General features: G+C 38.0%; 51 protein-coding genes and 1 riboswitch (2 of these 52 cut by a window edge). Of the genes, 22 read left to right on the top strand and 29 right to left on the bottom strand.

Going from position 1 to position 57,671, the window contains the following annotated elements:
* Together HHL23_RS15420 and HHL23_RS15415 are read right to left on the bottom strand one after the other, a co-directional pair.
* Positions 1-730, bottom strand: the 5' portion of a protein-coding gene (locus HHL23_RS15420) for a helix-turn-helix transcriptional regulator (protein WP_169235685.1). The gene continues 290 nt to the left of window position 1, outside the view; 730 of the gene's 1,020 nt are visible here — the first part of the coding sequence; its start codon is at positions 728-730; its stop codon lies beyond the left edge, outside the window.
* 157 nt (positions 731-887) lie between these two features.
* Positions 888-1,220 carry a HopJ type III effector protein gene (locus tag HHL23_RS15415; protein WP_169235684.1) on the bottom strand — a complete coding sequence of 111 codons (333 nt, stop codon included), beginning with the start codon at positions 1,218-1,220 and terminating at the stop codon, positions 888-890.
* 153 nt (positions 1,221-1,373) lie between these two features.
* Here HHL23_RS15415 and HHL23_RS15410 point away from each other — a divergent pair, with 153 nt between their 5' ends.
* The 3 genes from HHL23_RS15410 (at position 1,374) to HHL23_RS15400 (ending at position 4,912) form a co-directional block, all read left to right on the top strand.
* Positions 1,374-2,756, top strand: coding sequence for an RtcB family protein (locus HHL23_RS15410; RefSeq protein ID WP_169235691.1), 1,383 nt, complete (start codon positions 1,374-1,376; stop codon positions 2,754-2,756).
* A 404-nt stretch (positions 2,757-3,160) separates the two neighbouring features.
* Positions 3,161-4,405, top strand: a complete 1,245-nt coding sequence (locus tag HHL23_RS15405) for a hypothetical protein (protein WP_169235683.1) — start codon at positions 3,161-3,163, stop codon at positions 4,403-4,405.
* A 15-nt stretch (positions 4,406-4,420) separates the two neighbouring features.
* Positions 4,421-4,912 (top strand): hypothetical protein, encoded by a 492-nt coding sequence (locus tag HHL23_RS15400; RefSeq protein ID WP_169235682.1) that lies wholly within the window; start codon positions 4,421-4,423, stop codon positions 4,910-4,912.
* A 135-nt stretch (positions 4,913-5,047) separates the two neighbouring features.
* On the opposite strand, the gene HHL23_RS15395 is transcribed toward HHL23_RS15400, so the two are convergent.
* Together HHL23_RS15395 and HHL23_RS15390 are read right to left on the bottom strand one after the other, a co-directional pair.
* Positions 5,048-6,232 (bottom strand): DUF1501 domain-containing protein, encoded by a 1,185-nt coding sequence (locus HHL23_RS15395; RefSeq protein ID WP_169235681.1) that lies wholly within the window; start codon positions 6,230-6,232, stop codon positions 5,048-5,050.
* A gap of 263 nt (positions 6,233-6,495) precedes the next feature.
* Entirely contained in the window at positions 6,496-7,875 is a 1,380-nt protein-coding gene (locus HHL23_RS15390) for a DUF1800 domain-containing protein (protein ID WP_169235680.1), read from the bottom strand.
* 238 nt (positions 7,876-8,113) lie between these two features.
* Here HHL23_RS15390 and HHL23_RS15385 point away from each other — a divergent pair, with 238 nt between their 5' ends.
* The 6 genes from HHL23_RS15385 (at position 8,114) to HHL23_RS15360 (ending at position 13,627) form a co-directional block, all read left to right on the top strand.
* On the top strand, positions 8,114-8,677 hold the full coding sequence (locus HHL23_RS15385) for a hypothetical protein (protein ID WP_169235679.1): 564 nt from the start codon (positions 8,114-8,116) through the stop codon (positions 8,675-8,677).
* 114 nt (positions 8,678-8,791) lie between these two features.
* Positions 8,792-9,841: a glucokinase gene (locus HHL23_RS15380; protein ID WP_169235678.1), complete on the top strand. Its 1,050-nt coding sequence runs from the start codon at positions 8,792-8,794 to the stop codon at positions 9,839-9,841.
* Positions 9,842-9,986: 145 nt separating this feature from the next.
* Entirely contained in the window at positions 9,987-10,553 is a 567-nt protein-coding gene (locus tag HHL23_RS15375) for a YceI family protein (RefSeq protein WP_169235677.1), read from the top strand.
* A 78-nt stretch (positions 10,554-10,631) separates the two neighbouring features.
* On the top strand, positions 10,632-11,261 hold the full coding sequence (locus HHL23_RS15370; RefSeq protein WP_169235676.1) for a YceI family protein: 630 nt from the start codon (positions 10,632-10,634) through the stop codon (positions 11,259-11,261).
* A gap of 274 nt (positions 11,262-11,535) precedes the next feature.
* On the top strand, positions 11,536-12,177 hold the full coding sequence (locus HHL23_RS15365; RefSeq protein ID WP_169235675.1) for an alpha/beta hydrolase: 642 nt from the start codon (positions 11,536-11,538) through the stop codon (positions 12,175-12,177).
* Between the two features lie 106 nt (positions 12,178-12,283).
* Positions 12,284-13,627, top strand: a complete 1,344-nt coding sequence (locus tag HHL23_RS15360; RefSeq protein WP_169235674.1) for an ammonium transporter — start codon at positions 12,284-12,286, stop codon at positions 13,625-13,627.
* 84 nt (positions 13,628-13,711) lie between these two features.
* Here the strand turns inward: HHL23_RS15360 and HHL23_RS15355 are convergent, their stop codons facing one another.
* Both HHL23_RS15355 and HHL23_RS15350 read right to left on the bottom strand, forming a co-directional pair.
* Positions 13,712-14,335, bottom strand: coding sequence for an FMN-dependent NADH-azoreductase (locus HHL23_RS15355; protein ID WP_169235673.1), 624 nt, complete (start codon positions 14,333-14,335; stop codon positions 13,712-13,714).
* A gap of 60 nt (positions 14,336-14,395) precedes the next feature.
* Positions 14,396-14,974, bottom strand: coding sequence for a Crp/Fnr family transcriptional regulator (locus HHL23_RS15350; RefSeq protein ID WP_169235672.1), 579 nt, complete (start codon positions 14,972-14,974; stop codon positions 14,396-14,398).
* Positions 14,975-15,166: 192 nt separating this feature from the next.
* Here HHL23_RS15350 and HHL23_RS15345 point away from each other — a divergent pair, with 192 nt between their 5' ends.
* Positions 15,167-16,585, top strand: coding sequence for an L-serine ammonia-lyase (locus HHL23_RS15345; RefSeq protein WP_169235671.1), 1,419 nt, complete (start codon positions 15,167-15,169; stop codon positions 16,583-16,585).
* 211 nt (positions 16,586-16,796) lie between these two features.
* On the opposite strand, the gene HHL23_RS15340 is transcribed toward HHL23_RS15345, so the two are convergent.
* The 5 genes from HHL23_RS15340 to HHL23_RS15320 form a co-directional block, all read right to left on the bottom strand.
* Positions 16,797-18,431 (bottom strand): serine hydrolase domain-containing protein, encoded by a 1,635-nt coding sequence (locus tag HHL23_RS15340; RefSeq protein ID WP_169235670.1) that lies wholly within the window; start codon positions 18,429-18,431, stop codon positions 16,797-16,799.
* A 5-nt stretch (positions 18,432-18,436) separates the two neighbouring features.
* Positions 18,437-19,018 (bottom strand): YIP1 family protein, encoded by a 582-nt coding sequence (locus HHL23_RS15335; protein ID WP_169235669.1) that lies wholly within the window; start codon positions 19,016-19,018, stop codon positions 18,437-18,439.
* Between the two features lie 10 nt (positions 19,019-19,028).
* Entirely contained in the window at positions 19,029-19,301 is a 273-nt protein-coding gene (locus tag HHL23_RS15330) for a DUF2089 family protein (RefSeq protein ID WP_169235668.1), read from the bottom strand.
* Positions 19,302-19,717: 416 nt separating this feature from the next.
* Positions 19,718-20,560 (bottom strand): prephenate dehydrogenase, encoded by an 843-nt coding sequence (locus HHL23_RS15325; RefSeq protein ID WP_169235667.1) that lies wholly within the window; start codon positions 20,558-20,560, stop codon positions 19,718-19,720.
* A 200-nt stretch (positions 20,561-20,760) separates the two neighbouring features.
* On the bottom strand, positions 20,761-21,243 hold the full coding sequence (locus tag HHL23_RS15320) for a hypothetical protein (protein WP_169235666.1): 483 nt from the start codon (positions 21,241-21,243) through the stop codon (positions 20,761-20,763).
* A gap of 321 nt (positions 21,244-21,564) precedes the next feature.
* On the opposite strand from HHL23_RS15320, the gene HHL23_RS15315 reads away from it, so the two are divergent.
* Positions 21,565-22,302 (top strand): hypothetical protein, encoded by a 738-nt coding sequence (locus HHL23_RS15315; RefSeq protein ID WP_169235665.1) that lies wholly within the window; start codon positions 21,565-21,567, stop codon positions 22,300-22,302.
* Between the two features lie 182 nt (positions 22,303-22,484).
* A complete protein-coding gene (locus HHL23_RS15310) occupies positions 22,485-23,150 on the top strand; it encodes a hypothetical protein (RefSeq protein ID WP_169235664.1) in 666 nt (221 codons plus the stop codon).
* 112 nt (positions 23,151-23,262) lie between these two features.
* On the opposite strand, the gene HHL23_RS15305 is transcribed toward HHL23_RS15310, so the two are convergent.
* The 7 genes from HHL23_RS15305 to tsaE all read right to left on the bottom strand — a co-directional run bounded on the left by HHL23_RS15305 (position 23,263) and on the right by tsaE (position 29,882).
* Entirely contained in the window at positions 23,263-25,542 is a 2,280-nt protein-coding gene (locus tag HHL23_RS15305; RefSeq protein WP_169235663.1) for a cation:proton antiporter, read from the bottom strand.
* A gap of 288 nt (positions 25,543-25,830) precedes the next feature.
* Positions 25,831-26,220, bottom strand: coding sequence for a hypothetical protein (locus HHL23_RS15300; protein ID WP_169235662.1), 390 nt, complete (start codon positions 26,218-26,220; stop codon positions 25,831-25,833).
* Positions 26,221-26,329: 109 nt separating this feature from the next.
* Positions 26,330-27,040, bottom strand: coding sequence for a LytR/AlgR family response regulator transcription factor (locus HHL23_RS15295; protein ID WP_169235661.1), 711 nt, complete (start codon positions 27,038-27,040; stop codon positions 26,330-26,332).
* Complete coding sequence (locus HHL23_RS15290) at positions 27,018-27,788, bottom strand: histidine kinase (protein ID WP_169235660.1); 771 nt, start codon at positions 27,786-27,788, stop codon at positions 27,018-27,020. The genes HHL23_RS15295 and HHL23_RS15290 overlap by 23 nt, the downstream gene beginning before the upstream one ends.
* A gap of 51 nt (positions 27,789-27,839) precedes the next feature.
* Positions 27,840-28,211 (bottom strand): hypothetical protein, encoded by a 372-nt coding sequence (locus tag HHL23_RS15285; protein ID WP_169235659.1) that lies wholly within the window; start codon positions 28,209-28,211, stop codon positions 27,840-27,842.
* Positions 28,211-29,404, bottom strand: a complete 1,194-nt coding sequence (locus HHL23_RS15280; protein WP_169235658.1) for an alanine dehydrogenase — start codon at positions 29,402-29,404, stop codon at positions 28,211-28,213. The genes HHL23_RS15285 and HHL23_RS15280 overlap by 1 nt, the downstream gene beginning before the upstream one ends.
* A gap of 70 nt (positions 29,405-29,474) precedes the next feature.
* The gene (tsaE, locus tag HHL23_RS15275; protein WP_169235657.1) at positions 29,475-29,882 is read right to left on the bottom strand and encodes a tRNA (adenosine(37)-N6)-threonylcarbamoyltransferase complex ATPase subunit type 1 TsaE; all 408 of its coding nucleotides are present in this window, start codon (positions 29,880-29,882) and stop codon (positions 29,475-29,477) included.
* A gap of 169 nt (positions 29,883-30,051) precedes the next feature.
* On the opposite strand from tsaE, the gene dnaG reads away from it, so the two are divergent.
* Both dnaG and clpP read left to right on the top strand, forming a co-directional pair.
* Complete coding sequence (dnaG, locus tag HHL23_RS15270) at positions 30,052-32,034, top strand: DNA primase (protein ID WP_169235656.1); 1,983 nt, start codon at positions 30,052-30,054, stop codon at positions 32,032-32,034.
* A 121-nt stretch (positions 32,035-32,155) separates the two neighbouring features.
* Entirely contained in the window at positions 32,156-32,842 is a 687-nt protein-coding gene (gene clpP, locus HHL23_RS15265; protein WP_169235655.1) for an ATP-dependent Clp endopeptidase proteolytic subunit ClpP, read from the top strand.
* Positions 32,843-33,168: 326 nt separating this feature from the next.
* On the opposite strand, the gene HHL23_RS15260 is transcribed toward clpP, so the two are convergent.
* Positions 33,169-34,293 (bottom strand): T9SS type A sorting domain-containing protein, encoded by a 1,125-nt coding sequence (locus HHL23_RS15260; RefSeq protein ID WP_169235654.1) that lies wholly within the window; start codon positions 34,291-34,293, stop codon positions 33,169-33,171.
* An 82-nt stretch (positions 34,294-34,375) separates the two neighbouring features.
* Positions 34,376-34,567, bottom strand: a riboswitch (cobalamin riboswitch).
* 246 nt (positions 34,568-34,813) lie between these two features.
* Between HHL23_RS15260 and HHL23_RS15255 the strand changes: the two genes are divergently transcribed.
* Positions 34,814-36,079 carry an esterase-like activity of phytase family protein gene (locus tag HHL23_RS15255; protein ID WP_169235653.1) on the top strand — a complete coding sequence of 422 codons (1,266 nt, stop codon included), beginning with the start codon at positions 34,814-34,816 and terminating at the stop codon, positions 36,077-36,079.
* A gap of 95 nt (positions 36,080-36,174) precedes the next feature.
* On the opposite strand, the gene tpiA is transcribed toward HHL23_RS15255, so the two are convergent.
* The 5 genes from tpiA to HHL23_RS15230 form a co-directional block, all read right to left on the bottom strand.
* The gene (gene tpiA / locus HHL23_RS15250; protein WP_169235652.1) at positions 36,175-36,936 is read right to left on the bottom strand and encodes a triose-phosphate isomerase; all 762 of its coding nucleotides are present in this window, start codon (positions 36,934-36,936) and stop codon (positions 36,175-36,177) included.
* A 175-nt stretch (positions 36,937-37,111) separates the two neighbouring features.
* A complete protein-coding gene (locus HHL23_RS15245; RefSeq protein ID WP_169235651.1) occupies positions 37,112-39,238 on the bottom strand; it encodes a S9 family peptidase in 2,127 nt (708 codons plus the stop codon).
* 27 nt (positions 39,239-39,265) lie between these two features.
* Entirely contained in the window at positions 39,266-39,616 is a 351-nt protein-coding gene (locus HHL23_RS15240) for a tellurite resistance TerB family protein (protein ID WP_169235650.1), read from the bottom strand.
* Between the two features lie 135 nt (positions 39,617-39,751).
* Entirely contained in the window at positions 39,752-40,864 is a 1,113-nt protein-coding gene (locus HHL23_RS15235) for a BT_3928 family protein (protein ID WP_169235649.1), read from the bottom strand.
* A gap of 6 nt (positions 40,865-40,870) precedes the next feature.
* Positions 40,871-41,434, bottom strand: a complete 564-nt coding sequence (locus HHL23_RS15230) for a DUF1599 domain-containing protein (RefSeq protein WP_169235648.1) — start codon at positions 41,432-41,434, stop codon at positions 40,871-40,873.
* A 343-nt stretch (positions 41,435-41,777) separates the two neighbouring features.
* On the opposite strand from HHL23_RS15230, the gene folP reads away from it, so the two are divergent.
* From folP to ilvA, 7 genes are all read left to right on the top strand, one after another.
* Positions 41,778-42,641: a dihydropteroate synthase gene (folP, locus tag HHL23_RS15225; protein ID WP_228464788.1), complete on the top strand. Its 864-nt coding sequence runs from the start codon at positions 41,778-41,780 to the stop codon at positions 42,639-42,641.
* A 337-nt stretch (positions 42,642-42,978) separates the two neighbouring features.
* A complete protein-coding gene (gene ilvE, locus HHL23_RS15220; protein ID WP_169235647.1) occupies positions 42,979-43,851 on the top strand; it encodes a branched-chain-amino-acid transaminase in 873 nt (290 codons plus the stop codon).
* A 212-nt stretch (positions 43,852-44,063) separates the two neighbouring features.
* Complete coding sequence (gene ilvD / locus HHL23_RS15215; RefSeq protein WP_185194881.1) at positions 44,064-45,743, top strand: dihydroxy-acid dehydratase; 1,680 nt, start codon at positions 44,064-44,066, stop codon at positions 45,741-45,743.
* 10 nt (positions 45,744-45,753) lie between these two features.
* Positions 45,754-47,478: a biosynthetic-type acetolactate synthase large subunit gene (gene ilvB, locus HHL23_RS15210; RefSeq protein WP_169235645.1), complete on the top strand. Its 1,725-nt coding sequence runs from the start codon at positions 45,754-45,756 to the stop codon at positions 47,476-47,478.
* A gap of 17 nt (positions 47,479-47,495) precedes the next feature.
* Positions 47,496-47,777, top strand: coding sequence for an ACT domain-containing protein (locus HHL23_RS15205; protein ID WP_169235644.1), 282 nt, complete (start codon positions 47,496-47,498; stop codon positions 47,775-47,777).
* A gap of 52 nt (positions 47,778-47,829) precedes the next feature.
* The gene (gene ilvC, locus HHL23_RS15200) at positions 47,830-48,876 is read left to right on the top strand and encodes a ketol-acid reductoisomerase (RefSeq protein ID WP_169235643.1); all 1,047 of its coding nucleotides are present in this window, start codon (positions 47,830-47,832) and stop codon (positions 48,874-48,876) included.
* Positions 48,877-48,888: 12 nt separating this feature from the next.
* On the top strand, positions 48,889-50,151 hold the full coding sequence (ilvA, locus tag HHL23_RS15195) for a threonine ammonia-lyase IlvA (RefSeq protein ID WP_169235642.1): 1,263 nt from the start codon (positions 48,889-48,891) through the stop codon (positions 50,149-50,151).
* 397 nt (positions 50,152-50,548) lie between these two features.
* Here ilvA and HHL23_RS15190 read toward each other — a convergent pair whose 3' ends face one another.
* The 5 genes from HHL23_RS15190 to HHL23_RS15170 all read right to left on the bottom strand — a co-directional run.
* Positions 50,549-52,018, bottom strand: coding sequence for a M28 family peptidase (locus tag HHL23_RS15190; RefSeq protein WP_169235641.1), 1,470 nt, complete (start codon positions 52,016-52,018; stop codon positions 50,549-50,551).
* Between the two features lie 10 nt (positions 52,019-52,028).
* Positions 52,029-52,265, bottom strand: coding sequence for a hypothetical protein (locus HHL23_RS15185; protein ID WP_169235640.1), 237 nt, complete (start codon positions 52,263-52,265; stop codon positions 52,029-52,031).
* Between the two features lie 71 nt (positions 52,266-52,336).
* Positions 52,337-54,715 (bottom strand): hypothetical protein, encoded by a 2,379-nt coding sequence (locus HHL23_RS15180; RefSeq protein WP_228464786.1) that lies wholly within the window; start codon positions 54,713-54,715, stop codon positions 52,337-52,339.
* A 186-nt stretch (positions 54,716-54,901) separates the two neighbouring features.
* A complete protein-coding gene (locus HHL23_RS15175; protein WP_169235638.1) occupies positions 54,902-56,716 on the bottom strand; it encodes a cytochrome-c peroxidase in 1,815 nt (604 codons plus the stop codon).
* Between the two features lie 65 nt (positions 56,717-56,781).
* Positions 56,782-57,671, bottom strand: partial view of a hypothetical protein gene (locus HHL23_RS15170; protein ID WP_169235637.1) — the 3' portion only. The gene runs 592 nt beyond the window's last position; only the last 890 of its 1,482 coding nucleotides appear in the window; its start codon lies beyond the right edge, outside the window; its stop codon occupies positions 56,782-56,784.

The raw sequence follows: 57,671 nt of genomic DNA, 5'->3' as shown, positions 1-57,671 counted from the left end.
CCGTAACACCCACAATATCTTTGAAATATTCATCACCATCCAGATCCTGATCAATATACGGAACATTTTCCTCGGGGTCAATGCTTTCCATACGGTCCAGGGCTAAATTATACATTTTCCCTTTATGTTGGCAGATCAGGAACCAACGGTTGTTAAATTCCTTCAATAATTGAGGATGAACCACATAATTGCTGGATTCTTTGGCGGTAAAACTTCGGTAGAGGATCTTCAGAACTTTTTTGTTGGAGATACTTTCGTAAAGAATGTCGATATGTTCAAGACCTTTCAACTGTTCATTTTTATCCAGATGAATAATGGATTTCTGACCCGTAGAATGGATGGAATCTTCCAGTTTTTGAATCACCCCGTTCATCTCTTTGAACATGGAAAAATCCTTGAACTGCTTCAGGATCTGAACGGCATTATTCATCGCTTTCAGATCACTTTCATTTACCGAGATATTGTGGATGCTGTATTCAGAGTCGCTGTATCGGTAGTATTTCCTTTCGTATACTTCAATCGGTGCTTCATACCCGAATTTTTCACTTCGCATATTTTGAAGGTCAAGCTGAACGGTTCTCCTGCTTACATAAGATTCTTTTCCTTCAAATTCAAACAGGGCATCAGAACACGCATCGATAAGATCTTCCAGCGTGTACTTCCGGTATTTGTTCTTAAGGCATTTGTCTAATGTTTTGTAGCGGATGAGTGCATTTTTATTGGATGACATGGTTTTGTGATTTTTTGGTGAACGATGGTGAATGATGAATGATGAATGATGAATGGTGAATGATGAATGGTGAATTTTGCTTCGCAAGTCGATTTTTAATTGTTTTCAAATTGACCATTCACTTGCGAAGCAAAATTCACTATTGACCTAACAGCAATTATTTCTCTTTCAACGCTTCTCCCTCAAAAGAAACTCCATCCCATCCGTATTCCATAAAGTTTCTGATGTTCTGGTGGTCTGTTCCTTCAGGATTTTTTAGAACGTCTTCTCTGTAAAACTCTCCGAAAAGTGGAAGTACTTGCTCTTTTGCAAGTTCCTGAAGCTTTGCAAAACTGAAAACCTTACATGAACCGTTGTTCTGGCCGGCTTCATTCACTGTATTTCCGTTTTTAAATTCTGTAGGAGTGAAATCATAATGTTCGTCAATATAGGCAATAACCTCTTTGAACTGAATGGTTTCAGGATTGTTTTTGAGTTGTTCTAATAACATATTTTTTTAATTTTAATCGTTGGATAAGGATAGATAGGGAATTCTGCCTTTTCGGTTTTCTTCCTTTCTACAAAAATAATTAAAATAATTTTATCTACGCAGAATTATTGCGCACTTGTGTTATTACTTTGCATTATCAAAATGAAAAAACAAATGGAATTTAACGGAAATCACCTGATTGAATTAGGATACAGACCAGCCAAATGGTTTAAAGATGCCATTACACATATCAACGAAAATAATCTGGATGAAGTTCAGATCAAAGAATATCTGGATCAGTTTAAGCAGCCTGATATTATTCCGCTTCATGATATCGCGAAAGATTTTATCATCAACATCAGAGCTGAGCATGAAAGTGAAGTGGATAACGTAGAAAAAGTGATCAATACGATGAAAGTCTTAATGAAAACCCCTACGCTGACTACCGGTGCTTTAATGCCGGATGCCTGTCCTACAGGACCGGAAGGTTTGATTCCGGTAGGTGGAGTCGTTGTAGCTAAAAATGCAATTCACCCTGGATTTCATAGCGCAGATATCTGTTGTTCTGTGATGCTTACGGATTTCGGAGACGCCGATCCTAAGGAAGTATTGGATGCTGCTCACTCTGTGACGCATTTTGGATACGGAGGAAGACCAAGAGGTGAGCAGATGCCGATGTCTCAGGAACTGATGGATGCATTCAGAGAAAACTACTTCTTAAATGATGAAAAACTGATCAGCATCGCCCGTTCTCATATGGGAACTCAGGGAGACGGAAACCATTTCTTGTTCGTTGGAAAGTCCAAAAATACCGGAAATACCATGTTGATTACCCATCACGGATCAAGAGCTCCCGGTGCTGCCCTTTATGATAAAGGAATGAAGGTTGCCAACCGTTTCAGACAGGATATTTCTCCTGAAACTTTGAGAGAAAATGCATGGATCCCTTTCGATACGGAAGAAGGACGGGCCTATTGGGAAGCCCTTCAGCTAATCAGAACATGGACTAAGGAAAACCATACGAATATTCATGATGCGGTTTTAAACAAACTTGGTGCTGAAAAGCAGGATAGATACTGGAACGAACATAACTTCGTTTTCAAAGATGGTGATTTGTTTTATCATGCGAAAGGAGCTACTCCGCTGGATGATAAATTTATGCCGGATATCACTGGACCAAGACTGATCCCATTGAATATGTCAGAACCCGTTTTGATCGTTCAGGGAAAAACTAACGAAAGAAACCTTGGATTTGCCCCTCACGGAGCCGGAAGAAATTTCAGCAGAACACAGCATAAAAAATCATTGGCCCATAAAACGGTTGAAGAAATCTTCGATGAAGAAACCAAAGGACTGGATATCCGTTTCTTTTCCAATGAAATTGATATCTCCGAACTGCCAACCGCTTATAAAAGTGCTAAAAACGTAAGAGCGCAGATTGAAGAATACGGACTTTGTGAAGTCCTGGATGAGGTGTTGCCTTACGGATGTATCATGGCAGGTGATGTGGGTAAAAATGCACCCTGGAAGAAAAAGAAGAAATTCAGAAAAGCATAATTCTTCAAAATCTGATTATAACGATGCCTAAACCTTATAGGTTTCTAAAATCTATAAGGTTTATATTCTCAATGATGATTAACCTATAAAAAAGGTTTATAAAATAATCAATAGTAATGGGGCAGTAGCTCAGATGGTAGAGCAGTGATCACTTTCCGCTATTGGCAGACAAAGTTCCTATTGTATGGGTCACCGGTTCGATTCCTTTCTGCTCCACAATACTGATGAAAAATACTTATATTTGAATACCATTGAGGTGTTTTCATCAGTAAAAAAATAATAAGGCATAAAGAGTTCCTATAATTGGTAATTACTCTCCGCTTTTTCTCAGAATAATAGGTAAAAGGAGTTCCTATATTGTTTCTTTAAAAACCATACTCCTCACTTATTTAATTTTTATCAAGATGAAAACACTTCAATTATTTAATGCCGTACTAGCCAAAAAAACTGATAGTACACCCTTTATTTCTGACACAGGTTTTGTGATCGAAGCAGATGCTGTTTGGGCTAAAGACCAGATCATTAAATTTTATAGAAAGGAAAAATTAAACGGAAATGATCTGAACAAGACCTTTCATAAATCCTGGCAGAAAATAAAAGAGAGTACCAGAATAGAGTTGTTCATCGAGCAGCTTAAACATTATATTTCTACGTATGGAAGCCATTTTCAGGATCAAATTTATATTCCTGATGAAATATTGAATGTTCCTAATGCAAAACTGGTTTTCAAAGTAATTAAGGCGTATTCTGCAGAAGAAATGACTGAGAAATGTCTTTCACTGCTGAAATCAGGAATTGCCCTGAATGAACAAACAATTAATGATCTGCTTTCTGTTTTAACGAAAGAGCTGAATTATACTTTTACAGGAGCAGAAAATATCAGAAACAAAGAAGCTATTGTCAAAATAGCAGATCTATATCAGGTTTATCCCGTGAATCCCGTAGAATTTTTCAGATACGTGATTTATAAAACGACGGATACGACACTTTTAATTAAAAATGAAGAGTTGATCAAAGCGATTAAAGAAAGCAAATTCAATCCATCCTCTTTGTTTGAAAAATATGGACTGGAAAGACTTGCTCAGATTTTCAACAGATTCAAACCGTTGTTTTTAGCGTATAAAAAAAGATCATCTAAAACCATCAATAAAATATCAAAACTGTCGAAAATCCATCATCAGCCATTGGTTTCCAATCCTCTGAATGAAGCAACGCATACACTGCTGGAAAAAAATGACCTGCACTGGCTGGATCATGCAACTCCTTTTGCTTTGTTTAAAGCATTATCTGCCTGTTATTTAAGAATGTATGGTCAGGATACGTTTGTTTATAGAATCAGAAATGGAAAATCCTGGGTGAAAACCGGAAAGGCAGGGACGGTAGGTGAAAAGAACTATGATTTTATAATGAATTATTTAAAATCAAGATTTGATCTTTCCGGAAAGAAGTTCTATTTCCCTGAACATGTAGAATTCGGATTGCCGACGTCTGAAAAAATGTTTGTAGGAAACATTCCTGCCGGAACAAGATTCCTGGGTGAAAAACTGGCTGTCGGGATTTATTGGGAAGATGGATGGGGAGCCAATGATCTTGATCTTTCGGGATTGAATATAGGAGGAAAAACAGGTTGGAATGCAGCCTATAATTAGAATAACGGAAGTCTGATGTACTCCGGAGATATGACCTCTGCGCCCAAAGGTGCCGTAGAATATCTGTATGCTTCCCACGGGTTGAATGTTCCGACATTAATTATGAATAATGTCTATTCCGGAAGTTCGGATTGTGGGTATAAAATTGTGATTGGAAAAGGAGACCATATTTCAAGAGAATATATGATGAATCCTGATCATGTTTTTGCAGAAGTGAAATGTAACTCCGTTCAGAGACAGACTGTTCTTGGAATGCTGCTTCCAAAAGGCGGAAAACAGTGTTTTGTCCTCCTTAATTTTGGAGCCGGACATGCTCATGTTTCAGGAAGCTCCGAGATTTCAGTGATGGCTACGGACGCGCTTTACCAGCAATGGTACGAACCCATTTCCTTTAACGGGCTTGTTGAAGAATTAGGCGCAGAAATTACTTCTGAAAAAGAAGGATCCGATTTTGATTTTTCCTTAGAAAAGCTGGAAAAAGATAGCTTTACAAAGGTTTTTACGTAATATCAAAAAAAGACAAAAATACAACGCAAACATCAGTGTCATCTGTAAAATCTGCGGGAGAAATTCTAATATTTAGTAGAGATGCATTTCAAATCACTGCCATTTTGATTTATTAGATCAGAGTGGCATTTTTTATTAAATAAAATCATAAATTCCGTTTTTCCAGCCCAATACTTTGGAAGAATCTGCCTTTAGCCAGTTTTTCAGAATTGTAGCGTAGACTTTTCTGAAATCTTCCGTGTAGATCAAATCCCCTTCATTTAGTTTCTGCAGATCGGGAAGAGCATTCAGAAGTCCTTTCTTTTTAAGACCTCCGCTGATAAAAAACATCTGATTGGCCGTTCCGTGATCAGTTCCATTGCTGGCATTTTGAGCGACCCGGCGTCCGAACTCTGAAAAAGTCATCAATAAAACATCATTGAAAATACCGTTACTTTTTAAATCAGCTACAAATGACTTTACTGCTTCATTAATGTCGCTGAACAGCTTTGCCTGTCTTTCGTTCTGGTTGACATGGGTGTCAAAACTTCCCACAGAAAGATAATAAACCTGGGTATTAATGTCAGATTTAATCAATGATGCCACCGTTTTAAAATCCTTTCCCAGTTGTGAATTGGGATACGTCTGATCTGTCTTTTTTAACTTGCTTTTTTCAAAAATATACTCTGCATTATTGATGGTGGAGCCAAGCGTCTGGTATAAATAAGAAACTGTTTCATCATCGTGATGGTGGTCATATAAAGATTTGAAATACTTCTCCTGACTCGTCTGATAAAGCCTTTTAGGGTCTTTGAATGCAAATGCTTTATTGTTTTCGCCCTTCAGTGCTAGGCTCAGCATATCATCTACTTCCAGAGCCTGTGTGGGATGTTCACACTGATAGCATTCTTCATCCAGAAAACGTCCCAGCCATCCTGTTTCCAGAAACTCGTCACTTTTACTTGCTGAGTGCCAGATATCCATACTTCTGAAATGAGACTTGTCGGGATTCGGATAGCCTACATTATTCATCACAGAAAGTTCACCATTATCGTATAATTCTTTAAAATAAGACAGCGCCGGATTGATTCCCGTTTCATCATTCAGTGGCAAAGAATCCCTGATGGCAATATTATTTCTTTCCTTAAAGTAAATATCATTTTTCGTAGGAATAATCGTATTTAAACCATCATTCCCACCTGTAAACTGCAGTACGATAAGAATTTTCTGATTCGGCTTCAAAGCGTCATCCAATGTCATTGCTTTCAGAAAATTGGGCATCATCAGTGATGCGGTAGCCAATGAACTTATTTTAAGGAATTCTCTTCTTTTGATTAACATAATTTTCTTTTTTTTGGTTGCAGATGATAGGTTGCAGGTTGTAGGGCTTGACTGAGTTTTATTAATGCTTGGTATTTTTTATTCACTTTTTAGTAGCAGATAATAGGTTGCTGGTGTTGGGTTGCAGGTTGCGGAATTGAATCTCAATTTTAATAATGCTTGTACTTCTTATCAATATTTTTAAGCAAGAAATAATAAATCAAAAGCTGCAGAGCTAAACGGTGATTACTATTACCTGTTACCTGCAACCTAACATCTGCTACCTAGCACAACTGATATTCCGGCGTAGACATCAAATTAATAATATTCATTTTAATACTCTTATCTGAAAAGTTCTTCACAGAATCCATATCCAGGGTTTTCATATTCTGGATGAGGTAATCTTCACAGTTTTTATCTGCGAAGACCTTTTCCAGTCTGCTCCAGTCAATCGTGATATTGGGATTTTTAAACGATTTGTTCATAGCTGTTTCACGGGATTTCATTCCCATGTCGATGTCGTCGTCCTGACGCGGACTGTATTCCAAAGGTCGCAATCCGGACCATATCTGCGGAATCTGAAGCCTCACCATCAAGGTAGAACTGTCTATCCACGACTTTCCGTTGGGCCATCCGGCGACGTTGGGTGGGTAGAGAAGCATCTGGCCAAGCAGTTTCTGATAAACGATGAGGTTTTCAGGGTTTTGAATGTTCATAGGAAGCATCCGCATCATTCCAGCCATCAGTTCTATCGGGGATTTTATTCTGTTTCCGATATTCTTTTGATCATAGAACCATGAGCTTGAAAATATGTCGTTCATGAGTTTTTTGAGATCATATCCCGATTTATAGAAATCTGTGCTCAATTGTTCTATAATATTGTTATCTACCTTTTCATTAACGAAAAACTTATATATTTTGGTGGTAATAAACGTAGCGGTTGCTTTCTGTTCAAGGATGATATTTAAAATATCCGTTCCTGTGAAATTTCCTGTTTTTCCCAGAAATGTTTTGGTTCCGTCATCGTGAAGGTTTTTTCTTTCCTTAAAATTACCTTCCTTATCATAACCCCAACCGGTAAATGCTCTTGCGCCTTCCCTAATGTCTTTTTCTGTATAATTTCCCCTGCCCATCGTAAATAATTCCATGACTTCGCGGGCAAAATTTTCATTGGGATGATCCTTTTTATTCTGTTGATTATTCAGGAAATTCAGCATGGCGGGAGACTGACTTACCTCAAAGAGAAGGTCTTTAAAATTTCCTAAAGCATTCCTCCTTATAGTATGAAGAAGCTGTTTGCTGAATTTTGAATTGTTGACTCTCGATGCAAAATGTCCGTGCCAGAAAAAGGCTATCTTCTCTCTCAGCTGATCTTTACTGTTCACCATCTGATTCAGAAAATTCAGGTTCAGTTCATTGCTTTGTTCCCTGATGATCCGCTGCATTTCCTTTTTCTTTTCAGCCGGCGTTCTGCTGTCCATCATATCATCTGAAATGGGAACATCAGGCGTATCATAGTTGATTTCTGTAAAGCTTTCTTCTTTAAACAATTCATTCACCAGCGTTTTTGTGGTCTTGTTTTTCAGATCACCGATCTGGTTGATTCCGGCTCCGAAACCGGCACGCCAAAGAAGATGTTTATGATGTAAGAGTGAATCGGCCATGTTGAGAGAATTTAATTTTTTGATGACGTAGAAATAGAAAGGTTAAAATCATAACGGTTAAGAATTCGTTATATTATTAATTTTAAGATTTAACTTAAACAATCATTTAATTTTAATATAAATTAACATACTGATAATCATTGTTTTGTATTTTTTTTGAGTGTTAAAATCAAAAAAAATGCCTTCCTTGGCACGATTTTTACAGCTTATTCGATTAGTAAAATTTAAAATTAGAGTTATGAAAATGTTAAAACAAACAATATTACTGGCTGGAATCTTAACAGCAGGTATCGTAAGCGCGCAAAGCTCAAAGATGAACAATATGATCAAAGTTGGCGCCAATGTTGGTTTAGCAGTTCCCGCAGATAATCTTTCCGCAGCTGCAGGTGTAGATGTATCTTATCAGAATTTGATTACTCCGGGATTTGGATTAGGTATTGCAACAGGATATACTCATTATTTTGGAAAAAGTAACAACGGTTATGATAACAATGATGTAGGGGTAGTTCCTGTAGGGGCTTTAATTAGAATCTATCCTAAACAGACTGGTTTCTATTTTGGAACAGACTTAGGATATGGATTCCTGGTAGGAAATGAAAAAGTAGCTTCCAACAGTTCTGCTGACAGACCGGACGGGGGTTTCTACATCAAGCCGGAGATCGGATATCACAACAGAGACTGGAATTTCTTCGTACAATACCAAAAAGTTTTTGTAGGAGATAAAGGTGATATCGCCGGACAGGACTACAATGTGGGGAATATCGGACTTGGTTTCGGATACAATATTCCATTAGGAAAGTAGTAAGATTTATATATAAACAATTATTAGCCAAACCTTTTTATTAAAATAAAAAGGTTTTTTGCTTCCCTGCAGGATTTACGAAAACTATTATTATATTTGATAAAATTTGAGGTTATGATTTTGAATCCAAAATTTCCGCTTTATTTACCAGGAGTAGAGAACAGTAATAATGATAATGTTACTATCATTGGGGCGAGTCTCCGTGAAGATATAACCATCTTAGGCTATTTTGTTTCCAGTAACGGAGGTCTTGAGATAAAAATTCAGAATGAATATAGTACGAAAGACTATGCATCATTTTCTGATATATTAAAAAAATTCATTCAGGATAATCAGCTGGAAAATGTAAAACGTTTGTCAATGGCCGTACCAGGACCTGTGATTGATGGGAAAAGTAGCCCTGCAAGACTGGGGTGGGACTTAAATATTGAAGAATATACCAGAGATTTCGGGTTTGAGAAAGGAGATATGCTGAACGACCTTGAAGCTTCTGCTTACGGAATGGCACTTCTTGAAGACAACGATTTGGACCCAATCTATACCAGTGGTCATCTTGAAAAAGGAAATGTAGCAATCCTGGCACCCGGAAACGGACTGGGTGAAGCCGGATATTTCTTCGATGGAAAATACCTGAGACCTTTTGCAACGGAAGGCGGACATTCAGAATTCTCACCGAGAACGAATGTTGAGGTAGAATTTTATCAGTTCTTAAACAATATCTACGGTATTGTAAGCTGGGAAAGTGTACTGTCTAAAACAGGTCTTTTCAATATCTACAGATTCTTAAGAGATGTAAAAAGACATCCTGAGCCGGAATGGTTGGCAGAACGTATTTCTGGAGGGAATTTTGTTCAGGAGATTTACAAAGCTGCTGTAGAAGAAGATGTATTGATCTGTAAAATTGCTTTAGATACTTTCATAGAATTCCTGGCAAGAGAAGCGAACAACCTTGTGTTAAAGCTTAAAGCTACCGGAGGATTATTGATTTCAGGAGATATTCCACAGACCATCAGAGAATATATCGACAAAGGAAAATTCTATGATAAGTTTAAGATAAGCGATAAGATGGAGGAAATGCTTAAAAGTACGCCGATCTATCTGGTTAAACAAAACCATACGGCATTAAAAGGCGCCGCATTATACACTGCTTACTATCAAAATTAAAATACAAAACTCCGAAAGCTTCGGAGTTTTTTTATGGAATGACATTATTCATAAAAATAATTGTTTTAATTGATATACATCAATGAAATCTATCGGATAAGTTGGTTACATTTGCAGCATTAAACAAGTAAATAACTTTATTCAAATGAAAAAAATATTCTTATTAGCAGTTGTTGCCAGCGGTTTGGCATTCGGACAGTCAAAAAAAGTAGTAGCGTCTGATGTTCACTGGTGGGGATACAAAGTAGCAAAATCTGAAGCAAGTTCTCATGACGGTACTGTAAAAGTAAAATCAGGAGATATGATCATGAAAGGAAATAACCTGGTGGGAGGAAGCTTTGTATTGGATATGACTTCTATCAATGCAACTGATCTTTCAGGAGAATATCAGCAGAAATTAAACGGGCACCTTAAGAACGGTGACTTCTTTGAAGTTGAGAAATTCCCTACTGCTTCTTTCAAAATCACTTCTGTAAAGAAAAACAGCGATAAGATTTACAACTCGTTAGTAACAGGAAACCTTACGGTTAAAGGAAAAACAAGCCCAATTACTTTCCCTGCAAAGATTGCTTACAGCAAAGGAGTCGTAAGCTTGGTTTCTGAGAAATTCGCTTTCGACAGACAAAAATTTGATGTTGCTTACAAATCTACCATGCAGGATGTTTTTGTGAAAGATGACATCGAAATGCTTGTAAAGGTAACTGCTAAATAATTTAATCAAAAAAAGATTGTTAAAAGTGTAGAAGTTCTACACTTTTTTTTATTTTTGTTGAATTGTAAATAAAAAAGAATGAAAAGATTACTATTGTTTGCTATGATGTGTGTAAGCATATCATTTGTTTCTGCACAGAAGAAATTTGATAAGGTTTCAAAAGTGACTTCATCAGAGATCAGGTGGTGGGGATATAAAGTCGTTAAAACTGAGGCTTCTTCGCATTCAGGGACTGTAAAGCTGAAAAGCGGAAAATTCAATTTCGATAAAACGGTTCTGGTAGACGGAGAGTTTGTTATAGATATGAGAAGCATGATGGCGGGAGATATTTCTGAAGAAGATCAGATCAAGCTTACCAACGAGCTGAAAAGTACCAATTTCTTTGAGGTTAAAAAATTCCCGATCGCGAAATTCCACTTGACTAAAATTATTCCTTTAGCAAACAGTGAGTACAATTCTACGATTTATGGTGATATTACCATCAAAGGGGTAAGAAAAACAATCACTTTCCCGGCGAATGCTTATGTAACTCAGTTTACAGTAGTGATTGAATCTGCTAAGTTCTCTCTAAACAGAAGAGACTTCAAAGTATTCTACCAGTCTTCACTGAAAGATTACTTCATCAAGGACGAAATAGATTTCCAGTTCAAAGTTTCTACAGAAAAACTGGATAATGACAACAGAGTTCCTGTGAAGAAAAAGAAATAAGTAAAATATACTATCAAATAATACAATGGGCGGTTTTTATAAACTGCCCATTTTTTATGTCCATGCATTTGATCGTTAGCTTAGTCAGCGGCGCAGCCGCAACCTTTTGCTTTCCTTTTATAGAGAGTAAAGCATTAAATCTTTGCGTGAAAAAAAAGAATCCACTTAAGATGGGGACCCATCTTCATCTTATAAAATCTTCAATCTTCTCAATAGTTTATAAACCCCTAAATTTAATCTGCATCTTTTACCATGTTTTTCCTAAATTAGTACTATGAAAATTTATGTAGTAAGCGGTCTAGGAGCAGACTTTAAAGTTTTAGAAAGACTGAAATTCCCCGAGACCTGTGAATTGATTTTTATAGATTGGCTTATTCCCGAGAAAAATGAGCCCTTTTATTCCTATGTTGAGAGAATGGCAGAGAAAGTAGACGTTTCTGAGCCATTCAGCCTGCTGGGATATTCTTTTGGAGGGATTATGGTTCAGGAGATCAATAAGCTGAAGCCTGCCGAGAAAGTGGTCATCATGGGTAGCATTAAGTCGGATAAAGAAAAATCTAAATTTATCAGGACAGGGGAGATTACAAAAATTCCAAGAATACTTCCTACAGGGATGTTCAATGACAAAGCTGCGAATGTATATGCTGTAGTGAGAAAATTGTTTGATCCGAAAAATCCAAAAGTTCTTCAGTACTTCAAAGTCAGAGATCCATACTACCTGAAATGGTCTGTGGAAAAGGTTTCCGAATGGAAATTTGACGAAATTCCGGAGGTGATCCAGATATTAGGTGATAAAGATATTGTATTTCCTATTAAATATTCAAAACCGGATTATGTCATCAAAGGAGGGACGCATCTGTTTCCGGCCACAAAACACAAAGAAGTTTCCAAAATACTGAAGGAGGTTTTTGTTTAAAATTAAATTAATTCAAAATTAATGTAATTTTTTAGGGGTTAAAATTTAAAAATATATGTTTTTATAAAATTTATATTTAATTTTGATAGGGTTAAATATAAATTTTATGAAAATTGGTTTAAAATGGATTGTTTCATTCTCAGTCATCACCCTTGTGGCATTCGGAGGATTATTCTGGAGCCCGGTGGCTGACCTTCCCAACACGGGAGACTTTCTCAGTGAAGATAAAATCGTAGGTGCAGATGTCGCATGGATTCTTGCTGCAGCTGGCCTTGTACTCCTGATGACCCCCGGACTGTCCTTCTTTTACGGAGGAATGGTAGGGAAGAAAAATGTAATTTCCACGATGCTGCAGAGCTTTATTGCGCTCGGGGTTATTTCAATTTTGTGGGTCGTGGTTGGATTTTCATTATCATTTGGAGATTCTTTAGGTTTTGAGGTCGATGGAGTGCATTATGGGATCATCGGGAACCCGTTAAGTTATCCGTTTTTTAGTCATGTAGGTGCACTGCCTCATAAAATGATGGCTTCTACCATTCCGTTTGTTCTTTTTGCCCTTTTCCAGATGAAGTTTGCCGTCATTACGCCTGCATTGATTACGGGTTCTTTTGCCGAGCGGGTACGTTTTATCTCTTATCTTCTGTTCATGGTGCTTTTCAGCATTTTTATCTATACCCCACTTTGTCATATGGTATGGCATCCTGACGGACTTTTGAATAAATATTTTGGCGTAAAGGATTTTGCGGGTGGAACTGTCGTCCACATGAGTGCAGGTTTTGCGGCTTTAGCTGGTGCTTTGGTTTTGGGAAACAGGAAAAATCCTCATCATGAACCGTCTAATATTCCTTATGTCCTTTTAGGAACCGGAATGCTTTGGTTCGGATGGTTTGGGTTTAATGCAGGTTCTGCCCTAAGCGCAAATGCATCGGCAGCTATGGCTTTTGGAACCACAACTATTGCCTCAGCTTCTGCTATGATGACATGGATCTTTTTTGACAGAATCAACGGAAGAAGTGTTTCTGCATTGGGAGCCTGTATTGGCGCTGTAGTTGGTCTCGTGGCGATTACTCCTGCCTGTGGTTTTGTCACCATTCCGGAAAGCCTTTTTATAGGATTTGCAGCGGCTATTGTTTCTAATCTAATGATGAACTGGAAAGCGTTGAAAAAAATAGATGATACACTGGATGTATTTGCCTGTCATGGAGTAGGAGGGATTATGGGAATGATTCTTACCGCGATTTTTGCTCATGGCGAAAATGCAAGTCTTCTTCATGGAGGATTTGAAGTTTTTGCCCATCATATGATTGCTTTGATGCTTGTTTCAGTTTTTACCTTCTTTGGTTCTCTGCTTTTGTATAAGATTACAGATTCTATTATTACCCTCAGAGTTTCCGAAGAAGCAGAGTCTATGGGCCTCGATCTTTCCCAGCATGAGGAGAGTTTCAAGTGATGATTGCTAAAAGAAAACAGGGCATAAGACATAAGGCCAAATGCCCTGATTAGAATATTCAATTAAAAGGATGTTTTCCCGATTTTATTCGATAGATTGGATGGCGTTGAAAATCTTGTTTTTTGACTTTTCAAATACTTCGCCCCCAAACTCTTCGTTATCTAATGAAAAAATGGTCATATCTTTGACTCCCATGATTCCGAAAATGTGTTTCAGATAGGTTGTTTGAAAATTGATATGCCCGTTTTTTTCATTTTCTCCGTATCCAGTATCGCCCCGGGCAGATAATATAAATGCTTTTTTGTTTTCAAGCAAACCTACGTAGTCGCCATCCGGAACTCCTGACCTGAATTTCCAGGTTTCATTGATCCGCATCACCTGGTCTATATAAGCTTTTAGCCCACTGGGAACAGCCCAGTTATACATGGGAGTTCCAATGACATAGATATCATGTTCTTTGAGCTCTTGGACCAGCTCATTGCTTAGCTGTAATGCCCTTTGGTTTTCTTCTGTCCTCTCTGAAGGCTTTTTAAATGCTCCTGCAATCCACGATTCGTTAATATTGGGAATACTGTCAATGCCCGTTTCTCTGTACGTAAATACATCTTCGGGATATCTGGTTTTCCAGTTTTCAACAAAAATTTGGGTTAATTTTCGGCTGTAAGATCTTTCATTTCTTACACTTGCGTTAATAATCAATACTTTCATTACTATAAATTTTATAACAACAAAATTCCTGATTATTCATTCCTTAAAAATTGATCTAGTTCAAGAGGATTTATTTTTTTTCCGGATTCTGCTTATAAATTCTGCTGATATACCTAAATAGGAAGCAATTAAATATTGAGGAACTCTGGATACAATATCCGGATAGGTATCGAGAAAATCATAATACTTCTGTTCAGCTTTGTACATGTTATTAAATACAATTCTCTTCTCAAGAGTTCCCAGATAACTTTCTAAAATAATCCTGAAATATCTTTCCAGGGAAGGGATTTCCTGTAGCATTTTTTGAAAAGACTGATGACCGATCTGTAAAAGGTTTGTTTTTTCTACGGCCTGTATATTGTAAATGGAAGCTTTTTGTTTGGAAAAGCTGGAGATATCGGTTGCCCACCAATCGTCAATAGCTAAGAAAAGGATCTCCTCATTTCCGTTTTCTGAATTGATGCAAAAGGCTTTTAAAACCCCTGAGACAATATAGCTGTCATAACGGCAGGTTTCTCCGTTTCTTAAAAGAAACTCACCTTTTTCCAATGTTTTTTCTGTCCAGAAATTTTTAAAAATGACAATTTCTTCCGGACTTAGCCGGACATGCTGTAAAATATTCTTAATTAATGTTTCCATTCAAATTGATTAAAAGGAGAGATAACTTATATAACAGGTTTAGAAGACAACACTGGATCAGCTAATTTACAAAGATACTTATTATAAAGGCATCCGATGATGTGTGAGGTGGTGTTAATTCTAAGATCCTGGGGTGCTTTTATTGGGATTTATCATGTATCTTTGTTGTTCGAGGAAAATGAAGAATTATCTATGGAATCAATATCGGTTTTTGAGATTATTAAAGTAGGAATAGGCCCTTCCAGTTCACACACAATGGGACCCTGGAATGCAGCTTCTGCATTTATCAGAATTATAAAAAGGGAAAAATCCATCGCAGAAGTGAAGGAGGTTTTCCTTGAATTTTTCGGGTCTTTAGCTAAAACCGGAATAGGACACGGGACGGATATTGCCGGAATGCTTGGGCTGAATGGCGAAGATTTTAAAACCATCAATACTTCAAAAATTGATGAAAAGATAGAGAAGATCAAAAAGGACCAGATCATTAACCTGGGTGGAGAGAAAGAAATTCCTTTTGTCTACGGGTACCATTTGGTTTTAAATATGCAAAAATCCCTTGATTTCCATCCTAACGGAATGATCTTTAAGGCTGTTTTTGAAGATGGAACCGAGCTGGTTCAGGATTTTTATTCTGTAGGGGGTGGCTTTATAGCAAGCCAGGAAAAAAATTCTATAGAAAAACAGTGTGTGAGAACGCTTTATCCTTGTCATCACGGTTCAGATATTATAAAATACTGTGAAAAACTAGGATTTAAAAGATTTTCAGATCTTATTCTGATCAATGAAGAAAGCTGGAGATCTCAGGAAGAAACCAGGCAGGAAGCACTGAATATCTGGGCAAATATTAAAGAATGCATCTACAAAGGCGTTAATAAAGAAGGCATCCTTCCCGGAGGTTTAAATGTCACCAGAAGGGCAGCCGGAATCAATAGAAAACTGTTAGGAGATAAAATCTATAAGAATATCGACGAATGGTTTAAGCTGGTAGTTGATGCAGAAGAGAACTTTACCAATATCAACAAATGGATTGCGTGTTTTGCTTTGGCTGTGAACGAAGAAAACGCGAGTTTCGGAAGGATCATCACGGCGCCTACCAATGGAGCCAGCGGTGTTATTCCGGCAGTTTTAATGTATTCGCAGGCATTTACAGAATGTATCAGTGAAGATGATATCGTAAGATTTTTACTGGTTGCCGGAGAAATTGGAACTTTATTCAAGAAAAATGCAACCATTTCTGCTGCGATGGGCGGATGTCAGGCTGAAATCGGAGTTTCATCAGCGATGGCAGCAGCCGGATTAACAGAAATTTTAGGAGGAAGTATTGGTCAGGTTCTGATGGCGGCAGAAATTGCCATGGAACATCACCTTGGACTTACCTGTGACCCTATCAAAGGATTGGTGCAGATTCCATGTATTGAAAGGAATACAATGGGCGCTATGAAGGCGATCACAGCGGCTAATATTGCATTGGAAAGTGATCCTGCCAAAGCGAAAGTAACCTTAGATGAAGTGATCCAAACCATGTGGGAAACGGCTTTATCAATGAGTGACCGCTTTAAAGAAACGTCAGAAGGCGGACTTGCTATTGCGGTAAACGTTCCTGAATGTTAAAAGAAAGCATCTTGTTTTAAATATAAAATCCTTAGGCAGCAAACCTAAGGATTTTTTTATGGTGAAATTTTAAACCATTAAGAGCAGTGAAGAGATGAAGAAGAGTTCAGATAAAATCAATTGATTTTTTTTAAGTGTAATTCTTAAAGCAGAGCTCAACTTAATGTTCTTAAAAACTTAAAACCCCTTAACGGTTAAAAAAGAATTCAAACTACTTTTTATTAAACAGGTGCGTTTTTCCATTCTGGATGAGTTGCATTTGTTTGCTTTCCGGAATAAAGAGAATTGTGATACCGCCTTTTTCAAACTGGAATTTATTTTTTTCAATATTTTCCAGAGGAAATTCCGGTTGCCCCGTTCCCTGAGCAAACAAAGCTCCGTTTTTGGAAAATACCGTCAAAGGAATCGGAATTTCTTTTGATTCATATTCCCCTTCATATTTTTTTAGTTCAGGATCAGATTTTCCAGTGTCAAACGATAGATATTGATAATCTCTTCCGTACAGTTGATTTAAAATTCCAATGTATAAATCATTGTGGGGAAAATTTTCTCCGTTAACGGTTACCGCAAAAGAAAGTTTGTCCGTTGGCTCATACGATAACATAGAGTGAGAACCTGCTGTATCACCACCGTGTCCGTAGGCAATAATGTTGTAGAAAGGCACTTTCATAATTCCGGTTCCGAAGAACTTCTCCTCTTTATTGGAAGTCATCATTTCAAGCGTCTCTTTTTTAATGAATTTTCCGTTGAATAAAGCATCGATGAAAGTATTCATATCTTCTGTCGTAGAAGTGATATCACCTAATCCTACGCAATTGCGGAAATTAAAATCCGGGACTTCGTTCCAGCTTCCGTCTGTGAATTTATAAGATTTAAAAACATTCTTAGGGTCATCCAATACCGAGAAAGTATGCTTCATTCCTGCTTTTTCCAGGATGTTTTCTTTTAATATGATATTATATGGTTTGCCGGAGATTTTTTCCAGAATTCTGCTCAAAAGGAAATAGGCCGAATTGGAGTATTTAGCTTTCTTTCCGGGTTCAAAGCTGGCGCCCTGTTTTTTGATTTCCGCAACAATGGCTTTATCACCTACCGCCTTTCCGAAAAGCCAATTATCCTTTGCTTCACCTGCATAATCGCCGAGTCCGCTGGTGTGGTTCAGCATTTGTTTTATGGTGATTTTTTTAGCGTTAGGGATCTCGGGATAGTATTTTGAGAGTTTTTCATCCAGTTTAAGCTTCCCGTTTTCAACCAGCTGCATCAGCATCACTGCGGTGATCATTTTACTGATAGATCCTATCTGATATTGCGTGTCTTTATCATAAGTCACGTTGGTTAATTGCTGTTGGCCGAAATCTTTATGGTATTCCTGAACGCCGTTTCTGAAAATAGATACACTGCCAATACCCTGGTTTTTCTCAGCGATATATTTCAGAAAGTCATCTATTTTTTCTTTGTTAATTGCTTTTCCATTGAGGTAAGGGACATCAGAATTTTTAGAAGCAGGAAGATGTCTGAACAGGTCTAAAGAAATTATTTTCCCATTCTGGCTGAAGTTTCCTTCAAAATGATCTTCCTTGAAAATTCCTTTATAGCTGGCATTGATTTTTTTGATCTCAAAACTAAGCTCATTATTACTGAAAACTGTTTGGTCTACGGTAATATCATCTTTGCTTTGTTTAGGACTATTGAGCAGAGAAGAGTATCCTTCCGGACTTTTTTTGATTTTCAATATGATGGGTAGTTTCATTGCCTGGATGTCGATTTCTCCGTTCCAGCTGCCTTCGATTTGGGCGTGACAAAGGTGTGCCAGAAAGACCAGCACGAATAAGAATTTGATTTTCATGATATTTAGAAGTATTTAGATAGTAATATTTGGCATATCAAAGTCATAATGAGTGATACTGCTGCGAAAAGAACAATATGATGCCATTTTTTGATATTGGTAGCGGTTTTAAAACCGTTGTAATAAATGGTTATACTATAGATTAAAATAATAAGGGCGAATGATGCCATACCTATTGTAACCATAAGATCTCCAACGGGCAAAGTTTCTGAAAGGTTTTTCTGATGGCTGATCAATCGGTCCTGAGCTTCTTTTATAAAGGATATTTTTTCCGTTGCCTGCAGAATAACCAGCAAGAGCTGCGAAATTAATACAGTGTTGACGATATCTATTAGTCTCGTTTTACTGTTTAAAATTTTACCTAATATGAAAAGAATCACTATGGCAGATGCAAAACTTATTAAGGTTGGAATAGCTACAGCCTGAAGCGTTACTTTTTCCAAACTGTTGACTTTATATATGCTGCTGAAAAAAGTACCTGTCCAATAGCCCATTAAAATAGCCAGAGCCGTTCCCAACAGCCCAATAACAAGAAGCAGTTTATCATCAAACCTTTCAAAAGGATTAAATATTGTTTTCCAGTTCATCTTGTTGAGTTTACACGTTCGTTTTTAGTTGTCCTACTTTAGTGATCAGGTCGTCCATTTTGTTTCTCATAGTCGGGTAGGAGAGTCCGGCCTGCTTGGCCATTTCCTTAATGCTTCCGCTGGAAAGGAAAAAATTCAGAACAAATTCCTGTTCTTCCCTGTTCAGTTTAAGCAAAACGGGAAGTTCGTAGTCGCCGCTGACTTCTGTTTTACAGCTCGGGCATTTCATCTGACTTACGTTTAAAGTATTTTCGCAACTTGGACAAACCGTCGGAAGTTTCATGGATTATATTTTTTACGAAAGTAATACTTTTTTTTAATAAAGTTAAAATAATTTTTAATAAAGTTAAAATAAAAGTGGTAAAGGATATAGGTTTTAGGGAACAGATCGTAAGTAGCAGGTGATAGATGACCGCAGTTTGAAAGTAAAGGCTTTGAATTATTAATACGAAAAATCCGTAATATACAGCCCATTCCTGCCAACTATTACGTTTTGAATAACCGTGTAATGGAGTTAGACTGATGATGAAATTTTAAAAGAGGTGAAAGGGATTAGGTAGCAGGTAATATTAGTCGAAGTTTTAGAATACAGCCTTTGATTTATTATTGAATGCTTTAAAAATAGAGGTAAAAAACACCCAATATCAATAAAATTGTTGTGAAGTCTTACCATCTGTAACCTATTACCTGCTACCTATTTTACCTTAATATGCCTCTGATCCTGTTCGCATTGGTAATCAGCTCTTCAAGGTATTCATAGTTTTCTTTTTCTAATGCAGCCTTAAATTTTCTAAGCTGGGTAATATGTTCATTCAGAACATCGAGAACGTTTTCTTTGTTTTGTTTAAAAATGGGAACCCACATTTCCGGATGCGATTTTGCAAGACGTACCGTGCTGGAGAAACCGGAACTGGCAAGTTGAAAAATCGTTTCCTCCTCACGTTCTTTTTCCAAAACAGTGTTGGCCAAAGCGTAAGACGTAATGTGGGAAATATGTGAAATATAAGCTGTATGAATGTCGTGATCTTCGGCATTCATGTAGATCAGGTGCATATCAAGGTTTTCTGCCACTTTTTCTACCAATTGAAGGGCGTCGGGTGCCGATTCTTCCTTGTTGCAGATAACCCCTGCCTTTCCTGAAAAACTGTCGGAAACAGCAGATGCAGGACCGCTGTTTTCCGTACCCCACATGGGGTGAAAAGCCACAAATCTGGAACGTTTCGGATGGTCTTTAACTGAGTTGACAATCCCGGCTTTTGTAGATCCGGCATCCATTACAGTTTGGTTGTCAGATATTAAATCCAAAACATCAGGAAGCAACTTTCTCGCTGCATCTACAGGAACGGCGATGATGATAAAATCAGCATTTTTAACCCCGTATTCGAGATCTGTACCCGCATCAATAATTTTAAGTTCCAGTGCTTTACTGATATGCTGCTGATTGTTATCAATCCCATAGATGAAATCTGCAATGCCCTTCTCTCTTAATTTTAAAGCCATTGAACCCCCGATTAAACCTGCACCAATAATACTTATTTTCATCTTTTTAAATTTTTAAAATAAAAAACCCCGTCCTAGGACGAGGTTTATATGTTATGTTCACAAGAATCCCTATCCCAGATCTGAGCTAAAAATTCTATAATAATATGTCGTGTTATTGAAATTCACCAAGCGAAGGTATAAAATATTTTTTAAACTCAGGATATTTTTGACTTAAATTATTATGGTGCTTCTTTGCCGGCTTAATCTGCGCTGTGAATAATCGTTCTTTTAACGTCCTTATTCTGTTGTTCCAAGCTTAGCGTTGTTACCCCGCCCTCAAAAAGAAATTCGATTTCGGTTTTTTTTGAAGTCACTGTGTAGGTAATGGAAACAAGGCCATCGTTGTTGATTTCTTTTGTTGTGTTTTCTGTGGGAAGGTTGGCCAATAGCTGCTCTGCTTTTTCTATCTCTTTATCTTTTATCGTTCTTCTATAGACTTGATCAACAGAGGCGTTTTTAAAGATACACTCCTGTTCCGTTTCGTATTCTATCTGTTTTTCAGTACATTCTTTCAGGGTGAGAATTCCTTTGGTTTCAGTAACGGGTGTATTTTCTACCGCAGTTTTTTTAACCGGAGTGCTGTCTTTTTTAGCTGTTACTGTTTCATTGACTGTTTTTTTTGACTCATTTTTGCAGGCTGTAAACACTAATAGACTAAGGCAGACGAAACTTATTTTTTTCATTGATAAAAGGTTAGATTTATTTTTCTTTGATCCTAAAAGAATGGTTTAAAAATAATGAATATTCCTTTGTAAATGAGATTAAATCTGCAATTTTAATACGTTTGTCTTTATAAATAATTGAATTCCAGTTGATTTTTTGTTTGGGGATTACTTTATTCAATACAATTAAATCCATAAAACACGGGCCAGTTTTTATTGTCTTTTCCTGTTAGAAGTAGGAGTGTCATAGTCGTCTTTTTGTACTTTTGTATGAAGAGGTCTTTTTGTGAAAAAAAATGACTTCACTGAATCTTATCCATTGTATCATTAAAATCTAATAATATGAATTATCTGAAAAAAATAGTATTTAGTATATGCTTTGCCGCAGGCATCTGTCACGCTCAGCAAAAAAATACTGACGCGAGTTATAGCTTTAGCGGTCTTATTGACCAAAAAATCCCTGTTGAACTTAACGTCAGCATTTCAAAGAATGTCGTTTTAGGGAACATCAGATATGTAAAAACTAAAGAAAAGAAACCCATTAAAATAATAGGAACGCTGAATTCTGGAAATCATTATCATCTGGAGGAATTTGAAAATGATGGGAATATCAGCGGAATTATTGATGGGGTCTTAAAAAATGGAAAATTAGAGGGAGACTGGTCTTCCACAAAGTCTGATGCTGTTTATCCCATGGTACTTGCTGTTCAAACTAAAGTAAATCCGAAACCGGAAATATTTTCACCTGTTCCATCTGATCGTTTCGAAGGAACGTATACCTATCAATATGGAGAAAATGGGTATCAGGGAAGTATTGCTATTAAAAAGATTAAAGATCAGATGTATTCCTATGACATTGGTTCTGTGACCAGGGCTCCGGGCAGAAATATTGCAGATGCGTCGGGGGAGGTGATGATTAAAAATAATCAGTTTACTATTGAAATCAATAAATCATGTTCATTCCTCGTTACATTTTATAATGGATTTATATCAATTACGTCAGTTCCGTCTGTGCAGACATCAGATTGTGAGTTTGGAATGAATGCAACGTTAGAAGGAACTTTTCTTAAAGTGAAATAGATTCGTGAATTAACACAAAACAAACTTATTGAATCACTCCCGGAAGATAAAAACCCACTTTTAAAAGCTGGTTTTTATTATAGAATGCACCAATGAGCCACCCTACACAGGTGCATTATCATGAAGATTAACTAGCTTTGTTATAGAACAGCAGATCAATATCACGACAAAATACAATGATCATGAAGAATTGTTTTTATACTTTACTGGTAGTAATTACTGTCATACATTGGAGTAATGCGGAAACCTTCACACCCGAAATTGGAAAGCGGCAGCTTTCTGCTTCTTTGCAGGTCATACCATATGATACGATAAAGATCAAAGAATCCTTCAGGGAAAATGATATTGCCGTCAACGAATATTTAACAGACAGACTGAAACCGATCCGCGCCAATTTTAAAAGAATCAATTCTATTAATCAATGGAGTTCCATTAAAAAGAAAGACATAGAAGGAGAATCCGCAGAAGGAGGGGAAGCTGTATTTTATGATCAGAAAGGCCGTTTAGAAAAGATGACGACAAGACTTTACGGTGAAATGGGGCAGGTACTTACCGAATATTATCTGCTTAACGGACATCTGTCTTTTGTTTTTGAGAAGATATATACCTACAACCGCCCGATGTTTTATGATGTCAAAGCCATGAAAGAAAATCATGATACGGAAGCGTTTGACTTTAAAAAATCAGAGATTGAAGAAAACCGGAATTATTTTGAAAAAGAAAAATTGGTTCATGTAACCAATAGTTTGGATTGTGGTGCACCTTTCAGCAGTGATTATATTGAAGGAGAGCAGAAAAGAATTTCTGAGGCATTTCAAAAACTTCTAAAACTCAGGAAGGAAAAATAATGTAACAATATAACAATATAACAATGTATCAGTTTATCAATCAATATCTATTATAATCCCCTGGGATTATTCTATTGTTACATTGTTATACCGCTACATTGTTACATTAATTCTATGGATTCGAGATAATCAATGTCGAAGGGATATCAGACAACCAAAGGCTCTTACTATCGATCAGATTTTTCCAGCTTTTACTGCTGATCAGCATCAGATCCTGTGAGTTTAGGAATTCTTTCTCAATCTTTTTCTCGTTATATAAAGTGATGTGGTTCGGGGCTACCTGTTCAATGCTTCTGATCAGCTCTTTAACCTCGATATTATTACGGATCTGTCCGGCCGCATCAAGGATAATGATCTGTGAATTGTTATTGTTGATCAGCCTTTTCGCATATTCCAACAGATAAAAATCGCTCAGGTTAAAAATAGGAACAAATACTTTATCCGCTGATTTGAAATCTTTTTCTACCATAATACCTACCGGAATATGGGTCTTATCAAGGATCTGAAGCGTAAAATCGTCAAAAGGAGAATTGTTGAAAATATTTCCTTTACCTTTTACCGTGTTCAGAAGTTTTTCCGGGTTGATGATCTTCGTGGTAAATCCAAGAAGTCTTCCCAGTAAACTACCTTCATACATAGACTTACCGAGCATGATCAGAAGAAGATCATAATTTCCTTTATTTGAAATCCCTGCAAGGTCATTTTGAATATCCGTAGAAGCTTTGAAAAGGGTAGTCACTTCCAGTTTCAGGTCGTGCGAAGTTTCGATGACGTTTTTGAACTGCGCATCTTCATACTCATCAATATCATAAGCGTGCATTTCGTCTACGGGAGCAATATTCATCGCGGTGATGCTTTTATTGCCATTCATTTTATTGGTGAAATCGTGAGCCAGCTTCAGAAGAGTGCTTCCGGATTCAGGGATATCAAAAGAAAGTAATACGCGGTATTTGGAATCGTTACCATCATGAATTTCTTCGTCACTTTTTTTAGATTTAAAAATAAAATTAATAAAGTCTAAAGCAGGTCCCGTCATAAAAGTGGTAAACAAAGCCATAATAACGAGCATTGCAAAGATCTCTGGACTTAATACGCCAAGATCATACCCGATATTGAGGACAATAAGCTCCATTAATCCTCTGGTGTTCATCAAAGCACCGATCGTTAAACTTTCTTTCCAGTTGATTCCTACGAACCGTGCTGTGAGTGCGCTTCCTATGAATTTTCCTGTAACGGCGGTTAAGATGATAAATCCTGCCGTCATCCACAAATGACCATCATTCAATAGCCCGATTTGTGTACGGAGACCTGTAAATACAAAGAACAGCGGAAGAAGAAGCACTAAAGCCACATCTTCAACCTTATCGATGAAAAGGGTACGGAATTTTGCATTTTCCGGCATAATAGCTCCCGCCATAAATGCTCCGAATAATGCATGGATACCGATAACTTCCGTAGCATATGCAGAAAGAATCAACGTCAGGAAGAAAATAGCGACCATCGGTTTACTGATGGTGTTTTTACCCGCCTGAAGATCCCCGATTCTTTTTAAAAATGGTCTTACAATCTTGATCATTAAAAATACATAGGCAATAGCCATAATGATCACATAAATAGAACTGGTGAAAGAACCTGCTTTTACAATGGCAATAACGGCTGCAAGGATACACCATGCTGTAATATCATCTGCTGCCGCACAGGTAATAACAATCGTTCCCAGTTTGGTTTTCTGAAGATTTCTCTCCTGAACAATCCTTGCCAGCACTGGAAATGCAGTGATACTCATTGAAATAGCAATAAATAAGGCAAATGATGTAAACTGGATGCCTTCCGGTGCAAATTCCTGATACACAAAATAAGAAAGCCCAATACCAAGTGCAAAAGGGATGATAATACTTGCGTGACTGATCACCACCGCATCATGAGCTTTTTTTCTTAATACGCTAAGATCCAGCTCCATCCCAACGATGTACATAAACAGAATAAGTCCTATCTGACTCAAAAACTGTAAGTTACCTAAAGATTCTTTCGGGAAAAGAGAAGCAGAAAATTCAGGAAAGTACATACCAAGAAGTGATGGTCCCAAAACAATCCCCGCAATCATTTCACCAATTACGGTAGGCTGCTTGATTTTCATACAGATCCACCCAAAAAGTCTTGCGACCAAAATAATGGTGACGATCTGTGCAAGAAGCAAGGCCAGCGGATGGTGCAGGTTGGCTTTAAAAGATTCCTGGAAATTCTCCCAGGTAGAGCCCGTATTGGTTTTTTTGACTATATTTTCCCTGATCTCCAGCGTCTGTCCTTCTATGATGAAGAAGTACATCAGGCAGGAAAAAAAGGCGATGGTCGATATGTAAAAAATTAAATTTCTGTATTTTCCCCAGTTCATGATTCCTAATATTTTAATGCAAAGTTGATGAGAATATATTGATGTTGAATACCCCTTCTTTTTAAAATGTAATAAATGTTCTAAATAATGTAATAAAAACCTTAAGCCTAATTAACGAAATTGAGATTATGGAGAAGGGAGCGGGAAGAGGCAGGTTAAAAAAGTGAATACGAAACTTACTAGTTTTGATTCTTTACCCTTGTCAAGGTTTTAAACCTTGACAAGGGTAACCTATTAGGGCCTTAATAACTTCACTCCTACGACCCAACTTCCTGACTTCAAAAAAATCTATTTTAATGAATATCCCAAGCCGATTCCAACTTTCCAGGTTCCGTTTTGTGAAGATGTTTTTGTGTTATAATAGACCGGGATCTGAAGCGCTATCTTTTTGTACACTACTGTAAGACCTGCTCCAAGGTTGGGTGTGATCGGGCTATTTTTCGTCCCCGGAGAATGATCTTCTTTAATCCGAAGTGAAGGAAGCATTCCGGCGATCAGTTTTAGTCCTTTATCGGTAAAGCTGACGTTCGGACCTGTAAAGTTGATAAAAGCTCCATGATCTACATATCCTGCTGCTACAATTCCGTTGAAAAAGGCGACTTTTACCTTTGAACCTGTTTCCTGAGAAAAGCAAAGCCCGGATATGAGAATTCCTGCTGCATACATCCAGTTTTTCATTATAAAATCATTTAATCTGTAGCAAAAATAAACAGGACAGAGATCGCAAAAGGAGAAGATGTAATGAAACCACGGTATTCTGCAGTGAAACCGCAAAGGTCTGAAAGATCTACTTTCCGAACAGTTCCATTAATGAATTTTTATAAGCTTCTCCAATCTGGAGTTTAAGGAAATGATCGCTTTCCGTCTGAATGGTGGTAATGACTTCGTTGGTAGAAAATACCTTGATGGAAGCCAGGGCTATGATCTCTTTTTTATTCACCTGGGCGAAATCTTTGGAAGGAAGCATTTCAAGAAGCGTTTTAAAACTGAGATTTTTAAGGACAATGATGGTTCCGTCGTTCAGGATGATATCTTTGTCACGGCTGTCGATCTCGGATGTTTTAATGTAGGCGATCTGTTCAGTAAAAATAACGGTCCTGCCGATATTGGTGTTCCATTCGATCAGATCTTTTTTATGAGGAGCATCTACGAGTTCTTTTGCTTTTTCGAAAGCCTGGATCAGCCTTTCTTTTTTGATGGGTTTTCTTACGTAGTCTACCACATTCAGATCAAAAGCTTCTGCTGCATATTCTTTATAAGCGGTGGTAAAGATGATCTTTTTGGAGCCGGAAATAATTTCTGCCACCTGAAGTCCGGTCATTCCCGGCATTTCAATATCCAGGATGCACAAATTACAGTCGATGTTGTCTATTTCACTCAGGAAAATTTTAGGATCGTTGAATGCCTTTACCACTTCTACATTTTCGATCTGTTCGCATAGAAGTTTTAAATAACTGATCGCCAGTAATTCATCGTCAAGAATAACGCATTTTATCATAGAATTCTCCTAAATTGATTTTTAATTCTGCCGTGAAGATACCGTTTTTCGAACTTTTTTCAAGCTGGTAATGATTGCTGTAAATCATTTTAAGCCTTTGATCCAGTGACTGGCTTCCAAAACCGCTGTTTTCCTTTTCCAGAATATTCTTTAAGGAAGACTTGTTGCTGACTTTCATGGTGAAAATCCTGTTTTCAAGCTCCATATGGATCGAGATAAAAGAGTCCTGAGCCAGAAAATCTGTATGTTTGAAGGCATTTTCAATGAGGTCGACAGAGATCAGCGGAGCGAAAACCTTTTCTTCATACACCGCATCAGATTTATTGATTTTAGACTTGATCCTGAAATCAAAGAGGGGATTGATCTTTATTTTATTGATCTCAATAAGGCTTAAGGCAAAATTCAGTTCCTCTTTCGGGCTTACAAATTTATTGTTGCTTTCGTATAAAATATAATCCAGGACATTCGCCAGCTTATCCAGAGACATATAGGTCTGGTAGGCGTGGGACTGTACAGAATTCAGGATATTCTTAAAGAGATGGGGATTTAGTTTTGTGCCGATATGTTCCAGCTGAACTTCATTCAGCTTCTGTTCAATGATCTTATTGGTTTCAGACAGCCTCGTATTTTTATGTCTGAAGTTGCTGTTCTGGCTGAACAGGTAGATGCTGACTGTGAGCAGAAAGAAAATAGCAAAAACTCCAGTGAATATCAGATAATCGTGGATCATGTAGTAATTGCCTTCCATAAAAATAACGGTTAATGATCTGTAAACAAAGTTAGTAAAAGATCTTTAGGATTATTTAAGTTTTTTAAGACTGTTGACATTGACGGTTTCTTCACACTTTTCAAAAGTGATCTCATAAGAAGGATTCTTCTCAGGATAGGTAATAACATAGTCCGGACATGGTTTTTTCTGAGCATGACTTCTGTCAAAATCTACTTTTCCATTGGTAATGATGCTGTCTTTTATAAATTTCTCATCAATTTTATAAGTGATCATTCCGTTTTTGACGTCTTCAGAATATTTGAATTCCTTAGACAGGGTTTCTGCGATCACACGGCTGTTGGGAAGATATCCGCTGCAGCTCGCGCCTTTTTTGTTTAAAATAAAAAATACAAGAATCAGACCAGGAACAAGGCCTATTAAAAAGAATTTAAACTTTTTCATTAGAAAATTAAAAGATTGATATCATGGTAAGTAAGTCCGAAACGGTCGCATATCACTTTTTTGGTATGTCTTCCTTTGTACATATACAGACTCTGCTTCATTTCATTTTTGCGGATCAGCATATTTTCAAAACCGCCTTCTTCATCATAATTCAGAATATAGGAAAGAAAGAAATTGGAGATCGCTTTTGTAGTGGTTCTCGGCATTCTTGACGTAAGATTCGGGAGCCCACAGTGGATAACACCGTGTTTGATGATATAAGGATCCTCCATCGTCGTTAGCTCAGACGTTTCTATCACTTTACCGTTGTCTATGGTAATATCGATAATCACACTGCCTTTCTTCATTTTCGCGACCATTTCTTCCGTAACGATAGGGGTCATATTCAATCTCGGAAGTGCACCGATAACCACATCGGCACGTCTTAATGCTTTGCTTAATTCTTTAGGATCAATAATTGAAGTCGGAACGCGGCTGTCTACAAGGGTATGAAGTCTTCTCAGCTTTGAAAGGGAGTTGTCAAAAACCCTTACGCTGGCTCCAAGTCCGATAGCTGCTTTTGTGGCAAATTCTCCCACAATGCCTGCTCCTAAAATAACAACTTCTGCAGGTCTCACTCCTGTGATGCCGCCCAGCATTAAGCCGTTTGACAGCGCAAGAAGTTCAGATGCATATAAAACAGATACTGTTCCTGCAATTTCGCCGATCAGTCTTACCAAAGCAAGCTGTTTGTATTCGTCAACGATAAATTCAAAAGCGATGGCATTGATCTTTCTCTCCGCCAACTTCAGGAAATAAGCTTTATCTCTAAGGTTGATCTGAAGGGCTGAAACCAGATACGTATTAGGTTTCATATAATCAATCTCATCTTCTGTAGGAGGATTAATTTTCAGAATAAGATCCTGTCCGAAAGCTTCTTTAGGATCATTGGTGATCTTTGCTCCAGATTCAGAATACTGCAAATCTGTAAAAAAAGAGCCTTCTCCGGCACCTGCTTCTATAATGAGTTCATGGCCGTGTTCTACCAGTACCTGTACCGCATCCGGAGTAATGCACGTTCTCCTTTCGTTAAGACAGGTCTCTTTAGGAATTCCAATACTGAACTGCTTTCCTTTCTTAATAACCTCCAACTTTTCTTCTTTCGGCATCAATTCTTCTTCAGTAAAAGGAGTAAAAATATTTGTAGTACTCATTCTTTAAATAAATTATGTCTTACAGGTTGTTGTTTTTCAATTGAATTTATGAAGCAAAGATACATAATATTTACTCGAATGAAATTTCTCTTTCATCCCCTGTATTCACAATGCTCATTGTGTGGTACTTAAGCTCGTAGAGCTCTTCTTCATACACTTCAGGCCATTCTATGATGCATAAAAACGCATTATCCAGGTATTCTTCAATCCCGATATCATAGACTTCTTCAATGTTTTTTAAACGGTAAAGGTCGAAGTGGTAGATCTTTCCTTCAGGTGTACTGTATTCGTTGACAATAGAGTAGGTAGGAGAGTTCACTTCATCCTGGCTTCCCAGATTTTTGAGAAGAAACTGAGTGAATGTCGTTTTGCCTGCACCAAGGTTTCCTTTTAAAAGAAGGATGTTATGCTTTAAGTGAGGAATGATCTTATCGACAACTTCCTGCCAGTCTTCGATGTTTTGTATCGTATAGTTCATTATTTATTTAAGTTTTTTAAAACGTGCCATTAAAATAAAAGTAGTATTTAAAACTGTTTTCAAAAATAATCAATGAAAGTGATTTATAAGTTAAAAAATAGATAGAATTAACAATTTGTATCTAATTTCCAATATCCGATATCTGTATAAATTTACTTATTTTTACGCTATGATTTCCAAACAGACCATAGACAAAATTTTTTCAACGATACGGGTAGAAGAGATAGTAGGAGAGTACGTTCAGCTGAAAAGAGCCGGGTCTAACTTTAAAGGGCTCAGTCCTTTTCATGATGAAAAGTCTCCGAGTTTCGTTGTTTCACCAAGCAAACAGATTTGGAAAGACTTCTCAACAGGAAAAGGGGGAACTGCCATTTCTTTCCTGATGGAGATTGAAAATTTTACCTATCCAGAAGCCCTTCGCCACGCGGCTAAAAAATACGGGATCGAAATTGAAGAAGATCAACGTGAATTTTCTGAAGAAGCAAAACATGCACATACCGAAAAAGATCAGCTGTATAAAATTCACGAAGTGGCCAATACTTATTTTCAGGAGATTCTTTGGGATTCGGAAGAAGGAAGAAGTATTGGTTTGGCGTATTTCAGAGAACGTGAGCTGAAAGATGATATCATCAAAAAGTTCCAGCTTGGATATTCCGTGGAAAAGAAAAATGCCTTCACCGTTTATGCGGAGGAAAAGGGCTACACGAAAGATATTCTTGAAAAATCCGGACTTTCTATATTCCCCGAAAATACACCATCCGGAATCGACCGTTTCAGAGAAAGAGTTATTTTCCCTATTCACAGTTTTTCGGGCAGGGTTTTAGGTTTTGGGGCAAGGATTCTTAAGAATAATGTCAAAACTGCTAAATATCTTAACTCGCCGGAAACGGAAATTTACCATAAATCCAATGTTCTTTATGGTTTAAATCAGAGTAAACAGGCAATTTCCAGAAAAAATAACTGTCTGCTTGTAGAGGGTTATATGGACGTGATCGCGCTTCATATGTCAGGGATCGAGAATGTAGTGGCCAGTTCAGGAACATCTTTAACTATTGAACAGATTAAACTGATCAAAAGGCTGACGGAAAACGTAACCATTCTTTTTGACGGTGATAATGCCGGGATCAAGGCGAGCTTCAGAAGTATTGATATGCTTTTGACGGAAGGGATGAACATTCGTGTCCTGCTTTTCCCGGAAGGTGATGATCCGGATTCATTTGCCAGAAAACATCCGCAGGATTATGTAGAAAAGTTCATCGAAAATGAAGCGACAGACTTCATCGACTTTAAAGCAGAGATCCTTTTAAAAGATGCTGGAAATGATCCCATAAAAAAAGCCGAAGCGATTCAGAATATCGTAAAATCGGTTTCTTTTGTACAGAATGCACTGAAAAGAGAAGTTTATCTGAAAGAGGTTTCCAATAAATTCGGACTTTCGGAACAAAGTCTTTTCAATGAACTGGATGTTCAGAAACAGATCACACAAAATCAGCATCAACACGTTCAGCAGCAAAAAGAAAAAGCTCCTGCTAAGCTTGAAATTGTGCCTCTGGATGAGGAAAAAGAAGATCCTTATTTGTATGATGTTCTGTTTATGGAAAGCAAGCTTGTGGATCATATGCTGATGTTTGGCGATGTTGTTTTGAAAAGAACCAATGAAAAGAACGAAGAATATCAGATTACCGTCATTGAAGAAATCCTTCTGCATTTTGAAGAAGAACAATATAATTTTTTAGTAAAAGGCAATGAAATTATCATCAATCAGGTGAAAGATGGTATTCAAAAGGATGAGCTGAGAAGCGGGAACTTTTTTGTAGCTTTTATGGATGAAGAAATTACTTCCAAGGTAGTAGATGCCCTGATTCCTTTGGATGAACTGGAAAACTGGGGTTCCCGAAATATTTTCCCTCCCAATTACGGTGACAAAATAGCGGAACAGGTGCAGGGAGACGTTCTGTTGCATAAATACAGATATATTGACTATCTGATCAAAGAAACTGCAAGACAGCTGGATCAGTACAGCGGAACGGATGAAGTGAAATATTATGAGCTGATCAAAAAGATTACCCTGCTGAAACAGGCATCCATCAGATTAAGCGATATTATTGAATATTCACCTATCAAAGGTATTTACGTTGATAGGAAAAGATAAATTGCAGACATACCGCTGAGCATCAGGCCGGAATTCTCTGACAAAAAGTCCTATAAAATTTTAGGAATAAAAGTTGTAATTTAAACTTCGATAAATATTTATATAATACATAATAGACAATATGGACATTAAAAAAGACTTCAGAGATTTCTCTGTAAAACATTTAGGAAATAGCGGTCTTGCTACCGATCAGTATATGGGAATGTATGGTCCAACGAATCTTACGCCGTATATTATGGAAGAAAGAAGATTAAACGTTGCCCAGATGGACGTGTTTTCACGTCTGATGATGGACAGAATTATCTTCTTAGGAACAGGAATTGACGATCAGGTTGCTAACATTGTAACAGCCCAGCTTTTATTCTTAGAAAGTTCTGATTCTGCCAAGGATATTCAGATTTACATCAACTCTCCGGGAGGAAGCGTTTATGCAGGTTTAGGAATCTATGACACGATGCAGATCATCAAGCCGGACGTAGCTACGATCTGTACAGGAATGGCAGCTTCAATGGGAGCGGTACTTCTTGTGGCAGGAGAAAAAGGAAAACGTTCTGCACTTAAGCATTCAAGAGTAATGATTCACCAGCCTTCAGGAGGTGCTCAGGGAGTAGCTTCAGATATGGAGATCAACTTGAGAGAGATGCTTAAATTAAAGCAGGAGCTTTATGAGATCATCGGTCACCACTCAGGACAAACGTACGAATGGGTAGAAAAGTCTTCAGACAGAGATTACTGGATGACTTCTGAGGAAGCTAAAGGCTATGGAATGGTAGACGAAGTTTTACAGAGATCTACAGAGAAAAAATAATTTCCTTTTCAGGAATATTGAAAAACGCACCGGATTTCCGGTGCGTTTTTTTATTGCTTGATTTGTATTTTAACCACAAAAGGGGCAAAAGTTTTTTAGCACTTTGGCTACTTTCAAGCTTAAAAAATTTGTGAAAAGAAGATCACTTAAGTTCTATGAAAATCAAAGATTTTCACAGCGACAAAAATTTGTCGACCCCAATTCCCCTACGATGGAGGGGTGGCGAAAATTCAAAGAATTTTTGACGGGGTGGTTTAAAAAGCACTCAACTTCATCACTTCAAAGGTTATAAAAACAAAAACGCGCCCCTCGAGGCGCGTTTCCATCTATTTTTTAATGATCTTATGAACCGTCGTATTCTTTGATGTTTTAATTTCCACCATATAATTTCCGGTTTTCAAGGCCTGAATATTGAGTCTTGCTGTATTTGCAGTCAATATCTTTTCTCCTGAAACAGTATAGATATTCACTTCTTTAATACTTTCTACAGTTTCTATCTGGATAAAATCACTTGCCGGATTAGGATAGATTCTGAATTCCTTTTTATTGATGTCAGAAACACTTAAAATAGAGCTTGATGCTTCTCTTGGAGTAAATGGTATTCTGTTTCCAAAGCTAAGGCCCAGCCAGTCGTTATTTCCCAACTGGATTTGAGATAAATTGGTGTGTCCTCTCCAGCTTGAAAGGTCTTTTCCTTTGAAAAGCTTCCACGTATTGGTTCCTGATGTATTTCCTGTAAAATTATTGAGAGATAATGTACTGATCTGGTCGCTTACTGATGTAAAATTGAAATAAGGAGCTTGTGCATGAATCAGCTGAAGAGCCTGCTCAGCGGTTAAGCTTCCATTGTATTTAATTCCAAAAACAAAGGAATGAGCTTCACCATTTGAATTGTTCGTCCCAAAATCGATAACAACAAGACTTGTATTGCTTCCCGTTCCGATCCAGTTGGTGATCTGTGAAGGATTGTACCAGAAAGAGCTGTAAGCTGCCACAGGAGGAGAAGGATGGGAAAGTGGAGGCGTAGTAGAGGTGAATCCATAACCGAAAGAAATACCATACCATTTTCCATTAACTAATGGATCATTGTTTACGCCATTATTCAAATTCATGTTTTCTACAGTAGGACCGGACCAGGTAGACCAGTAATCTTCCAAACTTGGAATGTGATGGTTGTAGTTGAAACTGTAAAGAAAACCAGAAGGCACTTCTGCTTCTATTTTAGGATCTGCGGCATCAATAGCATTGATGAGGTCTTCCATCGTAAGATTATTCGCATCATACCGATAGCCCCAGGCATACGATGTAGGATTATTGCTGTCATTAAAATCGGCGATGAAATAAGCTTTTTTGGAGCCTGTTCCTACCCAGAATTTAATATCATTCTCTGTAAACTGGGCAGAGAATAGCTGCAGACATAGCAGCAGGAAAAAAAGATAGATCTTTTTCATAATATAATTAAATTAAAGTTTTATTCCCGAAACTTTCCCGCAGGAAAAAGAATAAGAATCTTTTTCAGATCCTTCTTTTCCTGAAGTGAACGCAGATAAGGCAGGTCTCCTGGCTCGCTTCTCGAAGTACGCCTTCCCGGATTGAGATCCAGTGGCCTATTGTACTCAAAGTTTAAAACAGCTTACAGTTGCGGGTACAGCCCAAGCATTGAATTTCTTCTCACTTGATTCCCTGTTAATGAACAGATGTTCAGCCTTAACTGCTGCAAATATATCATATAAATTTTTGAAGCTGTTTTGTGAATTATTGTATGGTTTCTTTATTTGTTTAGCTGTCAGATTACTTTTAGGAAGATGGTTTTTTGATTTAATAAAGAATTAAAAAGAAGATTGATGATATTCGGATTAATTCAAGTGTTTAAAATAAATTCATCTAACGATCTTATTGTTAAAATACAATTGTTATTAAATTCAACATCAGTTTATAATCAATGTATACTTTCGCGGCATAAAAGTAACTATGAGAAAACTGCTGTTATCGGCGATCGTATTCACAGCGCTTGCATCATGTAAAGATGATGACAACAAGATGAATAACCAGGATATCAATTATGCTAAACTTCCTCAGGAATTTCCTTTCTCCAAATTGACAACTATTAATGGGGTAGATGTTATTAACGGTGGCTTCGGTTCAGGCGCAGCTGCCCATCCAACGAGAAAAGGGGAGTTTTATGTGATCACCGACCGTGGCCCGAATACGGATTATCTGAACGGAAAGAAATTTCCAGCCCCGAATTTTACGCCAACAATTATGCATTTTAAGATCAATGCAGAAGGAAATATAGAGGTCATTAAATATATTAAACTTAAAAATCCTTCCGGCCAGCCGATCACAGGTCTTCCGAACCCTGCAGGAATGGGAAGTACAGGAGAAACAGCCTACGACTCATCAGGAAATGTTTTGGGAACAGACAATTACGGACTGGACAGTGAAAGTATTGTAGCGGCAGCAGACGGAACTTTTTGGGTTTCTGACGAATATGGTCCGCACATCGTTCATTATAATGCAGAGGGAGTGGAGTTGGAAAGAATAAGCCCGATAGGAGTCAATACCGGACCAAGAAAACTACCGGCTGTTTTGGCGAAAAGAAGAGCGAACAGGGGTATGGAAGGACTGTGCATCACTCCGGATGGGAAAATGCTGGTAGGAACCATTCAGTCTACCATGTATGTTCCTACAAAAACTCTCGCCACAAATACAACGTTAACCAGAATTGTCACTTTTGATATTGCAACAGGACAGACGAAACAGTATCTGTATAAGCAAAATGGAGGGGCATCAGATTCTGTATGTGATATTACAGCCATCAGCAGTACGGAATTTCTTGTGATAGAAAGAGACGGAAACTTTGGCTCTCAGGGAGGAACCAAAAAAGTATACCGGATCAATTTTGCTGGAGCTTCAGACGTGAACGGGACCGATATTGCGGCTGTTGACGGTATGAAGATCAATAATAAAGCTTTAGAACAGTCTACGTGGGATGAAATTACGAATGCAGGAATAAAGCCTGTTTCCAAGGTTTTAGCTGTAGATCTGGTAGCAAAATTAGGATATGAACATGATAAATTTGAAGGCATCGTTTATTTAGGCAACAATAAACTAGCAGTCTTCAATGATGATGATTTTGGAATTTTAGACGACGGAAACGGAAATCCAAAAGCGAAGATCCTTCCTAAAACCAGAAAAGTAGACCAAGGAACAATGTATGTAGTCGATATTCAATAATTAGATTTTTTTTAAGAAAACGGCGGCATCGAAGATGCCGCCGTTTTTAACTCTATATGTTTTTAAATTCAATAGAAATTGGCTTTAGCCGAAACCTACGAATTAAAACCTTCAATAATTTTAGAAAAATCCTCTAATTTTAAAGCGGCACCTCCGATCAGTCCACCATCGATATCAGGCTGAGAGAAAATCTCTTTCGCATTATCAGGCTTCACAGAACCTCCGTAAAGGATAGAAATTTCGTCAGCCACCTCCTGTCCGTATTTTGCAGCGATGATGCTTCTGATGTGTGCATGAATCTCCTGAGCCTGAGCCGGAGAAGCTGTTTCACCTGTTCCGATCGCCCAAACCGGTTCGTAAGCGATCACTACTTTTTTGATCTCTTCAGCAGAAAGTGTGAAAAGAGCAACTTCAGTTTGGTTTTTCACCACTTCAAAATGCTGTCCAGCCTTTCTCTGTTCAAGCGTTTCACCGTTACAGTATACAGGGATCAGTCCTTTATCAAGAGCTAATTTGATCTTTCTGTTGCAGTGAGAATCTGTTTCACCGTGGTATTGTCTTCTTTCAGAGTGCCCGATTAATGAACCTGTCGCATCGATAGATTCCAGCATATCTGCAGAAAGTTCTCCTGTATAAGCACCGCTTTCATGCTCGCTCATATCCTGAGAGAATACGCCAATCTCATCCTTTTCGAAGATATCTTTAGCCATCATCAGATATAAAGAAGGTGGCGCTATCCATACTTCGCAGTTGGTGGTGTTACTATTTTTATAGCTAAGTAATTGAATCATTAACTGTTGTGCGTCAATGACATTTTTGTTCATTTTCCAGTTTCCTGCAACTATTTTTCTTCTCATAGCCTTATATAATTATGTGAATTATTGTTTATTATTTTTATTTCGCGCAGATTGTAATGATTTAGCAGATTTAAAGGTAGTTAACTACTTTTTTATTGATTTTAATTCCAATATTACTTTGTCTTCTACTAAATTTTAATTTTAAAATTAATCGCAAAATCTGTCAGATGTTTAATTACTTATCAATCCCTTCAAGTTTAAACATGAAAGCATACACCAGGGAAATATCCTTCAGGTAATCAAACCTTCCCGAAGCACCACCGTGGCCATAATTCATGTCTGTTTTTAACAGCAATACGTTTTTATCCGTTTTCATATCCCTAAGTTTGGAAACCCATTTCGCAGGTTCAAAATATTGTACCTGAGAATCATGAAGTCCTGTTGTTACCAAAAGGTTTGGATAATTTTTCTTTTCGATATTTTCGTATGGAGAATAAGATTTCATATAGAAATAAGCTTCCTTATTGTTTGGATTTCCCCATTCATCATATTCGTTAGTCGTCAATGGAATACTTTCGTCAAGCATTGTATTAACCACATCTACGAAAGGAACCTGTGAAATCATCCCGTTCCATAAATTTGGACTCATATTCGCGACAGCGCCCATCAAAAGTCCTCCCGCGCTTCCGCCCTGAGCATAAAGATGTTTTGGTGATGTGTATTTTTCTTTAACCAGATATTCTCCGGCATCGATGAAATCGGTGAAGGTATTCTTCTTTTTCATCATTTTTCCGTCTTCATACCATTGTCTTCCCATTTCCTGGCCACCACGGATGTGAGCCATGGCAAAAGCAAAACCTCTGTTCAGAAGACTTAGCCTCGTACTGCTGAAAGCCGCATCCATTGAATTTCCGTAAGAACCATAGGCATACAGAAGCAGCGGGCTGTTTCCATCTTTTTTTAATCCTTTTTTATACACAATGGAGATCGGAATTTTTGTTCCGTCTTTTGCCGTTGCGGAAAGTCTTTCGGTAGTATACTCGTCTTTAGCATAACCGCCAAGAATTTCCTGTTGTTTCAGTAACGTTCTTTTTCCTGTCTTCAGATCCTGTTCAAATTGTGAAACAGGCGTAATCATTGAAGTATAGCCGAAACGGAAATTATCTGTGTTGTATTCGGGGTTTTCCAGTGAAGAAATGGTGTAAGCAGGTTCGTCAAATGTTAACGCTTCCTTTTTAGCGGTCTTTCTGTCGTAAATAACAAGCTGAGTAAGTCCATTCTGTCTTTCACTGAAAACAAGATAGTTTTTAAACGCACTCACAGACTGCATTAAAACATCATTTCTGTGTGGAATAAAATCCTTCCAGTTTTCAACACCTGTTTTATCTAAAGGAGTTTCTGCAATTTTAAAATTAAGCGCATCTTTATTCGTTCGGATCAGGAATTTGTCTTCCAAAGGAGTGATAGAATATAAAACATTCTTCATTCTCGGCTGGAAAACTTTGAATGTGCCGTTCGGATCATCAGCATTTAGATATCTTGTTTCAGAAGACGTTGTGGCGCCTGAATAGATAAGAATGAATTTCTGATTTTTGGACTTGTATACCGAAATATAGTTGGTATGGTCTTTCTCCTCATAAACCGTCACATCTTTGCCTGGATCAGTTCCCAGCGTATGTTTTTTAATTTTTTCGGACAAAAGAGTAACCGGGTTCTTCTCCGTATAAAAAATGGTTTTATTGTCATTCGCCCATTCTGCGGATCCTTCTGTATTTTTAATACCCAGATCGGTTGTTTTTCCGGTCTTCAGATCCTTTAAAAATAAAGTATACTGTCTTCTGGAAACATCGTCAACGCCATACACCAGTTTGCTGTTGTCCGGGCTTATGCTGAAACCGGTAGCATTATAATAAGGATGTCCTTCCGCCAGTTGATCTATATCCAGAAGGATCTCTTCAGGAGCAGTAAGACTGCCTTTCTTTCTGCAGTATTTGAAATACTGCTTTCCTGCTTCTGTACGGGTATAATAAAAATATCCGTTGTCGAAGACAGGAACAGATTCATCTTTTTCCTTAATACGGGCTTTCATTTCCTGGAAGAGTTTGTCCCTGAAAGGTTCTGTATCTTTCATCATGCCTTCCCAATAGGTATTTTCGGCTTTCAGATAATCAACCACCTTCGTAGAATCTTTTCCTTTTTTAAAATAATCGATCATCCAGTAATACGGATCATTCACTTTATCACCGTGAATTTCCCGGATGTGTTCCTGCTTTTCCGCAATCGGAGCTTTTAAAGCAGGGAATTTTTGAGATTGTATCGTAGAAGCACTCATAATTAATATTCCAAGATAAAACTTCTTCATGATGTATTTTGTTTTTGGGTGTGTTGTCTAGGCTAAATTCCACAGGTTTTTCAAAAGCTTGTAGAAGGTGTGCTCTTCATCAGTCACCTTATTATCAGCTTTGATCAGTGTTTTAGCGAATTGAGCAAATTTTACGCGCTCATCTTCTGTAGAATCATCATGGAAGCATCTTGCATGGAATTCAAAGTGATCTTTCCATTCCTCAGGCTGTAAAAGAGCCAGCGTTTCCAGTTCATTGTCAAGATTCATTCTGAACGGAAATTCGTCTGCCATATACTGCTGAATCAGCATTCCTTCTTCAGGAGCAAATTCTCCGTCTACAGAAGAAAGGATCATTAAAAGGTGGTAACCAGCGATTGATTTATTTGATTTTTGCATTTGTAATTGTATGTTTAAGTTTAGTGTTTAAATTTGATAATTGCGTGATTCGGGATTGGAAGAGTTTTAATTCAAAATTTGAAATTAACCATTCAGAATTTACTTATTGACCATTCACGATTCACAATAATCTTCCTATTTCAAATAGTCTTTTGCAGGCTGTTTGTCTACAATTTTTCCTTTCTCCAATACCACTATAAACGGGTTGCTTCTCGCAATAGTTTTGATTGCAGTTCCGTCCATCATAGCATTTTTGATGGTTTTAAAAGTGTTCTGATCTGTAGAAACGCCATAGATGACAGCTCCTTTTTGGGCATTTACTTTAGCTTCAAGTTTCTGAATAAGATCAGCCGGAACTTCTTTCGGATGATAAGAAAAAACAAGTATTGCTTTAGGGGCATTAATGATTTCATCCGTCAGGTCCATTCCTGTAGGATCTTCAATTTTGAATTTTACGATCTCAGATTTATAGCCTTCTTTCGTCAGAACAGATTCATTTTTGCCTTCCTCAATTTTCCAGGGAGAACCTTCTGCCCAGTATTTGGTTTCTTTAATATAATCATCCTGGTTCACCTTTAAAACCTCTCCGGTTTTCTGGTTTTTAAGTGAGTAAAAAGTCTTGTATTCTGAAGGGTTTTTATTGATTTTTTCCTTTTCAGCTTTGATACTCGTCCCGATTTTATAATCACGGAAATCAATCAGTGGTTCATGCATGATTCCCTGAGCCATAATGTAAATCATGATCACCGAAAAAAGGCCTAAAAGAGCATATCTGAACTTACCGGATGATGGTTTCGTATGATCGCTGCTGTACTCATCTTTTTTACGGAATTCTTTTCTATAAAGAATGAACAGGATCATAAGACCAACAAGAAGCACAATATCTTTAATAAAGCTCTGCCAAGGCGTAAACTTGATCGCGTCGCCAAAGCATCCGCAGTCCGTTACCACATTGAAATAAGCCGAATAAAAAGTAAGGAACCCAAAGAAGATACAAAGGGCAATTAACGCCGAAAGAGTGAATTTAAGCTTCAGTTTCAGTAAAAGCATAAAACCCAGGAAAAGCTCCAGTACGACAACAATGATCGAAAACAGAAGGGCAAATTTTTCAAGGAATGGCATATTGAAAACCGATGGTGCAAAATATTCTTCCATCTTGAAAGAAAATCCTACCAGATCCACAGCCTTTACAAAGCCTGAAAGAATGAAGATAACAGCAATAATAAACCGTAATAAACCTTTGATCATATTAAATTATTTTTGGGGTTCGGAAATATTTTCTTTTTCAGAGAACTTAATCAGACAGAAAACAGCATAGTTTAGCATGTCGAAATAATTGGCATCCAGACCTTCAGAAACGATGGTTTTTCCTTGATTGTCTTCGATCTGTTTTGTTCTCAGTACTTTCTGGTAAATAAGATCAGTGATAGAAGAAATTCTCATGTCCCTCCATGCTTCACCATAATCATGATTCTTTCTTTCCATTAAAGCCTGAGCATCATTAGAATATTGATCATAAAGACTCAAAACTTCTTCCTTATTTTCATTAAAATCATTGGAAAGCCCTTTTTCAAGCTGGATAAGTCCGATGATAGAGTAGTTGACGATGGCGATGAATTCATCTTCCTCGCTTTCATCCACCATTTTTTTATCCGTCATCTGTAGCGTACGGATCCTGTTCACTTTAATGTAAATCTGATCCGTAATAGAACTGGGTCTCAAAACCCTCCATGCTGCGCCGTAATCCTGCAATTTTTTACTGAAAAGATCACGACACTGACTGATAACTTTCCCGAACTGTACTGATGTTTTTGACATAAATTCTCTTAATCTCCCAAATATACGAATTAGGTTTAAGGTAGCAGGAATCAGGGATTGATTTTTGTCAGAGTTTAGGCGTTTGGGGTTAGAGAGTTTGAGAGTGGGAGGGTTTTAGAGTTGTTTCTGTTGTTTCTTGTCAGGGAATTTTGAAAGGAGGAATTTTAAGTTTAATATTTAATTTTGAATTCGTCCCTGCCGAAGCTCTTATCAACGAATAACAAACAACTGTCAACTAGCAACCATCAACAAACAAAACCATCAACTCCTCACATTCAACAATAAGTCTTAATTTTGCAGAATACAAAGATCACTTATCAATCATCATTTATCAATTATAGATATGTTCTCAAACACTCAAACGCTCAAACCTTTCCATTCCATCAATTGCAACGGAAGACTGGTAGAATTGAGCACTCCAAAGATTATGGGGATCCTCAATCTTACCCCGGATTCCTTTTCCGACGGTGGAAAGTTTAACAGTGAAAAGTCAGCACTCGAACATGCCGAAAAACTTCTGAAAGACGGTGCAGAGATCATTGATATCGGACCACAGTCTACGCGCCCAAATGCTGAATTTTTGACCAGTAAAGAAGAGATTGAGAGAATAGGAAAGATGATTTCCCAGATTAAAAAAGAATTTCCGGAAGCATTGATATCACTGGATACATTCTACGCAGAAACCGTAAAATTCGGATTTAATGAAGGAATTGATATGATCAATGATATTTCCGGAGGGCAGTATGACAATAAAATGTTTGATACCGCTGCTGAAACGAAACTTCCCTACATTCTGATGCATGTAAACCCGTCTTATGAAACCATGCATGAAAAAGTGAAATTCGAAGATATTACACTCGAAGTGAACCGTTATTTTTCTAAGAAGACCAATGAACTTCTTTCAAAAGGAGTGAAAGATATTATTCTTGATCCCGGTTTCGGTTTCGGAAAAACAATAGAAGATCAGATGAAAATGATCGGTGAAACGGAGTATTTAGGTTTTGGGAAATTTCCTTTATTGATAGGTATTTCCAGAAAGTCATTTATTTATAAACCGCTTGGGAAATCTCCTCTGCACATCAATGAAGAAACACAGAAACTTCATAGGATAGTTTTGGAGCAGGGAACCAAAATTTTGAGAGTGCATGATGTAGCTGAAACTGCAGCAACCATCAGACAATTTTGCAAAAAAAATAAAAAGTGTTAAAAAACTTGCTCAGTATTTAAAATTGAATACATTTGCAGTATGAATTTTACGAATCAGAAAAATATTATTGTCATTTCTAGCATTATTGTTGTCATTAACAACAGTTAGGAATCGGCATTATAAAATATTTTAATTTAAATTATATAAGCCGTTTCATATTGAAGCGGCTTTTTTTATTTCAATCATTATGTATCAGTTATTAACAGTAATTATTATCGTCATTATTATTCCCTTGCATTGGTGAGAAGGATAGAGTATGACTGTACATATTTGAGCCCTCTCACATCGTGAGAGGGCTTTTTTTATTCCCTTTTGTTAATTTTTTAAACCCTATACAATGTATTACAGCGACAAAACTATCGTGTATTTTGATGGAAACTTCTTAAAAGCCAAAGAAGCAGGAATGGACCTTTACGGACAGTCACTTCATTACGGCTATTCTGTTTTTGAAGGCATTAAATCTTACAGGACCGATCACGGAACCAAAATCTTTAAAGCAGAAGAACATTATGAAAGACTGAAAAGATCAGCGGAACTGATGCATATCCCATTTGATTATACGGTTAGCCAGCTTACGGATATCACATATGAACTTTTGGAACTTAACGGATTCAGTGATGCTTACATCCGCCCGCTGGTAACATGTTCCCCTAATATGTCACTTTCAAAAGGACAAAAATCCTACCTGTCTCTGCTCGCCTGGGACTGGAGCAATGGCTATCTCGCAGATAAAATGAAAATCATGACTTCTACTTTTCAACGTCCAAATCCCAAAGCTTTTAAGATAGAAGCCAAAGTAGGCGGACACTATGTCAATTCTATTTTGGCCTGTCAGGATGCCAAAGACAAAGGATATGATGAGGCTTTACTGTTGGACGAAAATGGGAATGTAGCAGAAAGTTCAGGCGCTAATGTGTTCTACGAAAAGGACGGAACATTATTTACACCCGCAAAAGGAAACATACTGCCAGGTATCACAAGACAGACCGTTTTTGAAATATGCAGTCAGCTTCATATTCCCGTTAAAGAAACCTTCTTTAAACCTGAAGAAATGAGAGGTGCTGATGCCGCTTTTTTCTGTGGTACGGCAGCTGAAATTGTAGCGTTGGATTCTTTGGATGATGTTCCTTTCACCAAAAACTGGAAAGATACAGAAAGTGAAAAAGTACAGCAGGCCTATCTGAAACTGGTAAGAGTTCTGTCATTGTAAATTTTAAGAACATAAATAGTTAATTATCAAATGAATACATCTATTTTTCAAACAGTTGAATATTGTAATTTTCATAAAATTGAAAAGGAAAAAGATATTACAAGCTGTAGTTTTGAATCAAAATTAAGTAAAACTTCATTTATGAGCTCCGAAAAAATTGAAATTTTTGATACCACACTGAGAGATGACAAGAACAGCAAATGCAGGATAATATGTTAAATAGATATTCAAAAACATTCACCCAAAACAGTGAACAGCCCGCCGCAAAAGCAATGCTTTACGGGATAGGATTTACAGATGAAGATATGAAGAAAGCCCAAATCGGAATTGCCAGCATGGGTTACGACGGGAATACCTGTAATATGCATCTCAACGATCTCGCCAAAGTCGTGAAAAAAGGAACCTGGAATCACGGTCTTGCAGGATTGATATTCAATACCATAGGAGTAAGTGACGGAATGAGCAACGGGACAGATGGAATGCGATATTCACTGGTAAGCCGCGACGTGATTGCAGACAGCATCGAAGCCATCTGCGGAGCACAGTATTATGACGGAATTATTGCATTACCGGGATGTGACAAGAATATGCCGGGAACCATCATTGCGATGGGAAGACTGGACAGACCTTCGATTATGGTGTACGGAGGAACAATAGCCCCCGGATGTTATAAGAATGAACCGCTTAATATTGTTTCAGCCTTTGAAGCTTTAGGAAAAAAAATTGCCGGGGAAATTTCAGAAGAAGATTTTAATGGCGTTATTAAAAATTCCTGTCCCGGAGCGGGAGCTTGCGGAGGAATGTATACTGCCAATACCATGTCTTCAGCTATCGAAGCATTGGGAATGAGTCTTCCGTATTCATCTTCCAATCCCGCATTGAGTACAGAAAAGCAAAATGAATGTCTGGAAGCAGCAAAATATATCAAAATATTACTGGAAAAAGACATTAAACCATCAGACATCATGACAAGGAAGGCTTTCGAAAATGCACTTCGTCTGATCATCATTCTTGGAGGAAGTACGAATGCCGTCCTGCATTTTATAGCGATGGCGAAAAGTGTCGGCGTTTCTGTCACTCAGGATGATTTCCAGAAAATGAGCGATATCACGCCGGTATTGGCAGATCTTAAACCAAGCGGGAAATACCTTATGCAGGATCTTCATGATCACGGGGGGACGCCAGCCGTAATGAAATATTTACTGGAAGAAGGTCTATTACATGGTGATTGTCTTACGGTTACCGGAAAAACCATCGCTGAAAATCTTGAACATGTTCCCAGCCTGGATTTTAATAAACAGAAGATCATCAGACCCTTATCAAATCCTATTAAAGAAACAGGGCACCTGAGGATACTGTATGGCAATCTTGCAGAAAAGGGAAGTGTAGCAAAAATCACAGGGAAAGAAGGTGAAAAATTTTCAGGAAAAGCAAGAGTGTTTGACGGAGAAAAAGATCTCATCAAAGGAATTGAAAACGGCAGAGTTCAGCATGGAGACGTCATTGTCATTCGACATGAAGGGCCAAAAGGCGCACCGGGAATGCCTGAAATGTTGAAGCCTACCAGTGCTCTGATCGGAGCAGGATTGGGTGGAAGCGTAGCTTTAATTACCGACGGAAGATTCAGTGGCGGAACCCATGGTTTCGTAGTAGGACACATTACTCCCGAAGCGTATGAAGGTGGTCTGATTGCTTTTGTGAAAGATAACGATCTTATTGAAATAGATGCAGTAAACAACACCATAGAACTAAGAGTTTCCGAGGAAGAAATCGAGCAGAGAAAGGAAGGATGGCAAAAACCTGAACTTAAAGTCAAAAAAGGACTGCTGTACAAATATGCACTCACCGTTTCATCAGCTGCCGAAGGCTGCGTAACAGACGAAATCACTTAATAAAAATAGAATGAAGAATCTAAATATATCAACAGAAACAGAAATTAGCGGAAGCCGGATCATCCTTGAAGCATTTCTTCAGGAAGGGGTAAAAACGATATTTGGATATCCGGGAGGAGCTATTATTCCAATTTATGATGCCCTTTACGATTATAAAGATCAGTTGGAGCATATTCTGGTCCGCCACGAGCAGGGAGCGGTCCATGCCGCGCAGGGGCTGGCCAGAGTTTCCGGAGAAGTAGGAGTGGTTCTGGCCACCAGCGGCCCCGGAGCAACCAATCTTGTGACAGGATTAGCCGATGCATTACTTGATAATACACCTATTGTATGCATCACAGGACAGGTTTTTGAACACCTTCTTGGAACCGATGCTTTTCAGGAAATAGATGTGATGAATGTGACAAGTCCAGTTACGAAGTGGAATTATCAGGTGACCGATGCAGATGAACTGTCCGAAGTATTGGCCAAAGCATTCTACATTGCAAGATCAGGAAGACCTGGCCCGGTATTAATAGATGTGACAAAAAATGCCCAGTTGCAAAAGGTTTTGTATAGAGACTATACGCCGTGTGATTCTTTGAGAAGCTACAGGCCTGACCCTGTTCCCAATGTGGAAAATATAGAAAAAGCAGCTGGATTAATTAATCAAGCAGAAAAACCATTCATCATTGCCGGACAGGGAATTATACTGGGAAAAGCTGAAAAAGAGTTTATACAGTTCGCGGAAAAATCAGGGATTCCGGTAGCATGGACGGTCCTGGGAATGAGTGCTATTCCCACAGATCATCCGCAGGCTGTAGGAATGGTCGGAATGCATGGAAACTACGGGCCAAACATCCTTACCAATGAATGCGATGTTCTGATTGCAATAGGAATGCGGTTTGACGACCGGGTGACAGGAAGACTGGATCAATATGCCAAACAGGCGAAAATCATCCACCTGGATATTGACAAAGCAGAAATCAACAAAAATGTAAAAGTTGATGTGCCGGTTCTGGGAAACTGCAAAAAAACGTTACCACTTCTTACCCGATTGATAGAATCAAGACAACATACTGAATGGCATCAAAAGTTTAAAGATTGTTATGAAATTGAGCGGCTTAAGCTGATCAGCCACGAACTGTATCCTACTGAAGGAGAAATTACCATGGGAGAAGTAATTCGAAATCTGAATGAGATGACCCGGGGAGAAGCTGTGATTGTCAGTGATGTTGGGCAGCATCAGATGGCTACCTGCAGATATTCCAGCTTTAAGCATACCAGAAGCAATATTACCAGTGGCGGACTGGGAACGATGGGTTTTTGTCTGCCCGCTGCTATAGGAGCTGCTTATGGAACTGACCGTCCGGTTGTTGCAGTGATGGGCGATGGCGGAGCTCAGATGAATATTCAGGAGTTGGGAACGCTGATGCAGTATCAGCCCGATATCAAGATTTTGATTTTGAATAACTGCTATCTGGGAATGGTAAGACAGTGGCAGGAACTTTTTCACGAAGAACGGTATTCTTCGGTAGATATTCAGAGTCCGGATTTTGTGCAGGTAGCCAAAGGATATCATATTCCCGGAAGAAAAGTAGTACAGAGGGAAGAGCTGGAAGCAGGCCTCAGTGAAATGCTTCATCATAAAGGAGCATTCCTTCTGGAAGTAATGACCGGAAAAGAGCATAATGTTTTCCCGATGATCCCTCAGGGGAAAAGTGTTTCCGAGATTGTACTGACTCACAATAAAGTTTAACATATTAATAGAAAAAGATGAAACCAGAAAATAAAGAATATACCATCACGGCCTATACAGAAGATTATCTGGGGCTGATTGGCAGGATCAATGCTATTTTTTCAAGGAGAAGAGTCTCTATTGTGAATCTCAATGTAGGTCCCTCCGAAATGGAAAAAATAAAAAAGTTTGTGATCGTGATTAAAGAAACGGAAGAATCTGTACAGAAAATCACCCAACAAATGGAAAAGCAGGTAGATGTGCTGGAAGTACATTATCATAAAAATCCATACCTGACAGCGATATTAAATGCGAGCTGAGCAGATATAGAATTAAAATATAATAATTAACAACAAATAAAAAATTAAAAAAATGGCAAAATTGAATTTTGGCGGAGTAGAAGAAAACGTAGTAACAAGAGAGGAATTTCCATTACATAAAGCTCAGGAAGTATTAAAAGATGAGGTAATAGCAGTGATTGGTTATGGAGTACAGGGGCCGGGGCAGGCGCTTAACCAGAGAGATAACGGCGTTAATGTGATTGTTGGCCAGAGGAAAAATTCAAAATCATGGGACAAAGCAGTTGCAGACGGTTTTGTACCTGGAGAAACATTGTTCGAAATAGAAGAAGCTTTACAAAAAGGAACAATTATTTGCTATCTCTTAAGCGATGCAGCCCAGATCGAATACTGGCCTAAAGTAAAGCAGCATCTTACCCCTGGAAAAGCGCTGTACTTTTCTCACGGTTTTGGAATCACCTTTAATGAGCGTACAGGAATTGTTCCCCCGGCAGAGGTTGATGTATTTCTTGTTGCCCCTAAAGGATCCGGAACGTCATTGAGAAGAATGTTTCTGCAGGATCGCGGACTGAACAGCAGTTTTGCCGTGTATCAGGATGCTACAGGAAAGGCAAGAGAAAGAGTGACTGCATTAGGTATAGCTATTGGAAGCGGTTATTTATTTGAAACAGATTTTAGAAAAGAAGTATTCAGCGACCTTGCAGGAGAAAGAGGAACATTGATGGGTGCTGTACAGGGAATATTTGCGGCCCAATATGAAGTATTAAGGAAAAATGGACATAGCCCTTCTGAAGCATTTAACGAAACCGTCGAAGAATTAACGCAATCATTAATGCCCTTAGTTGCAGAAAACGGCATGGACTGGATGTATGCGAACTGCAGCACCACAGCTCAAAGAGGAGCATTAGACTGGTGGAAACGTTTCAGAGATGCTACTTCTCCATTGTTTGAAGAATTGTATGACAGCGTTGCGAAAGGGGACGAGGCTCAGCGATCTATCGACAGCAACAGCAAACCGGATTACAGAGAAAAACTGGAAGTAGAACTCACAGAGCTTAGAGAAAGCGAAATGTGGAGAGCCGGTAAGACCGTCCGCAGTCTGAGACCAGAGAACAATTAATGCCATTAAAAAATGATGAGAGAAGAAACGTATCCATCCGTTTTAGACAATGTCTATAGGGCAGCCGAAAGGCTCAGAAATATAGTTGTAAGAACACCTTTGGCTGTCAATAACAATCTTTCCACTATTTATAATGCCAAAATAAGCTTTAAAAGAGAAGATCTGCAAAGAGTGAGATCCTACAAAATCAGGGGAGCTTACAATAAAATGGCAGTGATGTCCCCGGAAAGCCTTGCAAAAGGTGTGGTTTGCGCCAGCGCTGGAAATCACGCTCAGGGAGTTGCTTTTGCATGCAGTACGATGAAGGTGAAAGGAACTATTTTCATGCCTTTACCCACTCCCGGGCAGAAACTGGAGCAGGTAAAGATGTTCGGAGGGAGTGCTATAGATATTGTTCTTTACGGGGATACTTTTGATGAAGCAAAAGATGCTGCCGTGAAGTTCTGTGATGAAAACGGAGGAATATTTATCCATCCGTTCGACGATCAGAATATCATTGACGGACAGGCTACGGCAGCACTGGAAATCCTTGAGCAGTCGGAAGAGCCAGTTGATTATCTTTTTGTTCCAATAGGAGGAGGAGGACTGGCTGCGGGTGTATGTACGGTATTCAGTGAATTGTCTCCACATACAAAAATAATAGGAGTGGAGCCTTCTGCAGCGGCAAGCATGAAAAAAGCACTGGAAAATGGAAAGCCGGTGCTTCTTGAAAAGATCAGCCGTTTTGTGGATGGTGCTGCCGTGCAGAAAGTGGGAAATCTTAATTTTGAACTTTGTAAAAATGTATTGTACGATATGGCTTTAGTGGATGAAGGAATGGTTTGTGAAACTATTCTTTCCCTCTACAATAAAGATGCTATAGTGGTAGAACCTGCCGGAGCTCTTTCTGTGGCTGCATTGGAGAAATATAAGGATCAGATCAAAGGTAAAAATGTAGTATGCATCATCAGCGGAAGCAATAATGATATTACCCGGATGGAAGAGATTAAAGAAAAAGCTCTTCTATATGCTGGTTTAAAACATTATTTCCTGGTTCGGTTTGCACAACGTCCGGGAGCTTTGAAAACCTTTGTGATGAATGTTTTGGGACCGAATGATGATATCACTTTTTTTGAGTACACCCAAAAAAACTCAAAGGAGAAAGGGATTGCTGTTTTGGGGATTGGATTGAGGAATAGTGAGGATTTCACTCCACTGCTTAACAATATGAAGAAGTATGATTTTTTTGTCAATTATCTGAACAATGATCCGTCTTTAATGAATCTGCTTATTTAAGTAACAGGTATTGGTTTATTGGAAAGTTTGCAGAAAATAACTTTTTATAACCGATAAACATCTGACATAGGAAAATGGAGCGTTAAGAAAATAAATTCTGTGAACGTCAAGAAAATTCTACTGTCTGAAGCGCGGGGCTGTAACCGAAACGAAGCAGAAATAATAAATCCGCGCAAGTTTTAGAATTTTTAGAGAACAGTATTTATTTTTATCGGAATTTTCCCAGTCTTGAATTTTTGATTCTTTTGTTTCAAGACAAAAGAATAATATAGAATATGTTGCAGAATGTATTGTGAAGCAATCAAAAAATAAAAAGCAGGAGATTGCTTCGTCGCTTCGCTCCTCGCAATGACAAAAAGTAGACTCGGCGGCCCGAAGGGCCGCCGAGTCTACTTTCTTATCTCTCAAGTGTAAAATTCGAAATAACTTTTGGGCGTTCAGCCTCATTGGCTACCTTCCATGATGTTCTGTACATCCATTCCGTCATTTTATAAAGCTTTTTGTAGTTGATGTTTTCAGATTCATCCTGAGGAGTATGGTACTGGTCATGCAGTACGCTGGTGAAAAATACGGCAGGAATACCGATTTTTGCATACGGTAAATGATCACTCCTAAAGTAAAAATACTCTGCGTGGTTGGGAGAATCCCAATCTTTCAGGTATTTGAATTTTGTACTCTCATTATTGGCATCCCCGGCCATTTTCACCAGATCTTCAGAATTTTTATGCGGTGCATTTCCTCCAAGAAGAGCAGCTTCATTATTGTCATTTCTACCGATCATATCACCGTTTAAAACGGCTACGATCTTTTCTTTTGGAACTACAGGATGAGCTGCATGCCATCTGGAACCCAGCAGTCCTCTTTCTTCAGCTCCATGGAAAACAAAGAGAATGCTTCTTTTTCCGGGTTGTTTTTTGTAGGCCCTGGCCATGGCAAGCATAGCTACGCATGTACTGGCATTATCATCAGCACCGTTGTAGATCGTGTCATTTTTTACAGGATGTCTGATGCCGTCATGATCCTGATGTCCGCTCAGTAAAACGTATTCCTCTTTTAACTTAGGATCTGTGCCTTCAATTTTTCCGATGATATTTACTGAAGGGTATTTGTAGGTTTCCGTGATGAGGTTAAGAGAAATCTTAGGGTTATTTTTTACCCAATCTGCATTTTCTCTTTTGATCCATAAAACAGGAATATTATTCGTTATTTTCTCTCTCAGTCCTTCTACACCGTAGGTTCCTCTTGTCATTTGGGGAAGAACTTCTACCCAGCTTTTTTCGGAAATATCGTCTGTGATAAAAATAACGGCTTTAGCTCCTAATTCATAGGCTTTATTGTAATATTTAGTCCTTACAAATCCGGGATATCTTCTTACTAAAAGAGTCATTTCTTTGTCGATGTTTTTATCAGAAGCATTAACGGCAAGAACTTTTCCTTTGATATTCAATTTTGAAAGTTCTTCAGGTTCTGTAGTTCCTGCGTACACAATCTCAGTATCAATAGCTGCATTGACAGGTTCTGCAACCAGGAAATCCTTCCATAATTTCAAGCTGCTGTCACCAATTTTTAAACTGCTTTGAGGAATGACCTGATGTCTGTACATATCAAAAAACTGGAAGAATGTACCGTTGTCACCTGCTGGTTTCATTCCTGCTTCTTTGGCTTTGTCAGCCAGCCACATGGATACTTTTAATTCATCTAAAGTTCCGGCCTCACGTCCCCAAAACTGATCCGCAGCGAGTTCATACATATCTTTTCTCAGATCAGCTTCTTTGATAGCAGAGACCAGAGGTTTTTTATAATTTTGAGCATGGCCGAGGCTGAACAGGAGAATACTTACTATAGAGAATACGTAATTTTTATTCATCTAAACATTTTTAATTGAAGTTAGCCAATTTATCTGAAAACTGTTTTGAAAACTCTTTTCTGTCCTCCTCCAGTTTTTCCTGGTCAGCAGGAAGGATATAGTTAAAAAGGACTTTGTCTTCATTATCTAGAAATACCATTTCCTTTTCATTACCATCAATCATTTGTGCGAAAATTTCCCACATCGGGGTGTCTTTCAGTTTTAATAATTCAAAAAACTGTTCCGCTTTTATTTCTATTCGCTGCATATTTCGTTTTTTATGTATTTATAATGTTGCTTAAATTTCGTTTTTCTTTGAAAGAATCGATGTTTGGATAATTAAAATTCTAGCACTTTCAACTTAAACTGGATGGCAAAATTTTGTTTAAAATTGGGAGTGGTGTAGTATCCAACTCTATAAAAGAGTCCTAAATTGAAATAACTGGACAGGAAATTATTCCATTCCAGACCGACTTCCTGATACAGATGGTCCAATTTTCTAAACCTGAATTCATGGTATTCCGGATGCTTCATATCTCCGATTGTTCCTCTTAATACAAAATCAAAGCTGGAGATATTCTGTCCGAAACTTTTGAAGTACAGAGGAAGTTTGTGGGTGAAATAATAGGCAACGAATTTATCATTGTAATATTTACCACCCTCCAGTGTTGCAAACCCCAGATAAGAAGTAAGGTTGAAATTAAAGTCCTTGCTCGGAGAAGCCAATCCGTTCATTGTAAAGTGCTTCCAGATGGGAGCTTCCCCTAAAACGATTCCACCGTACAATCTGAATCCGGTAGTTCCAAGCATCGTCTTAAAATTATGGACGAAAAGTGCATCAAAACGGGTATAGTTGAAATCTCCACCTAGTATTTTATAACTCTGTTCATAGTTGAGATAGAGCTCAGGATACTTCTGATCGATGATCGATTTCCCCTGTGGCGTCATGATATTCGTAGAATTGGGAGAATATTTTAAGGTAAACAGCGTATTGAAATTATCAAACTGGCCACCTCTTCCTCTGAACTGATAGTCAAATTTAGCTTCTTCAATATTTCTTTTGGCAGCAAAAACCAGTGTAAGTCCGTTCGTTACGTCATTCAGATAGGATAGGGAAGCACCTCTGTAATGATAGTATTTATCATTGTTTAGATTGTTTCCGTAATTCATCGTTCTCATCTTAAAATTCCAGAGTCTTCTGTAAAACTCTCCGGACGCTGTTACATCATTATAATATTCAACCCTGAAGAATGAATTTTTATCCAGTGTGGTCTTCATATCCAAACCGATTCCGTATTTCCATTTGTCGTCCTTGAAACCGTAGGCAAAATAATAATCCGGTGAAAAATAGGGATTGAAAGTCTCATTCAGTTTAGCTTTTAAACCAACTCTAAAACCTTCATACAAGTTGAAATTGACAATTTCATCTACCGCAAAATCCACAATACCCATCCTGATCTGCCCGTTGATAAGTCCGGTCAGAATTTTGGCCTTGTTGTCAATATTATATTTTTTACCCAGGCTGTCGATCGTAGTGTAGGTATTACGTTCCCTTTCCGTCAGAGGGTCGGTTCTGTATTGATCCAGCAGATGCCCGTCAGCATTTTTTACGGAAAATGTGTAGCCTTTAAAATCATTTCGATCTTCTTCGATAGGTGATTTGAAGTCAAAATAGTTGGAAGTCAGGAAAGCATAGGTGCCGAAACTGGTTCTGTCCCTTTTTTCATGCTCTTCCGTTTTCTTTTTGTTTTCCTCTTCCATGGCCACTTTGCTCATTCTCAGTTTTACCTTTTCCTGAGCGAGAAACCATTTATTATTGTAGAAAACCCAGGTACTTGTGATAATTCCGTCGTTTTTATTCTTGCTGAAGTTTTCGATTTTCTGAATGCCATAGGTTTCCGCATCTATGTAGATCGCACCGTTGTATTTTCTTTTTTTGTCCTGTTTTTTATAATTGACCTCACGAAAGCGGATGACGAATGTTTTTCTTCCGTTCACTTCAAGGGTATCCGAAAGAAAAAAGCGGTAAAGGCCTCTGTTTTCCTGTTTGATCTGATTTGGAATTTTATCCCTGTTGCTTTGCTGAACCGCAATCATTTCGTAGATAGGCTGCTTAAGCCCGGAAATTCTGTTGTCCAGGATATTGATCTTTTCACCGTATTGTTTAGAATACAGAAACTCCTGAGCTCTTTCCCACAGGAAGAGTTTGCTTTTTGAAAAAATTTGTTTTGCCGAGATATTATTTAATGAATCTTTTTCCCTTTTTTTCTTGATAAAATCGGTGTTGTTAAAAAAAGTATTAAACTGGTTAATACTATCCTGATCGATGTCCAGAGATATTTTTTCGTAAGATTTAAAAGAATAGGATTCCAGGCTTTTTGGTGAATTGTCCCTGAACAGTTTGTTGACTTTTTTAAGGATTTCCAGCGCTCTTGGGTCGCTGCGGTCTTCAATCACCACAGCTTCAATATCAGTGGTTTTTGATGCCTTTTTTTGCATAGAAACTTCCATGTCAGCCTCTGCGGTTGCCGTTTCTTTCTGGTAATTTTCCGCCTGGACTTCAATGCTGTTGCATGATGCTTTAAATTCCAATAAGCCCTGAATGTCTGTAAAGCCAATGACTTTTCCATCGCAGGATATTTTTGCATGGGATATCGGTTTCTGGTCAGTTTCGTCAATAACCCTGATCTTTGATTGTGAATAACCAAAGAAATACATTATTAAAAATAATAAAACTAAAAACCTTTTCATGTAAAAAACTAGGTCAAAAGTAATGATATTTCTTGTGTTGAGAAAGTTTTTATGATATGTTATGACATTGATTTAATCTAAATTTTTGATAGAAAAATGCAGTAAAAATAGAGATGAGAATATTCAATATAATTTTTGAAAACCATAATTTTTTTATCGATCATCTAAGGTATTCATGAAGTCTATCATTTTATCTATTTCGTTGTCGGTAAGTTGCAAGGGTGTATCAGAAAGCGTTTGGTTCTCTACCTTAAAACCGAAGCCTTTTCCACCTCCTTTATTATAAAAATTCATCACCTCTCTTAGCGTTTTGTAACCTCCGTTATGCATATAGGGAGCTGTTTTGCTGATGTTTCTAAGAGTTGGTGTTTTAAAAGAATGCTGTAAAGCTTCAACCGTTTCATGGAATTTCCCTCTTCCCAAATCCTGATCAAACATCTTATTGTCACCGTTGACAGCAGTTCCCAAGATTTCCTGTTCTGTTTTTTTGAAATTGGGAGGAACAGTTCCATTGAATAATGGAATGAAATGACATAGTGCGCACTGACCTTTTCCTACAAAAAGATTGAATCCCTGTTTCTGGCTTTCCGTCATGGCAGATCTGTTTCCTCTCATATACTCATCAAAATTAGAATTGAATTTCGCCAGAGAACGGATGTAGCTTGCCAGTACATTCTGAAGCTGCCAGGTTTCAGCTTTTGAAGTTTTATAGATTTTCTTAAATTCCGGAAGATATTTTGTGTCCTGATTAATTTTACCAAGAATAACATTCATATCGCCGTGCATTTCTTCTTTATTGGAGATCACGTCTGAACTCTGCCCTTCAAGATCATCTTTTCGCATATCCCAGAACTGTCCGTGCTGGAAACCTGCATAATTTAGCGATGGTGTATTTCGCTGCAACTCTGCATTCTCCAAAGACATAGACTTGGCGAGCCCGTCCGTAAAAGCCTTTTCGGGAATATGACACGTTGCACAGCTTCTGTTATTGCTGTTGGAAAGAATTTTGTCATTAAACAGTTTTTTCCCCAGAGCGGCCTTGTCTTCAGAGAATGCAAATTCTTTTCCGGGAACAAATGCATTGGGATTGAAAGCATTTTTTGAAAAAAAAGAAGCTGCGTTTTTGTTTAAGGCGGAAGTAACCTCAATATCCGGGATACCTTCCTGCTTTTTAAATTCCAGCAGTAAAGAAGAGATTTTATTTAAATGATCTGGAATAAAATTGACATAATCGAAAGTATTTCTGTCTGTATTTTTCTTTAAAACAGCAATGGCTGAATCAATGGCAGTATTGATATTTTTCAAGGCTTTGTCCGTAGATTTATCGGTGGAAATCTGTTGTAAAGTCTGTTTAACCGCTTCCAAAGAATAAGGCATTTCTTTCAAAAAAGTCCCTGATATTGGCGTATCGAAACTTGAAATTCCTAAGCTAGAAATCCTGAAAATCTCCTGTCTTGCTGCATCAAAAACCTGATCTTTACTCACGGAGATTGACTGAAAATTGACCTTTATAGTATTGCTTTTATTGGTCAGTTTCTTCAGAAACCGTACAGCTTCATCTTTGTTTTCAGCAGTATAGGGATAGAAAAGTTCTTCCAAAACCTGAAGACCTTCCGGCTCAAGTTCTGTATGCTCGTCCATTTCAATTTCAGGAAGGGCCGGACCGTTGATGAATCTGGCAGAATTAGGCAGGAAATATTCTACCGCCCATTCCATTTTTTTATACGTTATTCTGAGATCTTCAAATTTCTTCTGAATTGTCTTTTCATCTGCATTTTTTGAGACAAGAGCCATCAGTTCAATGATCTGCCTTTCAAACGAAACATTGGTTTTGGCTATTTCATTTTTTACAGCACTCAGATCTTCATTAATGGGCTGATGTTTGTCGTTTTTGCATTGAAAAAGAACAAAAAGAACCGTTACAGTGAATAAAATAATGAGAACCGGATATTTTGAAAGTATTTTCATAAGCATGAAAAAGTACCAACGGGAATTTTCCCGCTGATACTTTACTATTTATTGGATATTTAAAATTATTTCTCTACGTTTCTGATGATTACGATCTGCCCACCTTCCTTATTGGTATTCACACCTGCTCCGTCAGCATTCTTGAACTTATCTTTCTGCCATGTATGCGAGTGAATATTCACGGCAAAAGTGTTTGGAATTCCTATGATATCTGAAATATCCACCATCGCTCCATACTCCCATGAACCGAACTTCTGAAGGGTGCCGGACTGATTATAAGCCGTTTGCCAAGCTGTATCTGTTCTGTTGTGTTTCATGTTCAGCCATGGTTTGTATTGCTTTGTAGCAATGTTGAGCTGCCAGATATAAGAATCGTGTGCTGCTGCTGTATAATAAGAGTCACCGTCTTCCTGAATATAGACAAAGTTTTCGGTCACACATAAATTATCAGGATTGATCAGGTTGTGTCCCGGATTAGAATCTCCTTCTGCGGCTACTTCAAGTTTTCCAGCCAGCATATTATTTTCGTTAAGTACCAGCTTGTAAACTCTTCCCCACATCGTCAATCCCGGCTTTGGAGTAACACCATCTGAAGATTCTCCCGTTGCCGTAAAGTAAATTTCTCTTCCTTTTCCTGCTCCTTTTCTATAATCTACGTCCTCAACTCTCGAAAAACGGATCGCATTATTATCAATGTTTTTCTGATTGATTTGAGCACCTGTAAGGTTCTTGGAATTTGGAATTTCCACGAATTCTACATCGTAAGAATTGCCTTTTACCATATCCGTTTCTGTATAATTGCTGTTTGTTCTTTTTAAAGCATACAGTTTTCCATGATCAAGGTCTCCCTGCGTTGTCGAAACATACATGATCAGCTGTCCTGCAGACTGATGTGAAGAAGAATAAGACTGATCTTCACCAATCATAATGTATGTTTTTCCACCTGAAATATCCT

This window comes from Chryseobacterium antibioticum, from assembly GCF_012927325.1.
Lineage (GTDB): Bacteria > Bacteroidota > Bacteroidia > Flavobacteriales > Weeksellaceae > Chryseobacterium > Chryseobacterium antibioticum.
Note: the sequence above shows the minus strand (reverse complement) of the source record. Positions and strands in the feature narration are given on the sequence as shown.

What these genes read in the sequence shown, in the direction of transcription:
- HHL23_RS15400 (WP_169235682.1), top strand. Translation starts at nt 4,421, where the DNA reads ATGTACTCCGGAGATATGACCTCTGCGCCCAAAGGTGCCGTAGAATAT.
- HHL23_RS15180 (WP_228464786.1), bottom strand. Translation starts at nt 54,715, where the DNA reads ATGTATTTCTTTGGTTATTCACAATCAAAGATCAGGGTTATTGACGAA.
- ilvC (WP_169235643.1), top strand. Translation starts at nt 47,830, where the DNA reads ATGGCAAAATTGAATTTTGGCGGAGTAGAAGAAAACGTAGTAACAAGA.
- HHL23_RS15320 (WP_169235666.1), bottom strand. Translation starts at nt 21,243, where the DNA reads ATGAAAAAAATAAGTTTCGTCTGCCTTAGTCTATTAGTGTTTACAGCC.
- folP (WP_228464788.1), top strand. Translation starts at nt 41,778, where the DNA reads ATGTTCTCAAACACTCAAACGCTCAAACCTTTCCATTCCATCAATTGC.
- HHL23_RS15350 (WP_169235672.1), bottom strand. Translation starts at nt 14,974, where the DNA reads ATGGAAACATTAATTAAGAATATTTTACAGCATGTCCGGCTAAGTCCG.
- HHL23_RS15335 (WP_169235669.1), bottom strand. Translation starts at nt 19,018, where the DNA reads ATGAACTGGAAAACAATATTTAATCCTTTTGAAAGGTTTGATGATAAA.
- HHL23_RS15245 (WP_169235651.1), bottom strand. Translation starts at nt 39,238, where the DNA reads ATGAAGAAGTTTTATCTTGGAATATTAATTATGAGTGCTTCTACGATA.
- HHL23_RS15415 (WP_169235684.1), bottom strand. Translation starts at nt 1,220, where the DNA reads ATGTTATTAGAACAACTCAAAAACAATCCTGAAACCATTCAGTTCAAA.
- HHL23_RS15405 (WP_169235683.1), top strand. Translation starts at nt 3,161, where the DNA reads ATGAAAACACTTCAATTATTTAATGCCGTACTAGCCAAAAAAACTGAT.
- HHL23_RS15375 (WP_169235677.1), top strand. Translation starts at nt 9,987, where the DNA reads ATGAAAAAAATATTCTTATTAGCAGTTGTTGCCAGCGGTTTGGCATTC.
- HHL23_RS15295 (WP_169235661.1), bottom strand. Translation starts at nt 27,040, where the DNA reads ATGATAAAATGCGTTATTCTTGACGATGAATTACTGGCGATCAGTTAT.
- HHL23_RS15315 (WP_169235665.1), top strand. Translation starts at nt 21,565, where the DNA reads ATGAATTATCTGAAAAAAATAGTATTTAGTATATGCTTTGCCGCAGGC.
- dnaG (WP_169235656.1), top strand. Translation starts at nt 30,052, where the DNA reads ATGATTTCCAAACAGACCATAGACAAAATTTTTTCAACGATACGGGTA.
- HHL23_RS15330 (WP_169235668.1), bottom strand. Translation starts at nt 19,301, where the DNA reads ATGAAACTTCCGACGGTTTGTCCAAGTTGCGAAAATACTTTAAACGTA.
- ilvD (WP_185194881.1), top strand. Translation starts at nt 44,064, where the DNA reads ATGTTAAATAGATATTCAAAAACATTCACCCAAAACAGTGAACAGCCC.
- tpiA (WP_169235652.1), bottom strand. Translation starts at nt 36,936, where the DNA reads ATGAGAAGAAAAATAGTTGCAGGAAACTGGAAAATGAACAAAAATGTC.
- HHL23_RS15175 (WP_169235638.1), bottom strand. Translation starts at nt 56,716, where the DNA reads ATGAAAATACTTTCAAAATATCCGGTTCTCATTATTTTATTCACTGTA.
- clpP (WP_169235655.1), top strand. Translation starts at nt 32,156, where the DNA reads ATGGACATTAAAAAAGACTTCAGAGATTTCTCTGTAAAACATTTAGGA.
- ilvB (WP_169235645.1), top strand. Translation starts at nt 45,754, where the DNA reads ATGAAGAATCTAAATATATCAACAGAAACAGAAATTAGCGGAAGCCGG.
- HHL23_RS15360 (WP_169235674.1), top strand. Translation starts at nt 12,284, where the DNA reads ATGAAAATTGGTTTAAAATGGATTGTTTCATTCTCAGTCATCACCCTT.
- HHL23_RS15380 (WP_169235678.1), top strand. Translation starts at nt 8,792, where the DNA reads ATGATTTTGAATCCAAAATTTCCGCTTTATTTACCAGGAGTAGAGAAC.
- HHL23_RS15305 (WP_169235663.1), bottom strand. Translation starts at nt 25,542, where the DNA reads ATGAACTGGGGAAAATACAGAAATTTAATTTTTTACATATCGACCATC.
- HHL23_RS15345 (WP_169235671.1), top strand. Translation starts at nt 15,167, where the DNA reads ATGGAATCAATATCGGTTTTTGAGATTATTAAAGTAGGAATAGGCCCT.
- HHL23_RS15340 (WP_169235670.1), bottom strand. Translation starts at nt 18,431, where the DNA reads ATGAAAATCAAATTCTTATTCGTGCTGGTCTTTCTGGCACACCTTTGT.
- HHL23_RS15235 (WP_169235649.1), bottom strand. Translation starts at nt 40,864, where the DNA reads ATGATCAAAGGTTTATTACGGTTTATTATTGCTGTTATCTTCATTCTT.
- HHL23_RS15385 (WP_169235679.1), top strand. Translation starts at nt 8,114, where the DNA reads ATGAAAATGTTAAAACAAACAATATTACTGGCTGGAATCTTAACAGCA.
- HHL23_RS15230 (WP_169235648.1), bottom strand. Translation starts at nt 41,434, where the DNA reads ATGTCAAAAACATCAGTACAGTTCGGGAAAGTTATCAGTCAGTGTCGT.
- HHL23_RS15355 (WP_169235673.1), bottom strand. Translation starts at nt 14,335, where the DNA reads ATGAAAGTATTGATTATTAACGCAAGTGTAAGAAATGAAAGATCTTAC.
- HHL23_RS15390 (WP_169235680.1), bottom strand. Translation starts at nt 7,875, where the DNA reads ATGGCCGATTCACTCTTACATCATAAACATCTTCTTTGGCGTGCCGGT.
- ilvE (WP_169235647.1), top strand. Translation starts at nt 42,979, where the DNA reads ATGTATTACAGCGACAAAACTATCGTGTATTTTGATGGAAACTTCTTA.
- ilvA (WP_169235642.1), top strand. Translation starts at nt 48,889, where the DNA reads ATGATGAGAGAAGAAACGTATCCATCCGTTTTAGACAATGTCTATAGG.
- HHL23_RS15290 (WP_169235660.1), bottom strand. Translation starts at nt 27,788, where the DNA reads ATGGAAGGCAATTACTACATGATCCACGATTATCTGATATTCACTGGA.
- HHL23_RS15285 (WP_169235659.1), bottom strand. Translation starts at nt 28,211, where the DNA reads ATGAAAAAGTTTAAATTCTTTTTAATAGGCCTTGTTCCTGGTCTGATT.
- HHL23_RS15325 (WP_169235667.1), bottom strand. Translation starts at nt 20,560, where the DNA reads ATGAAAATAAGTATTATTGGTGCAGGTTTAATCGGGGGTTCAATGGCT.
- HHL23_RS15395 (WP_169235681.1), bottom strand. Translation starts at nt 6,232, where the DNA reads ATGTTAATCAAAAGAAGAGAATTCCTTAAAATAAGTTCATTGGCTACC.
- HHL23_RS15205 (WP_169235644.1), top strand. Translation starts at nt 47,496, where the DNA reads ATGAAACCAGAAAATAAAGAATATACCATCACGGCCTATACAGAAGAT.
- HHL23_RS15255 (WP_169235653.1), top strand. Translation starts at nt 34,814, where the DNA reads ATGAGAAAACTGCTGTTATCGGCGATCGTATTCACAGCGCTTGCATCA.
- tsaE (WP_169235657.1), bottom strand. Translation starts at nt 29,882, where the DNA reads ATGAACTATACGATACAAAACATCGAAGACTGGCAGGAAGTTGTCGAT.
- HHL23_RS15190 (WP_169235641.1), bottom strand. Translation starts at nt 52,018, where the DNA reads ATGAATAAAAATTACGTATTCTCTATAGTAAGTATTCTCCTGTTCAGC.
- HHL23_RS15365 (WP_169235675.1), top strand. Translation starts at nt 11,536, where the DNA reads ATGAAAATTTATGTAGTAAGCGGTCTAGGAGCAGACTTTAAAGTTTTA.
- HHL23_RS15280 (WP_169235658.1), bottom strand. Translation starts at nt 29,404, where the DNA reads ATGAGTACTACAAATATTTTTACTCCTTTTACTGAAGAAGAATTGATG.
- HHL23_RS15240 (WP_169235650.1), bottom strand. Translation starts at nt 39,616, where the DNA reads ATGCAAAAATCAAATAAATCAATCGCTGGTTACCACCTTTTAATGATC.
- HHL23_RS15185 (WP_169235640.1), bottom strand. Translation starts at nt 52,265, where the DNA reads ATGCAGCGAATAGAAATAAAAGCGGAACAGTTTTTTGAATTATTAAAA.
- HHL23_RS15370 (WP_169235676.1), top strand. Translation starts at nt 10,632, where the DNA reads ATGAAAAGATTACTATTGTTTGCTATGATGTGTGTAAGCATATCATTT.
- HHL23_RS15260 (WP_169235654.1), bottom strand. Translation starts at nt 34,293, where the DNA reads ATGAAAAAGATCTATCTTTTTTTCCTGCTGCTATGTCTGCAGCTATTC.
- HHL23_RS15310 (WP_169235664.1), top strand. Translation starts at nt 22,485, where the DNA reads ATGAAGAATTGTTTTTATACTTTACTGGTAGTAATTACTGTCATACAT.
- HHL23_RS15300 (WP_169235662.1), bottom strand. Translation starts at nt 26,220, where the DNA reads ATGAAAAACTGGATGTATGCAGCAGGAATTCTCATATCCGGGCTTTGC.
- HHL23_RS15410 (WP_169235691.1), top strand. Translation starts at nt 1,374, where the DNA reads ATGGAATTTAACGGAAATCACCTGATTGAATTAGGATACAGACCAGCC.